This window comes from Myxococcus vastator (assembly GCF_010894475.1).
GTDB lineage: Bacteria > Myxococcota > Myxococcia > Myxococcales > Myxococcaceae > Myxococcus > Myxococcus vastator.
In genome coordinates this window covers 1-47,264 of record NZ_JAAIYB010000010.1, presented here as the reverse complement: position 1 = coordinate 47,264, position 47,264 = coordinate 1, and the positions used below count along the sequence as shown (strand labels likewise).

Genomic DNA, 47,264 nt, shown 5'->3' with positions numbered 1-47,264 from the left:
CCCCACGCCCATGCCCCTCAGGTGGTGTGCCAACTGGTTCGCGCGTCGGTTCAGCTCCGCGTACGTCAGTCGCTGGTCCTCGTACTCCACCGCCACCGCGTCTGGCGTCCGCTGGACCTGCTCCTCGAAGAGCGCACTCAGGCTCGCATCGCGCGGATACGTAGAAGCCGTCCCGCTCCACTCCTTCACCAACCGCTGCCGCTCTTCACTGCCCATCAAAGGCAAATCAACCAGCCGCTTCTCCGGCCCTGCGATGGCCGTCTCCAGCAGGGTCCGCAGATGCTGGAGCAGCCGGCGCACCGTCTCTGCTTCGAACAGATCGGTGTTGTAGTTCGCCGCCACCACCACGCCGTCCGGCACCTCCTCCACCACCAGGGACAGGTCGAACTTCGACGTCCGCCCCTCCGAGTCCACGCCGGAAAGCGTGAGGCCTTCTCCGAGCGCCACCTCCGTCACAGGCGTGTTCTGCAGCGTCAGCGTCACCTGGAACAGCGGACTCCGGCTCAGGTCCCGCTCGGGCTGGAGCTCCTCCACCAGCTTCTCGAACGGCACGTCCTGGTGCGCATACGCGCCCAGCGTCACCTCCCGCACCTGAGCGAGCAGCTCCCGGAAGTTCGACGCCGGAGCCACCTTCGTCCGCAGCACCAGCATGTTCGCGAAGAAGCCGATCAGCCCCTCCGTCTCTCCCTGCGTGCGCCCCGCGATGGGAGCCCCCACGCACACGTCCTCCTGCCCTGCATACTTGGACAGCACCACCTGGAACGCCGCCAGCAACACCATGAACGGCGTCGCACCTTCACGCCGGCCGAGCGCCTCCATGTCGCGCCAGAGTGCCTTGGGCCACACCTCGTGCCGCAGAGCTCCGCCATACGTCTGGACGGCGGGCCTCGTCTTGTCGGTCGGCAGCTCCAGCGCCGCGGGCGCTCCTTCCAGACGTTGCTTCCAATACCCGAGCTGCGCCTCCAGCACCTCGCCCTTCAGCCACTCGCGCTGCCAGACCGCGTAGTCCGGGTACTGCACCGGCAGTTCCGGCAAGGAGGATGGACGGCCCTGGGAGAAGGCCTCATACAGCGCCGCGACTTCGCGCACGAGGACGCCCATGGACCAGCCGTCGGACACGATGTGGTGCATCATCAGCACCAGGACGTGCTCCCGCTCGCCGAGCCGAAGCAGCGTGGTCCGCAGCAACGGCCCCTGAGCCAGCTCGAACGGCCGAAGTGCCTCTGCTTCCGCTCGGCGCCGTGCCTCCTGCTCCGCTTCAGGCAGCCCGCTCAGGTCCTCGACGGTGAACGCCACCTGCCCCGCGGGCGCGATGACCTGCACGGGCGTCCCGCCGTCGGCGCGGAAGGTCGTCCGCAGGGATTCATGGCGGCGAACCAGCGCGTCGAAGCTGCGCTCCAGCGCGAGCACGTCGAGCAGCCCCGACAGCTTCACCACCGCCGGCACGTTGTAGAAGGCACTCCCCGGCGCGAGCTGCTCCAGGAACCACAAGCGCTGCTGCGCGAACGACAGCGGCAGGACGCTCGTCCGTCCCGCCCGCGGCTTCAACGGGGGCGCGGCGAAGCCCGCTCCGGCGCGCACCCAACGGTCCACCCGCTCGGCGAGCGCGGCCACCGTGGGTGCCTCGAAGAGGTCTCGCAGTGGCAGCTCGACACCGAAGGCGCCACGAATCCGGGAGATGGCCTGCGTCGCCAGCAGCGAGTGCCCTCCCAGTTCGAAGAAGCCACTGTGGACCCCAACACGGTCGAGCCCCAGCACCTCGGAGAACAGCCCCGCCACCAGCGTCTCCGTGGCCGTGCGCGGCGCGACGAAAGCCTCGGTGTCCACGGCCTGGAAGTCCGGCGCCGGCAGCGCCTTGCGGTCCACCTTGCCGTTGGGCGTCAGCGGCAGCGCCTCCAGGACGACCAACGCCTGCGGAACCATGTACTCGGGCAGCGTCTGACCCAGGAAGTCACGAAGCGCGTCGGTCTCCAGCGTGTGGCCCGGCTTCAGCACGGCGTAGCCCACCAGGCGCTTGCCCTCCGTCCCGCGCTCGTGAGCCACCACGACCGACTCACGCACCGCGGGGTGCCGCTCCAGCGCCGCTTCCACCTCGCCCAGCTCCACGCGGTAGCCGCGGACCTTGAGCTGGTCGTCCATGCGGCCCAGGAACTCCACCCGGCCATCCGCGAGCAGCCGAGCCCGGTCTCCCGTCCGGTACATCCGCGCCCCCGGCTCATCCGAGTACGCATCCGGCACGAACCGCTCGGCGGTCAGGTCCGCCCGGCCCAGGTAGCCGCGGCCCACGGTCCTTCCGCTGATGCACAGCTCCCCCGGAACCCCCACGGGCACCGGGCGCAGGTACGCATCCAGCACGTAGACGCGCGCGTTCGGAATGGGCCGCCCCAGCGGCACCGACGCCGATACACGGCCCCGCGGTCCACGCTCCACCAAGAGCGTGAGTACACCCACGGTCGTCTCGGAGGGCCCGTAGTGGTTGAACACCACCAGGTCCGGTGACAGTTCGTGCACCCGGTCCATCAGCGCCCAATCCGAGACGTCACCGCCCAGCACCAGACGCTGGCGTGGCAATACCCGCTCAGGCTTCCCAGAGGCCAGGAGCGCCTGCAAGTGCGCGGGGACGATCTTCAGGCAGTCCACGGCCTCGCGCTCGAAGAGCGAGGCCAGGGCGGCCGGGTCCGACGCGCACTCGCGAGACACGAGGTGCAGCGCGCCGCCTCGGCACAGCGTCGGGAAGACAGCGGTGTGTCCCAGGTCCGCCGCCAGCGTGGACACGGAGGCAAACGACGCGCCTCCCGGCAGGTCCAACCGGCGCGTGACGCCGTCTACGTAATGCACCAGTTGCCGGTGCTCGATGGCCACGCCCTTCGGCCGCCCCGTGGAGCCAGAGGTGAAGATGACGTAGGCAAGGTTCTCCGGCGCCGCCTCGGGCTCCGGGTTGCGCTCGCTCCGTTCCGACAGAGAAGACGCGTCCGCATCCAGGCGGACCACCCCGCCCGCGTCCCAGCGCAGCACCTCCGCCAGGGCCGCCTGCGTGACCAGCGCCCGGGCCCCCGCGTCCGCGAGCACGCTTCGGATGCGCTCGACCGGGAACGTGACGTCCAGCGGCACATAGGCCCCACCCGCCTTGAGAATGCCCCACAGGCCCACCAGGGCACTGGCCGAGCGGTCCAGGTACAAGCCCACGGGAACATCCGGACCGACGCCCAGCGAACGCAGGTGGTGCGCCAGTTGGTTGGCCCGCCGGTTCAGCGCGTCGTAGGTCAGCCGCGAGTCTTCCGCGACGACCGCGAGCGCTTCAGGCGTCTTCGCGGCCTGCGCCTCGAAGAGGGCCTGGATGGTGCCGGGAACGAAGCCGGTGCGGGTGTCGTTCCACTCCACGAGCAGCCGGCGCTGCTCCTCTGTGCCCAGCAGCGGCAGCTCGCCCAACCGAGCATCCGGCGTCTGGACCGCGGCCTCCAGCAACACGCGCAGGTGGCCCGTCAGCCGGTCCATCGTCTCGGGCTCGAAGAGGTCGCTGTTGTACACGGTGCTGACCGACAGCCCCTGCGGTGTCTCGGTCAGCTCCAAGGTGAGGTCGAACTTCGACGTGCGCGAGTCACCGTCCATTCCCGCCAGCGTCAGGCCCGGCAGGTGCAACTCCACGGTGGGCGTGTTCTGCAGGATGAACATCACCTGGAAGAGTGGGCTGCGGCTCAAGTCGCGCTCTGGCTTGAGCTCCTCCACCAGTCGCTCGAAGGGGATGTCCTGGTGCGCATACGCGCCGAGCGTCCGTTCGCGGACCTGCGCCAACAGCTCCCGGAACGTGGGGTTTCCGGAGAGTCGCGCACGAAGGACGAGCGTGTTGATGAAGAAGCCAATCAGCCCCTCCGTCTCGGCCCGGGTGCGGTTGGCGATGGGCGAGCCCACGCAGACGTCGTCCTGCCCCGAGTAGCGCGACAGCACCGTCTGGAACGCCGCGAGCAGCACCATGAATGGCGTGGCGCCTTCACGATGCGCGAGCACCTTGACCGACTCCCACAGGTCGCGCGGCCACTGCACATCCCGGCTGGCGCCACGGAACGTCTGCACCGCGGGACGCGGCTTGTCCGTGGGAAACTCCAGCGCCTGCGAGGCCCCCTGGAGCTGCGCCTTCCACCAGGCGAGCTGTGACGCCAGGACCTCTCCCTGGAGCCACTCGCGCTGCCACACCGCGTAGTCCGCGTACTGCAGCGGAAGCTCCGGCAGCGGCGACGGCAGGCCCTGCGAGCACGCCTCATACAACGCGGCGACCTCGCGGACGAGCACGCCCATGGACCAGCCGTCCGACACGATGTGGTGCATCACCAGCACCAGCACGTGCTCCTGCTCGGACAGCTTCAGCAATACCGTGCGCAGCAATGGTCCGCGCGTCAGGCTGAACGGAAGCGCTGCCTCTTCGGCGATCAGGCGCTGGGCTTCCAGGGTTCTTTCAGCCTCGGACAAGCCACTCAGGTCCACCGCGCGCAGCTGGACTTCCGACTCCGCTGCGATGATCTGAACCGGCGCGCCACCGCTGCTCTGGAAGGTCGTGCGCAGCGACTCGTGCCGGAGCACCAGCGCCTTGAAGGCTTGCTCCAGCGCGTCCACTCGCACCGTCCCCGTCAGCTTCACGGCGACAGGGATGTTGTAGGACGAGCTGCCCGGCTCCAACTGGTCGAGGAACCACAGGCGCTGCTGCGCGAATGACAGCGGCAACGGCCCGGTTCGCTCGACTCGCGTCGGCGGCGGCACATGCGGAACCTGTACGCTTTTCGCTGCCGTATCGAGCCGCTGGGCGAGCTTCTCTACCGTGGGCGCCTCAAAGACGTCCCGTAGAGGCAATTCGACGTGGAAGGCCTCGCGAACGCGCGAGACCAACTGCGTGGCCAGCAGTGAGTGTCCGCCCAGCTCGAAGAAGTCTCCGTCGAGCCCGACGCGTTCGACGTTCAACACCTCGGCGAAGATGGACGCCAGCTTCTGCTCGGACGCGGTGCGAGGCGCCTCGAAGTGCGCCGTCTTCGGACCTTGTGCATCCGGGGCGGGCAGCGCCTTGCGGTCCACCTTCCCGTTGGGCGTCAGCGGCAGCGACTCCAGCACCACATACACCGACGGCACCATGTACTCCGGCAGCCGCTGCTTCACGTGGCTTCGCAGTGCACCCGCGTCCAGTAGGGCGCCTTCCTGCGCCGTCACGTAGGCCACCAACCGCTTGCCTTCGCTTCCGTCCTCGCGGGCCACCACGACGGCTTCGTTGACGCCACTGTGCTGGGCCAGCGCCGCTTCCACTTCGCCCAGCTCGATGCGGTAGCCGCGCACCTTCACCTGCGTGTCCGCGCGGCCCAGGAACTCCAGCGTCCCGTTCCTCAACCACCGCACCACGTCGCCCGTGCGGTCCAGCCGCGCTCCCTCACCGTATGGGCTCGGTACGAAGCGCTCCGCCGTCAACTCCGGACGCCCTACGTACCCCACCGCGAGGCCGTCTCCGCCCACGTACAGCTCACCGGGCACGCCTACCGGCACTGGACGCATTGCCCCGTCCAGCACGTAGGCCACCGTGTTCTTCACTGGACGGCCGATGGACACCGAAGCGCCCACTTCTTCCGGACGCTCCATCCGGTACGTGCTGGAGAACGTCGTGTTCTCCGTCGGGCCGTACCCGTTGATGAGCACGCCGCCCGCCGCCAGCCGCTCCTTCACGCGGGACACCGGCAGCGCATCGCCACCCGCGAGTAGCTGGCGGACACTGGCCAGGGCCTTCGGCTGCCGCGCCTGCATCTGCTCGAAGAGCGCCGCCGTCAGCCACAACGACGTGATGCCCGTGCCTTCCAGCTTGCGGCCCAACTCCTCCAGCGACGGCGTCCCTGCCGGGTACACCACCAGCTTCGCGCCGTGCAGCAGCGCGCCCCACACCTCCAACGTCGACGCGTCGAAGGAGATGGGCGCCAGTTGCAGCCACACCTCCTCTGGCCCGAAGTGCGCGAAGTCCGTCCCCAGCACCAGACGCGACACCGCTCGGTGCGGCACCCCCACGCCCTTCGGCTTCCCCGTGCTTCCCGACGTGAACATCACATACGCCAGGTTTCCGCCCCCCACGTTGGCGACGGGCGTGCTCTCCGGCTGCAAGGCAATCTGCGTGTCCCACTCCGTGTCCACGCACACCACCCACTCACCACCCGCGGCCACTTCGTCCGCCAGCTTCTCCTGTGCAACCAGCAGCGCGACGCGTGCCTCCTGCTTCATCCACGCCAGTCGCTCCAACGGGTAGCTGGCATCGAGAGGCACGTACACGCCTCCCGCCTTCAGGATGCCCAGCACGCTCACCACCAACTCCAGCGAGCGCTCAACGCACAAGCCCACCCGCACCTCGGGCCCCACGCCCATGCCCCTCAGGTGGTGTGCCAACTGGTTGGCGCGTCGGTTCAGCTCCGCGTACGTCAGCCGCTGGTCCTCGTACTCCACCGCCACCGCGTCCGGCGTCCGCTGCGCCTGCTCCTCGAAGAGCGCACTCAGGCTCGCATCGCGCGGATACGTAGAAGCCGTCCCGCTCCACTCCTTCACCAACCGCTGCTGCTCCTCACTGCCCATCAGCGGCAACTCGGCCAGCCGCTTCTCCGGCTCGGCGACGGCGGCCTCCAACAGCACCTTCAAGTGTCCGAGCATCCGGTCCATTGTCCCGGCCTCGAACAGGTCGCTGTTGTAGTTCACCATCGCCACGACGCCGTCTGGCACCTCCTCCACCACCAGGGACAGGTCGAACTTCGACGTCTTCTCCTCCGCCGCCAGTCCCTTGAGGGTGATGCCTTTCAGTTGGACTTCGGCGGCGGGGGTGTTCTGAAGCGTCAGCGTCACCTGGAACAGCGGGCTGCGGCTCAGGTCGCGCTCGGGCTGGAGTTCCTCCACCAGCTTCTCGAATGACACGTCCTGGTGCGCATACGCGCCCAGCGTCACCTCGCGGACCTGCCCCAGCAGCGCGCGGAAGCTCAGCGAGGGCGACAGCTTCGAGCGCAGGACCAGCGTGTTGACGAAGAAGCCAATCAGCCCCTCCGTCTCCGAGTGCGAACGCCCCGCGATGGGAGCCCCCACGCTCACGTCGTCCTGGCCCGAGTAGCGCGACAGCACTGTCTGGAACGCGGCCAGCAACACCATGAAGGGCGTCGCGCCCTCGCGTCGGCCGAGCGACTCCACCTCACGCCACAGCGCTTTCGGCCACAGGACATGGAGGTTCGCGCCCCGGAACGTCTGCGCGGCGGGACGCGGTTTGTCCGTGGGCAGCTCCAAGGCCCGCGGCGCGCCAGCGAGCTGCTTCCGCCAGTACGCGAGCTGCGACTCCAACACCTGCCCCTTGAGCCAATCGCGCTGCCATATCGCGAAGTCCGCGTACTGCACGGACAGCTCGGGCAACCGCGCCGGACGCCCCTGGGACAAGGCCTCGTAGAGCGCGGCCACCTCCCGCACGAGGACGCCCATGGACCAGTAGTCCGACACGATGTGGTGCATCACGAGCACCAGCACGTGCTCCTGTTCGGACACCTTGAGCAGCGCCGTGCGCAGCAAGGGCCCCTGCTCCAGTTGGAACGGACGGCCCACCTCCGCCTCGGTCCGAGCCTTCGCCGCGGCCTCGCGTTCGCCCTCTGGCAACCCGGACAGGTCCACCACCTCCAGCGGCACCTGGGTCTCCGCGGAGATGACCTGCACCGGCGACCCACCTTCGGCGCGGAACGTGGTGCGCAGCGCCTCATGCCGGCGGACCAGCGCCTCGAAGCTTCGTGCCAGCGCACCGACGTCCAGCGCCCCCGCCACGCGCACGGGCGCCCAGAGGTTGTAGGACGTATTCGCCGGGTCGAGCTGCGCCAGGAACCACAGGCGCTGTTGCGCGAATGACAGCGGCGCCGTCCCGCCGCGCTCCATCCGCTTCAGCGGAGGCGCCGGAATTCCCGCGGTCGCCACCGCTCTGGAGATCCGCTCCGCGAGCGCCGCCACCGTGGCCGACTCGAAGACGTCGCGCAGCGGCAGGTCCACCCGGAAGGCTTCACGGACCCGCGCGACCAGTTGCATCGCCAGCAGCGAGTGTCCGCCCACCTCGAAGAAGTTGTCGTGCAGCCCCACCGACTCCAGGCGCAGCACCTCCGCCCAGAAGCCCGCGAGCATCTGCTCCACGGGCGTGCGAGGCGCGACGTGCGCCTCCCTTCGGGACTCCCTCACCGCCTCCGGCGCGGGGAGCGCCTTGCGGTCCACCTTCCCGTTCGGAAGCAGCGGGAGCCGCTCCAGCACCACCACCGCCTGCGGCACCATGAATCGCGGCAGGCGCGACTCCAGGCCCGCGCGCACCTCGCCGCCTTCCAGCATGCGCCCATCACGGGGCACCACGTAGGCCACCAGTCGCTTGTCGCCCGGTGCGTCCTCGCGCACCACGACCAGCGCCTCGCGCACGCCCGGCTGCCCGAGCAGCGCCGACTCCACCTCACCGGGCTCGATGCGATGACCGCGCACCTTCACCTGCGAGTCACCCCGGCCCAGGTACTCCAGTACGCCGTCCCGCCGCCAACGCGCCTTGTCGCCGGTGCGGTACAGCCGCGCCCCGTTCCCTTGGGGCGCGGGGACGAACCGCTCCGCGGTCAGCTCCGGCCGGCTGAGATAGCCGCGCGCCACACCTTCGCCACCGACGTACAGCTCGCCCACCACGCCCGCGGGGACTGGCTCCAGCTCCCCGTCGAGGACGTAGACGCGGACATTCGTCAGCGGCCGGCCAATGGCCACCTCGCGCCCGGAGTCCTCCGCGTCGGTGGTCAGGTCCACGGCCGTGGCCACCGCCGTCACTTCGGTGAGACCGTACGTGTTCAGCAGAGGAACGGCGCGACCCACCCGTTGCCGCCACTGCGACACCCGCGTGGGGATGGCGCGCTCGCCGCCAATGACGACCCACTTCAAGCCCGGGGGCAGACGCGCCTTGCCTTCATCCAGGCTCGCCGTCACCTCGTGCCAGAAGGCCGTGGGCAGGTTGAGCTGGGTGATGCCGGCCGCTTCACACCGGGCCAGGAAGACGTCCGGGACGTCCAGCATCTCGGGGGTGCGCAGCACCAGCGTGCCGCCGCGCGTGAGGCACGGGTAGATCTCCTCCGCGCTCGTGTCCCAGCTGATGGACGCGAACTGGAGCACCCGGTCGCCCGGCGCCACCGGGCAGGCCTGCCACTCCGCGCGGATGAAGCTCACCAGCGAGCGGTGCTGCACCACCACGCCCTTCGGCCGCCCCGTGGAGCCTGACGTGTAGAGCACGTACGCCGCGGCTTCCGGTGGCACGACGACGGCCGGCTCAGGCGTCAGCCCCTCCGCGTCCGGCGTGAGCGAAGCCACGTCCAACCACACCCGCCCCGGAGCCTCGCCCAGCTTCTCGCGGTACGGCTGCCGTGCCACGACCACGCGAGCACCGCTGTCCTCCAGCATGTAACCCAGCCGCTCCGCTGGATACTCCGGGTCCAGCGGCACGTAGGCGCCACCCGCCTTGAGCACACCCAGCAACGCCGCCAGCAAGTCGACCGAGCGCTCCACGCACACGGCCACTCGGGACTCCAGGCCCACGCCGAGCGTGCGCAGCCGCGCCGCCACGAGGTTCGCCCGCGCGTTCAGCTCGCGATACGTCACGGACTCGCCGCCGGACACCACGGCGGTGGCGTCCGGTGTCCGCGCGGCCTGCGCTTCGAACAACGCATGGGCGCAGGCGTCCGGAGGCAAGGGCTCGTTCGCGCCGTTCCACGTCACCAGCAACCGGTGCCGTTCCTCGGCCCGGAGCATCGCCAGCGTCTCCACCGGCCGGTCGGGTGACGTCACCGCCGCAGCGAGCAGCGTCTCCAGATGGCCCAACAGTCCTTCGATGGTGGCCGCGTCGTACAGGTCCGCGTTGTACGTGGCAGTCAGCCCAAGGCCACCAGCGCCTCTGGACAGCATCAGGGTCAGGTCCAGGTCGGTGCTCGACACCTCCGCGTCGAGCACACGCACGGCCAGCCCCGGCACCTCGCGAAGCGGTGGCGGCGCGTCGACTTCTCCGACGAGCACCTGGACCATCGGTGTGCGCGTCGGGTCCTGCTCCACACCCAGTGCCTTCAGCAGCGGCTCGAAAGGAACATGCGCGTTCGCGAAGGCCTCCGTCGTGTCCGCCTTCGCGCGGCGCAGCACCTCACGAAAGCCCGGCCGGCCGGTGAGGTCCGCTCTCAGGACCAACGGCTCGACGAAGAGGCCCACCAGCCCTGTCGTCTCCTGCCGATCCCGGTTCGCAGACGAGGCGCCGATGAGCAGGTCCTTCTGCCCGGTGTAGCGTGAAAGCAGGACCTGGAGCCCGGCGAGCACGGCCATGAACAACGTGGCGCCTTCGGCCTGTGCCAGGGACTCGAGCCGCTCCACCCATGACACGGACAACAGGGCTCCGCGCTGCTCCGCCCTTCCCGTCGCTGAGCGCCGCGGCCGGTCCGTGGGCAGCTCCAGCTCATGCGGCGCGCCGTCCAACCGATTGCGCCAGAGCTCCAGGTGCGCGTCGAGCGCGTCACCGCGAAGCCTTCCCCGCTGCCAGGAAGCGTAATCCCCGTACTGGAGCGGCAGCGCGGGCAGCGGCGACGGCAGGCCCTGTGTAAAGGCGTCATAGAGCGCCACCACCTCCTGGGTGAGCACGCCCAGGGACACACGGTCGGAGACGAGGTGGTGCACCACCACCAGGAGCACGTGGCGCTCCGGTGCCACGCGCAGCAGCACCCCGCGAGCCAGCGGGCCGCGGGACAGGTCGAACGGGGTCGCCAGCTCGAGCTGGATGCGCTGCCGCACGGCGGCTTCGCGCGCCACCTCCGGAACGTCTTCCAGTCCCTCCACCGTGAACGGCAGGCGTGCCTGGGGGTCGACGAACTGCACCGGCGTGCCGGAGACCTCGCCGAAGTGCGTGCGCAGCGACTCGTGGCGGCGCGCCACTTCCTGGAGGCTCCGCTCCAGCACGGCCACGTCCAGGCGGCCGGACAGCTCCAGGACCCGCGGCAGGTGGTAGGCCGGCAGCCCGGGTGAGCGCTGTTCCAGGAACCACATCCGCTGCTGGGAGAACGTCAGCGGCAACGCGGGCCGGGGCTTCTTCTCCAACCGCTTCGCGAGCAGCGCGAGCTTCTCCTCGCGCGTGAGCGTGGGCTTCTTGTCTGTCTCATTTCCCATGGCTCAGCTCTCCGCCTCGGTCGCGTCCAGCAGCGCGTCCAGTTCCTCGTCCGACAGTTGGTCCAGCGCGGCCGGGTCCAGTGACCTCGACGCCGGTGCGATGGCGTCATCCGCGAGCCGCTTCATCGAGCCCGCCATCCGGGACACCATTTCCGCCATGCCGGCGAGCGTGGGTGACTCGAACACCGCCGTCAGCGGCAGCTCCACGCCCAACGCCTCACGCACGCGCGCCACGATCCGCGCGGCCATCTCGGGGTGTCCGCCCAGGGCGAAGAAGTCGTCCCGAGCGCCAATGCGCGGCTGGCCGAGCAGCTCCGTCCAGATCCCCGCCAGCGCCAGCTCCTCCGGCGTCGCGGGGGCGACGTACTCCGCGGAGGCCACCCGCGCCTTGGTCATGGCCTGACGCCGCTCGGCGTCCCCCGGCAACGTCACGTCGGCGAGCCGCTCCACGCCAGAGGCCAGGGCCTCCAGCAGCATGCGCCAGTGCTCCAGCAACTCGGCCACCACGTCCGAGCCATGCAGCTCGGGCGCATAGGCCAGGCTCAAGCGCAGCTTCTCACCGGGAACCGCGTAGGCGATGAGCGGGTGGTTGCCCTGCTCATGGCTCTCCACGTCCACCACCTCCAGCCCCGGCACGCCCTGCCCCAGCGACGTGTCGAGCGGGTAGTTCTCGAAGATGAGCAGGCTCTCGAAGAGCGGCAGGCCCCGAGACATGTCACTCCAGCCCTTCACCTGGACCAGCGGACTGTGCTCGTACTTCCGCATCTCCAGTTGCCGTGCCTGGAGCTTCTGCAGCCACGGCACCACCCGCGCGTTGGACGACAGGTCCACGCGGATGGGCAGCGAGTTGATGAACAGGCCCACCATGGACTCGGCGCCCGGCAGGTCCACGGGGCGCCCGGAGACGGTGGCCCCGAAGACGACGTCCTCCTGGCCCGCATGGCGGCCCAGGAGCAGCGCCCACGCGCCTTGCGTCAGCGTGTTGAGCGTCACCGCGTTGCGCCGTGCGAAGGCCTGAAGCGCGGTCGTGGCTTCTTGCGACAGCCACAGAATCTCCTCACCCGTGACGGCGGCTTCCATCCCGGGCGCGGCGGCCCGAGCGCCAGGCAGCGGCGTTGGCGTGGTGAAGCCCGCGAGCTCCTCACGCCAGAACGCCTCGGCGCGGGACAGGTCCTGCCGCTGCAACCACGCCATGTAGTCGCGCCAGGCCGCGGGGCGAGGCAAGGAGACGTCGCGCCCCTGAGTCAGCGCCGCGTAGCAGGCGAAGACCTCCTGCAACATCACGCCTACGCCCCACCCATCCATCACCAGGTGGTGGTGGCTCCAGAGGAAGCGGTACTCCTCCTCCGCCAGACGGACCACCTCCATCCGGGCCAGCGGCGCGGGCGCCAGGTTGAAGCCACGCGCACGGTCCTCACGAACCAGCGCCTCCAGCCGGGCACGCTGCGCCTCGGCGGGAACAGCTCGCAGATCGTGCTCCGTCCAGGGCAGGTCCGCCTTGGCATGAACCACCTGGAGCGGCTCCGGGAGTCCCTCGTGGATGAAGGACGTCCGCAGGACGGCGTTGCGCGCGATGACCACCGCCCACGCGCGTCGCAGCGCGGCGACGTCCACCTTCCCACGTGACGTCCACGCCAGCTGCTCGTGGAAGACGCCCGAGCCCTGGGGCGCGAGCGCGACATGGAACAGCATGCCCTGCTGAAGCGACGTGAGCGGGTACAGGTCCTCCACGTCCGGAAACCGCCGCAGCAGGCGGTCCAGGAACGCGGGCGACAGGCGCGCGAGCGGGAAGTCCCCCGGCGAACGGCGCGCCGCGTCCGGCGTACTCCGGCCCGCCATCAGCTCACGCAGCGACGCCAGGAAGTCATCTGCCACGGCTTCGATGGTCGCCCGCTGGTGGACGCGCGTGCTGTAGGCCCAGGCCACCCTCAGTCGGCCCTCGCTCACCACGGCATTCACCTCAAGACGGTGCGGTCGGCGGCCTCCCGCGCCATGCCATGCGCCGCTCGGCTCCTCCGTGAGGGCGAAGCGCTCCGAGCCCCGAGCCGCCGCGTCGAGCTGTCCCAGGTAGTTGAACCCCACCTCCGCGCGCGGCGAGGCTCGCAGCGTCTGGGCCGTGTCTTCGCGCAGGTAGCGCAGCAAGCCGTAGCCCATGCCATTCACCGGCAACCGCCGCCGCGCATCCCGCAATGTCCGGAGCGCGTCGCCTGGGCTTCCCGCCTCCGGCAACTCCACCTCCAGCGGCGAGGTGCTGGTGAACCAGCCCACGGTGCGAGACAGGTCCACGTCACCGAAGAGGGCCTCGCGCCCGTGCCCCTCCAGCTCCAGCCGCACGTCGCGGCTGCCCGTCCAGCGGGACACCGCGCGTGCCACCGCCGTGAGCAGCACCTCATCCACGCGCGCCCGGTACGCCAGGGGCACCTCGCCCACCAGCGCCTTCGTTTCATCCGCGCCCAGCGTCACCGTCACCAGCGCCTCCGAGCCCACCGTGTCGTCGCCGCCTGGCAGGTCCACCGGGAGCGAGGGGACGTCACGCGAGGCCTTCCAGAGCGGCAACTCGCGCGCCACCTCGTCCGTCCGAGCATGCGCCACCAGCCGCTCCGCCCACGCCTTGAAGGACGTCGTCTTCGGCGGCAGCGACACCGGCGCCCCGCGCTCCAACTGCGAGTACGCCGTCTCCAGGTCCTCCAGCAGCGGACGGAGCGAGACACCATCCACCGCCAGGTGGTGCACCACCAGCAGCAGCCGGGACGTCCGGCCCGCGCCGCGCTCGAACAAGGCCGCGCGCAGCAGCAGGCCCTCGCCCAGGTCCAGACTCTGATGAACCTCCGCGCCCACGGACTCCAACGCGGCGCCCTGCTCCGCCTCCGGCACGGAGGACAGGTCCACGCGCCTCACGGGTACCCGCTCGGGCACTCCCGCGATGGATTGGCGCCAGCCTTCCGGCGCCCGCGTGAAGCGCAGCCGGAGCGCGTCATGGTGCGACACCAGCGTCCGCAGCGCCTCCTCCAACAGCGCGGCATCCACCGGGCGGCGCACCTCCAGCACCGCGGCCAGGTTGTAGTGGTGCGGCTGCGGCAGCGCCCACTCGTCGAAGAAGATGCGCTGCATGGGCGTCAGCGGCACGGGCCCCTCCACCAGCCCCTGCTCCGCCGTGCCTGCCTTCGCCGTCCCCGCGGCGGCGGCCAGCTCCACCAGCGTCTGCCGCTCGAAGAGCATGGCCGGCTCCAGCTCCAGCCCCAGGGCCTTGGCTCGGGAGACAATCTGGATGCCCAGGATGGAGTCGCCTCCCAGCTCGAAGAAGTTGTCGTGCAGGCCCACGCGCTCCACGCCCAGCACCTGCGACCAGAGCGCGGCCAACGCCTTCTCCGCCTCGGTGCGCGGCTCGGTGAACACCTTCGCTGTGCCTCCGCGCGCGGCGTCCGGCGCCGGCAACGCGCCACGGTCCACCTTCCCGCTGGGTGACAGCGGGAGCGCATCCAGCGCGACGAAGGCGGCGGGCACCAGGTGGTCGGGCAACCGCTCCTTCATGAAGGAGCGCAGCGCCGAAGCGTCGAGCTCGGAGGCTTGCGCGACGTACCCCACCAGCCTCCGCGCTCCCGGTGTGTCCTCACGCATCAGGGCCACCGCGTCACGCACGTCCGGGTGCTGGCGCAGCACCGCCTCCACTTCTCCCAGCTCGATGCGGAAGCCACGCAGCTTCACCTGGAAGTCAGTGCGGCCCAGGTACTCCAGGCGCCCGTCCGCGAGGAAGCGGACCCGGTCGCCCGTGCGGTACAGCCGCGCCCCCGCCGCTCCCGAGAAGGCATCCGGGACGAAGCGCTCCGCCGTCAGCTCCGGCCGTCCCAGGTATCCACGCGCCACGCCCGGTCCGCCCAGGTACAGCTCCCCCGGCACGCCCGGAGGCACGGGCTGCCCCCATCCGTCGAGCACGTACGCCCGCATGTTCGCGATGGGCCGGCCGATGTCCGGGCGCTCCACGTCCAGCTCGGTGGAGAGCGTCGCGCAGACGGACGCCTCCGTGGGCCCGTAGCCGTTGAGCAGTCTCCGCCCCGGCTTCCAGCGCCGCGCCAGCTCCGGCGAGCAGGCTTCACCCGCGGAGATGACCGTCTCCAGCAACGGGAGGCCCTCCGGCTCCAGCTGCGACAGGGACGAAGGCGTGAGCGTCACCGTGGTGATGCCGCGCGTCTCCAGCAGCGCGCGCAGCGGTGCCCCTGGCAGCAGCGACTCGCGCGGAGCCAGGTGCAGCTCCGCACCGGCCACCAGCGTGGACAACACCTCCAGGACGGACGCATCGAACCCGAGCGCCGCCGCCTGGAGCACGCGCCGCCCTGGCCGCACGTCATGCGCCCGGATGATGGTGCCCAGGGTGTTGCAGAGGCCCTGATGCGGCACCAGCACGCCCTTCGGCGTGCCCGTGGAGCCGGACGTGTAGATGACGTACGCCAGCTGCTCCGGCACCACACCCACGCGAGGTGACTCCGTCGGATGGCGCGCGATGTGGCGTTCGTCGCCATCCACCGCGACGAGCAGCTCGCTGCCCGCGGGGAGCACATCCGCGATGGCATCCACCGTCACCACCACGGACAGTCCGGCGTCCCGCATCATGTGCGTCAGCCGAGCCGTGGGATACGCGGGGTCCAAGGGGACGAACGCGCCGCCCGCCTTCAGGACGCCCAGGAGCCCCACCACCAGCTCCACGGAGCGCTCCGCGCACAGCCCCACGCGGACCTCGGGCCCCACGCCCAGCGTGCGCAGATGGTGCGCGAGCTGGTTGGCCTGTTCGTCCAGCCGCGCGTACGTGAGCTGCTGGCCCTCGGCCACCACCGCCACCGCGTCCGGCGTCCGGGCGGCCTGCGCCTCGAACAAGCCATGCAACGTCGCGTCCGCCGCGAAGGGCTCGCGGGTGTCGTTCCACTCCACCAGCATCCGCTGGCGCTCCGCGTTCGACAGCAACGGCAGCTCCGACACGCGCTGCGACGGATTCGCGGCGATGCCCTGGAGCAGCCGGACGAAGCGCTCCCACAGCAGCTCCACCGTGGCCAGGTCGAACAGGTCCGCTGGGTACTCCAAGGCGCCCGTGAGGCCCTGCGGCGTCTCACGCAGCTCCAGCGACAGGTCCACCTTGGTGGCGCCGATGTCCAGCTCCACCATCTTCACGCCCAGCCCTGGCGTGCGGACCTCGACGGGCGGCGTGTTGTGGAACGTGAGCATCGCCTGGACCAGCGGCATGCGGCTCGGGTCTCTCGGCACGCGCAGCTCGTCCACCAGCCGCTCGAACGGAATCTCCTGGTGGGCGTAGGCGCCAATCGACGCCACCTTCACCCGGCGCAGCAGCTCCACGAAGGTGGGGGCTCCCGACAGGTCGCCTCGGATGGCGAGCGTGTTCAGGAAGCAGCCGATGAGCCCTTCCAGCTCCGGACGGTTGCGGCCCGCCGCGGACGTGCCGACGATGATGTCGTCCTGCCCGGAGTACCGGTGCAGCAGCGTCTGGAGCGCCGCCGTCAGCACCATGAACGGAGTAGCTCCTTCGCGACGGCCCACGGCCCACACCGCGTCCATCACCGGCTTGTCCACGGAGACCTGGAGACGGCCACCCCGTCCCGTCCAGCGCGCGGGCCGCGGACGGTCCGTCGGCAGCTCCAGCACCTGCGCGCCCGCGAGCTGCTTCTTCCAGTACGCGAGCTGGGCCTCCATGCCCGGCCCCTCCAGCCAGCCGCGCTGCCACACCGCGTAGTCCGCGTATTGAATCGGGAGCTCGGGCAGCGGCGACGGCCGGCCCGCCGCGAGCGCTTCGTAGCCCGCGACCAGCTCGCGGAAGAGCACGCCCCCGGACCATCCGTCCGAGGCGATGTGGTGCAGCGTGAGGTGCAGCACGGACACGGACTCGCTGATGCGAATCAGCACCGCGCGCATCACCGGCCCATGCATCAGGTCGAAGGGCTTGCGCGCCTCGGCCAGGGCCTGCTTCAGCGCGTCCGCCTCCCGCGCTTCCAACGTGCCGCCTCGGGCCTCCAGTCGCTCCAGCACCAGGGGCATGGCGTCGGCAATCACCTGGTACGCACCGCCGTCTTCGAGCGCGAAGGTCGTGCGCAGGACTTCATGCCGGCGAACCAGCGCGTTCAGCGCGGCCTCCAGCAGTCCTTCGTCCACCGCGCCATCGAGACGCAACGTGACGGTGTTGTTGTACGCGATGCCCGCCGGGTCCAGCTGGTGGAGGTACCAGATGCGCTGCTGTGGGAAGGACAGCGGCAGCGGCTTGTCCCGACCCACGCGCACCACGGGCGTGGCCGTCGCCGCGGAGACCTCCGTGCCCGCCGTCTGCCGCGCGGCGGTCCGGGTGCCCACGGCGCCGCGTGCTGGCTGCGAGGCAGGACGCCGCGCCTTCGTCGCACGCACGGGGGCCACGCACTCCACGTCTCCAGCGTCGCGGAAACGGGCGCGCTGGCCCGTCACGAAGAAGCGCTCATCCGAGCCTGGAACGGAGATGAAGCGCGCCCGCGTGGCCTCTGGCGCATTCCAGAAGCCCAGCGGAACCGCCGCGCCTCCCAGGGCCAGCTCGCCCACCACGCCCACTGGCACCGGCTCGCCGGACGCATCCCGCACGTACACAGGCGCCGAAGCGGGAGACGGCCAGGCCGCGCCCACCAGGGAGGACTCCACCGCCACACGCCGTGCGGACGTGGTGACGTCCTGCGGTTCGCCCCCAAGCACCCAGAGGCGAACGCCCCCCAGCGCGGCCTCGGCACCGGGGAGCTCCGCCAGGGCACGCGCCTGCGACGGCGCGCAGCGCAGCGTGGTGACGCCCTCGTCTTGCACCAGCGTCAGCAGCGCGCCGAAGCCAGCATCGCCTTCGGCCAGCACCGCCTCCGCGGGCAGGGGCTGCACCTGGCTGCGCTGACGCACGACGTCCAGCAGGCGGAGGCTGGACATCATCGGCTCCAGCTCCACGCCGAAGTCGACGAGGCAGGCAATCTCGTCCACGTCCAGGGAGCGCACGCGCTCCACCACGCGCACGCAGTCCTCCACCGAGCCGAAGAGGCCACCTTCCTTGATGTAGTGCTCCACCCCCTGGGCGAGCATCACCTCCACGTCCTCCGGCGTGAGGCCCCGCACGTCCACCTGAAGGCCCTGGCTGGCCACCAAGTTGGCGAACACGTCCACCGAGCTGCGGAAGTACCGCAGCAGCGGCTCGCGCACGGCCTCGCGCACCTCGTCCAGGTCCTGGCCGAGGAAGGTGTGGAGCATCAAAGTGACGTGACCGTGGCCCGGTCCATGTCCCGCCTTGCGGTACGTCTCACGGTACAGCGCCACCTTCATCGCCAGCTCGTCCAGGTTGGAGCCCAGTCCGAGCACGTTGGTGAGGATGCCCGCCCCCACCTCACCGGCCTTCCGGAACGTCTCCGGGTTGCCGGTGGACGTCAGCCACACCGGCAGCTCCGCCTGCTTCGGCTTGGGCCGCAGCGCCAGCTCCACCTCATTGCCCGCGCCGTTGCGCCGCAGCACCGTGCCGCCGCGCCACAGCCGCCGCACTTCCTCCAGGCGCTCGATGAGCACCTCACGCCGCCGTTCGAAGGTCCCCGGTGAGAGCGAGAAGTCGTTCGCGTGCCACCCCGTGGCGAAGGAGATCCCCACGCGCCCACGGGACAGGTTGTCCACCACGGACCACTGCTCGGCGACTTCGATGGGGTCATGCAGCGGCAGCACCACACTGCCCGCGCGAATCTGCACGTTCCGCGTGAGCATCGCCAGCGCGCCGCCCACCACCGAAGGCTGCGGATACAAACCACCGAAGGAGTGGAAGCGCCGCTCCGGCGTCCAGACCGCGGAGAAGCCGTGAGTGTCGGCGAACTTCGCGCCTTCGAGGAGCAGCTCGTACTTCTCCTCGCCCAGGGAGTCCTCATCGTTGGCGAAGTACGAGAGACTGAAGTCGAGAGGCCGCCGCGTGTCCGGCTCGCGGCCCAGGACAGCGAAGCGCGCGGCGAGCCGCTCGGGCGGAAGGACGACGCGCATCCCGCGCGCCAGCGCCCACAGCAGGTCCAGTCCCGAAGGGTCGGCTGAAGGACCACCCGCCGCCAACCACACGTCCCCCTCACCCGCGCCCGTTCGGGCATCCAGTGAGGCCAGCACGTGCGCCACGTTGCGGTGGCTCAGCATGACCCGGCCGTGTCCTCCCAGGACCGCGGGCGCTGGAACGATGAACGCCAGCCGCTCCGCGGGCACGGGCTCCATCGCCTCCGCGCTCGAACCGACCGAGTCCACCGCGAGGGCGCGGATTCCCTTCGGCAGCGCCGGCACGTCCTCCGTCCGGGACACCAGCAACAACCGAGGTCCATGCGCGGGCAGCAGGGACGCCAGCTCCGCGACCTCACCGGCCGTCACGGGAAGGCAGGCGCCTCCCGCCTCCAGCACGCCCCAGAGCGCGATGACCGACTCCACCGACGGCGTGATGCGCACCGCCACCGGTACGTCACTGCCCACGCCCTCCTGCTTCAACCGGGCCGCGAGACCTCGAGCCCGCGCCGACAACTCCCGCCACGACAGGCGACGGTCGCCCATGCTGAGGGCCACCGCGTCCGGTGTCCGCTCCACCCACGAGGCGAACCGGGCCAGCACAGCCGCATCCGCGAGGTCCCGGTCCGCAATCCTCGACGACAGACTGGACGGCGCCATGCTGGGAGCCGCGGCTCCCTCGAGCTGAAGCCGCTGCTCCGAGGAAGCAGGCACCCGCGCAACAGCGCTGCGTTCATCCGGGGCCGCCAGCGGCATCCGTGACACGCGGAGCTCTGGGTTCGCCAAGGCCGCCCCCAGCAACGTCTGGAGGTGGGCAGACAGGCGCGCGATTCGCGGCTCGTCGTAGAGGTCGGTGGCGTACTCGATGAAGCCGTGGAAGCCGCCGCTCTCGCTCTCGTTCAGCAGCAGCGTCAGCTCACCGAGCGTGGCACCGAACTGCGCGGGCGTTCCCGGCACCTCCACCAACTGCATGCCCAGGCCCGCCACGGACGGCGGCGCGGTGGTGACGTGTGCGTGCAGCACCAACGCCGCGTCGCACAGCCGCGAGCGTGCCGGGTCTCTTCCGGCGGCCACCAACGGCAGCAGGTGCTCGAAGGGGACGTCCTGGTGGCTGGACGCGCCGACCGTCGTCTCACGGGCACGCGCCACCAGCTCGCGGAACGACGGGTCACCCGACAGGTCCGTGCGCAGGGCCATCGCGTGAGCCACGAAGCCGATGAGGGGCTCCAGCTCGCCACGGGCACGGTTGCCCACCGGCGTCCCCACCACGATGTCCTCGCGCCCCGAGTACCGGGCGAGCACCGACGCCAAGGCCGCCAGCAGCGTCATGAAGGGCGTCACCCCTTCGCGCTGACTGAAGCCCATCAGCGCCGCGCTGAGCTCACGCGAGAAGGCGACGGGGAAGCGGGCACCGCGCAGCCGCAGGTCCGCCCCACGAGGCCGGTCCGAGGCCAGCTCCAATGACGGGGGCAGGTCCGCCAGCACGTCGCGCCAGTACGCCTCCTGGGCCGCCAGCGCGCCACCCGCCAGCGAGCGGCGCTCCCAGGCCGCCGCGTCCACGTACTGCACCGCCAGCTCCGGCAGCGGAGCGGGCTGCCCCACGAGGAACGCCTGATAGTTCGCCGCGGCCTCCCGGAAGAAGGCCACCATGGACAGCGTGTCCGAGGCGATGTGATGCACCGTGAGCAGCATCAGGTGCTCGGCCTCCGCCAGCCGCAGCAGGCTGGCGCGGACGATGGGCCCCTGCTCCAGGGAGAACGGCCGCACCGCCTCATCCAGTGCCAACCGCAGCGCCTCCGCCTCCCGGTCCCCCCCGTGAGCGCGCAGGTCCACCACGGGCACCTGGATGCGGACCTCGGCGGAGAACCGCTGGCGCACGCGCCCGTCCTCCACGCGGTACGTCGCGCGGAGCATCTCGTGCCGGCGGATGACCTCGTTAACGCTCCGCTCCAAGACTGGAGCGTCCAGCGCGCCTGAGATGCGCACCGCCAGGGGCATGTTGAGGGACGGGTTGCCCGGGTCGAGCTGCTCCATCCGCCACACGCGCTCCTGCACCACGGACAGCGGCAGCTCACCTTCGCGGTCGATGCGGAACATCACCTCGGAGGCCGCCCTGCCCTCCAGCGGACCCGCCGCCTGGAGCATCGCCTCGATGCGCGCGGAGATGCCCGCCACGGTGGGGGCCTCGAACAGCGCGCTCAGCGGGAGCTGCACGGAGAACGTCTCACGCAGACGGGTGAGCATCTGCGCCGCCATCAGCGAGTTGCCACCCAGCTCCAGGAAGTCGTCATCCGGGCCGACCTCCACCGCCCCCAGCCGCTCGCGCCAGATGTCCATGACGCGCTGCTGGATCTCCCCCACCGAGGCGGGAGCCGTGGTGGCGGAGGGAAGCACGGGGCCAGCGCCGGCCAGCGCGGCCCCTCCCACCGGCGTGGAGGCCGTGGGCAACACGAGCGGCGCACCCGACGACTCCAGCCGGCAGGACTTCTCCTCGAACGGATACGTGGGCAACGACACGCGGCGGCGCGGCTCCGCGCCATGGAACTTCTCCCAGGCGACGTCCACACCGGCGGCCCAGAGGTCGCCCAGGGACTGCAGCAGCCCACGGGCATCGCTCTCCGTGGGCCGGCGGCGCAGCGAAGGCGCCACGACCAGCAGCCGCTCCTTGCGCGCCCGCGCACGAGCCAGCGACGTCAGGTCCGTGCCAGGGCCCACCTCCAGCAGGACACCGCACCCATCCCCGAGGAGCGCCTCCAGGCCCGCGGCGAAGCGCACCGGTTGCCGCATCTGCCGGGCCCAGTACGTGGGGTCGGTGGCCTCTTCCGGGCGAATCCACGTCCCCGTGAGGCTGGACACATACGGCAGCTCCGGCGTCTTGAGGCGCAGCGAGGACACCGCTCGCGCCAGGTCCACCATCAGCGGCTCCACGGCGCTGGAATGGAAGGCATGGGCCGACGGGAGCCGCACCAGGCCCACGCCACGGCTCGACAGCGAGGCCTGCAACGTGTCGATGGCCTCCACCGGACCGGAGACGACGCACCGGCCCTCGCCGTTGACGGCCGCCAGCGCGAGCCCCTCGCTGAGCAACGGAAGGAGCTCCGCCTCCTCCAGCCCCACCGCGAGCATCGCGCCCGCGGGCATCCGCGCCATGAGCGCGCCACGCACCACCGCGAGCCGCAGGCCGTCCTCCGGTGACAACACCCCCGCCACACAGGCCGCGGCGTACTCACCAAAGCTGTGGCCCAGCACCGCGTGCGGCCGGACGCCCCAGGACATCCAGAGCCTGGCCAGTGCGTGCTCGACGATGAAGAGCGCGGGCAGCGCGACGCGGGGGTCCGCCAGCTTCTGGGCCGCGACGGCCTCCTGTGCCTGCGCGGGCAGCAAGAGCGCGCGCACCTCGGCGGCGAGCGAGGGCTCCAGCCGCGCCAGCGCCGCCTCCACGTCCTTCCGGAAGCCCGGCTCCACCGCGTGCAGCTCGCGGCCCATGCCCACCGCCTGCGCCCCCTGCCCCGGGAACAGGAAGGCCACGCGACGGTTGCGCCCCGCCTCCACCGCCGCGGGCTTGCGCAGCCGCTCCGCCAGCTCGGCGCCATCCGCCGCCACCACCGCGCGGCGATGCTCGAAGGAACGGCGGCCCACGTTCCGGGTGAAGGCCACGTCTTCCAGCGCCAGTCCCGGCGCGGACTCCACGTGCGTCGCCAGCTCGCGCGCCATCACCTCCAGGGCGGAGGGCGTCCGCGCGGACAACGTCACCACGTGCAACGGACGGTGGCCGCGCGCCTTCTCCGCCTCCGGAGGCGCCTCCTCCAGCACGACGTGCGCGTTCGTCCCGCCGATGCCGAAGGAGCTCACACCCGCACGGCGCGGCCCCCGCTCCCGCGGCCACGGCTTGAGCGCGGTGTTGACGAAGAACGGGCTGCGCTCGAAGTCAATCTCCGGGTTGGCGCGCTCGAAGTGCAGGCTCGGCGGCAGCTCGCCGTGTTGGAGCGACAGCACCACCTTGATGAACCCCGCCACGCCGGCCGCCGCGTCCAGGTGCCCCAGGTTCGTCTTGAGCGAGCCGATGGCGCAGAACCCCGCGCGCTCCGTCGTCTTCCGGAACGCTCGCGTCAGCGCGGCGATTTCGATGGGGTCCCCCAGCGACGTGCCCGTGCCGTGGGCCTCCACGTAGCTGATGTCGTCACCGCCCAGGCCCGCGTAGGCCAGCGCGTCCGCGACGACCTCCGTCTGGCCCTCGATGCTCGGCGCCGTGTAGCCGACCTTCTGCTGACCGTCGTTGTTGACGGCCGAGCCCTTGATGACCGCGTGGATGTGGTCACCGTCCCGCAGCGCATCCGACAGCAGCTTGAGCACCACCACGCCCGCGCCGTTGCCCGCCACGGTGCCACCCGCGCGGTGGTCAAAGGCGCGGCAGTGGCCGTCCGGCGAGAAGATGAGCCCGTCCTGGTGCAGGTAGCCCGTGCGCTGCGGACTGGCGATGCGCACCGCGCCCGCGAGCGCGAGGTCCGACTGCCGCGTCAGCAGGCTCTGGCAGGCCATGTGGATGGCGACCAGGCCGGTGGAGCACGCGGTGTAGACGGCGACGCTCTCGCCCCGGAGCTGGAGCTTGAAGGACGCCTTCATCGCCAGGCTCTCCGGGCCCGCGGTGGCCAGCTCCAGGCCCGCGCCCGCGTCCTTCCGGGCCTCGCTCAGCAGGTTCAGCAGGTGGCCGGACGAACCGGCGCCCGCGTAGAGCGAGATGCGGCCCTTGTAGCGCGACGGGTCATACGCCGCGTCCTCGAGCGCCGCCCAGGCACACTGGAGGAACACGCGCTGCTGCGGGTCCATCCACTGCGCCTCGCGCAGCGGGATGTCGAAGAAGCCGTGGTCGAAGCCCTCCGCGCCTTCGAGGATGCCCCCCGCGCGGATGAAGCGCGGGTGCTTCCACAGGTCCTCGGGGATGAGCGGCGAGCGCTCCAGCTCGACCTCGGAGAAGAACGAGATGGACTCCACGCCGCCGCGGACGTTGTTCCAGAAGTCACCCAGGTCGCGAGCGCCCGGGAAGCGCCCCGCCATGCCGATGACCGCGATGTCGCTGCCGGAGTCCTCGCCCTGCATGTCATCAAGCTCAGCCATTGCCGTGATTCCCTCGCCGGCCCTGCCGACGGATCGCCTGACGCCGCTGCTGGGCGCGATCCTCGTGGGCCTCGTTGTCCTGGGTGTCTGCCGCCGGCTCGCCGCCCCGCTCCAGGGACATGACGAACGCGCGGACCGTGGGATGTTCAAAGAAGCGCGTCGCCGGGACGTCGCGCTTCAGCTCGTCGCGCAGCAACGCGCACGCCTTGACCACGGACATGGAGCTGCCGCCCAGGTCCGCGAAGAAGTGGTCCTCCACGCCGACCCGCTCCACGCCGAGCACCTTCGCCCAGAGCGCCGCCACCTGCCGCTCCAGCGCGGTGGTGGGCTCCACGAAGGCGCTCCCCGCCGGGCGTGACGCCTCCGGCTCCGGCAGCGCGAACCGGTCCAGCTTGCCCACGGGCGTGAGCGGCAGCGCCGCCAGCGGGACCAGCGCGGAGGGCACCATGAACTCGGGCAGCGACTCCGCCAGGAAGTCGCGAAGGCCGCGGGGCTCCAGCGTCTCTCCAGCCCGAGGTACCGCGTAGGCCACCAGTCGCTTGCCTCCCGCGGGGTCGGGCCGCGCCACCACCACCGCCTCGGCCACCGACGGGTGCAGGCGCAGCGCCTCCTCGACCTCCCCCGGCTCCACCCGGTAGCCACGCACCTTCACCTGTCCGTCCAGCCGCTCCAGGAACTCCAGCGCGCCGTCCTCGCGGTAGCGCACGCTGTCGCCCGTCCGGTACAGCCGACCGCCCGCCGCCGCGTCGAAGGGGTCTGGAACGAAGCGCTCCGCCGTCAGCTCCGGCCGTCCCTGGTAGCCCCAGGCCAGGCCATCACCGCCGATGAGCAGCTCGCCCGGCACGCCCACGGGAACGGGGCGCAGCTCCGCGTCCACCACGTACACCCGCGTGTTGCCGATGGGACGGCCAATGGGAATGGCCCCCGGCGCGACGGCCCCCTCCATCACATGGCAGCAGGTGAAGGTGGTGCCCTCGGTGGGCCCATACCCGTTGACCAGGAGGCCTCCGCGTCCGAGCCGCTCCCGCACCGCGGCCGGAGGGAGCACGTCACCCCCCGCCAGGAGCTGCCGCACGCCATCCAGCGCGTCCGGCCTCGCGGCGGAGAGCGCCTCGAAGAGCGCGGCCGTCAGCCACAACGTGGTGACACCGTGCTGAGCCAGGACGTCCTTGAGCGTGTCCACCGTGGGAGGCCGCGGTGGGAAGAGGACCAGCTTCGCGCCGTGCAGCAGCGCGCCCCACAGCTCGAAGGTGGCGGCGTCGAAGCAGATGGGCGCCAGTTGGAGGAAGACCTCGTCCGCGCCCCAACGCGCGAAGCGGGAGCCCAGCACCAGCCGGGCCACCGCGCGCTGCGGGACGCAGACGCCCTTGGGCCGCCCCGTGGAGCCCGACGTGTACATGACATACGCCAGCGACTCCGCCGGCACCGTCACGCGAGGCGAGGACTCGGGCTCACGCGCCACCGCGTTCCAGGCGGAATCCAGGAGCACCACGTCCGCGCTACCTGATGGCAGCAAGGCCAGGACGGATTGCTGCGCCAGCACCACGGCAAGGCGAGTGTCCTCCACCATGAAGGCCAGGCGCTCGCGGGGGTACGTGGGGTCCAACGGCACGTAGGCACCACCGGCCTTGAGGATTCCGAGCATCCCCACCACCAGGTCGAGCGAACGTGGGACGCACAGGCCCACCGGAGTCCCCGGCCCCACGCCACGCTTGCGCAGGTACGACGCGAGCTGGTTCGCCCGCCGGTCCAGCTCCCCGTAGGTGAGCCGCGCCTCCTCGCACACCACCGCGACCGCGTCCGGCGAGCGCGCCGCCTGGGCCTCGAAGAGCTCGGCGAGGCACGCCTCTCGGGGGTACTCCACCGCGGTGTCATTCCACGCCACGAGCAGGCGCTGACGCTCCGCCGGGTCCATCATCGGCAGCTCGCCCAGGCGCTGGCCGGCGTCCGCCACCGCGCTCTCCAGCAGCACCCGGAGCCCCTTCATCAGCCGCGCGGCCGTCTCCCGCGTGAAGAGGTCCGCGTCGTACTCCAGGGTTCCGGTGAACCCCTCCGGTGCGTCCGTCAGCGACAACGTGAGGTCGAACTTCGCCGTCCCCGAGCCCAGCTCCACGGGGCGCAGGGCCAGCCCTTCCGGCGCGACGTCCTGGTGCGTGGCTTCGTGGAGCGCGAGCACCACCTGCACCAGCGGCGCGTGGCTCAGGCTCCGAGGCGGCTGCAGCGCCTCCACCAGCTTCTCGAACGGAACGTCCTGGTGGGCATATGCGTCCAGCGTCGTCTCCCGCACCTGACGCAGGAGCTCACGGAAGGAGCGCGAGCGCGGCAGGCGCGCCCGGAGCACCAGCGTGTTGACGAAGAAGCCAATCAGGTTCTCCAGCCCGGGCTGCTGCCGGCCCGCGATGGGCGAGCCCACACACACGTCCTCCTGACCCGACACCCGCGACAGCAGGAGCTGTAACGCCGCCAACAGGCCCATGAAGGGCGTGGCGCCTTCGCGGATGCAGAGCGCGCGGAACGCCTCCGACAGCTCGGCGGGGAGACGCACCGCCAGCGTGTCGCCCCGGAAGCGCTGCAGGCTCGGCCGGGGGAAGTCCTTGGGAAGCTCCAGGACGGGCGGCGCTCCGGCGAGCTGCCTTCTCCAGTATCCGACCTGCGCGGAGAGCGCCTCCCCCTGGAGCCACTGGCGCTGCCACACCGCATGGTCCGCTGGCTGAATCGCGGGCGCGGGCAGCGAAGAAGGCCGGCCCCGCAGCTCCGCGCCGTAGAGCGCCGACAGCTCCCGCACGGCCACGCCCAGTGACCACCCGTCCGAGACGATGTGGTGCAACGTGAGGACCAGCAGGTGCGCATCATCGGCCGTGCGAATCAGCAAGGCCCGGCACAGCGGTCCATTCACCAGGTCGAACGGGCGGCGAGCCTCTTCCGACGCGGCGAGCACAGCCTGCGCTTCCCGCTCCGCCTCAGGAAGCCCCCCAAGGTCGACCACGGGGAGCGCCACGTTGGCGCTCGGATGGATGACCTGGACGGGCGCTCCCGCGTTGCTGGAGAAGGTGGTCCGCAGGGCCTCGTGACGCAGGAACAGCCCCGCCAGTGCCCGCTCCAGGGCAGGCACGTCCAGCGGCCCGGAGAGCCATGCCGCCCAGGGGACGTTGTAGAGGGCCGTGCCCGGCTGGAGCTGCTCCAGCAGCCACAGCCGCTCCTGCATCGCCGACAGCGGCAAGGGGTTGTCCCGGGACACGGGGACGATGGGTGGAGGGCGCGCCGAGCCGGATGACTGACGGGCCTCGCGGATGCGCTCAGCCAGCCTCGCCACGGTCGGGTCGTCGAAGAGGTCCCGCAGCGACAAGGCGACGCCAAAGGTGGCGTGGATCCGCGTGACGGCCCGCGTGGCCAGCAGGGAGTGACCCCCCAAATCGAAGAAGCTGTCGGAGGCTCCCACACGGGCGACGCCGAGCAGCTCGCCAAAGAGCCGCGCGAGCAACTCCTCCTCGGGGCCTCTCGGCGCGATGACCTCCGATTCGACGGTGGGCTCGGGCAGCGCGCGCCGGTCCACCTTGCCGTTGGGCGTCAGCGGCAGGCGCTCCAGGACCATGAAGACGGCAGGCACCATGTACGCCGGCAAGAGCTCGGCGAGGAAGGTCCGCAGGAGCGAAGGCGTGGGCGTCGCGGCGGCCGGCACGACGTAGGCCACCAGGCGCCGCGAGCCCCCTGCATCATCCTCTCGCGCCAGCACGACGGCTTGCCGGACATCCGGGTGACGCAGCAGCGCGGCCTCGACCTCGCCCGGCTCCACACGGAAGCCACGCACCTTCACCTGCGTGTCCACGCGGCCCTCGAACGTCACCGCGCCATCCGCCAACAAGCGGACCCGGTCCCCCGTCCGATAGAGCCGCGCCCCGGGACGCTCGCTGAACGGGTTCGGAACGAAGCGCTCCGCCGTCAGCGCGGGCCGTCCCAGATAGCCCCAGGCGAGCCCGTCGCCACCGAGCCACAGCTCCCCCACGCCTCCTGGCGGCACCGGCGCCATGGCCTCGTCGAGCACGTACTGAACCGTGTTCGCCAGCGGCTTCCCGATAGGAATCGAGACGGCGCCCTCGGGCACGTCCGTGACGAGGTGCCACGTGGAGAACGTGGTGTTCTCCGTGGGGCCATAGACGTGCAGCAGCCGCTCGGGCGCACCCTCACGAAGGACCCGGCGGACGGGCCTCGGGTCCACGGCCTCGCCTCCGAAGTGCAACTGTCGCAACCCTCGGAAGGCGTCCGGCACTTCCGCGGCCACCTGGTTGAACCAGGCCGTGGTGAGGAAGAGGACCCGAATGCCCTCCTCCCGCAGCCAGGCCGCGAAGGCACGCGGAGAGAGCGCTGTCTCCCGGTCCACGCCGACCACTCGGGCACCGTTGAGGAGCGCACCCCAGATTTCGAACGTCGCCGCGTCGAACGAGGCGTTGGACGCCTGCGCCACGCGATCCTCGGGCACCACGCGGATGAAGTCCGTCTCCACCACCAGCCGGACCACGGCCTGATGCGAGACGCAGACGCCCTTGGGAGTTCCCGTGGAGCCGGAGGTGTAGATGACGTAGGCGGCATCCGCCGCGCCGGCTCCAGACACCGTCGCTTCAGCGACGTCCCCTTGCGCCGAGACCTCCTCCACCGTGAGGACACGCACGCCCTCTGAAGGCACCGCGCCCCGCAGCCGCTCCTGCGTCAGCAGCACCGGCGCCCCCGCATCCGCGAGCATCCATGCGAGCCGCTCACGCGGATAGGCCGGGTCCAGGGGCACATAGGCCGCCCCTGACTTGAGGATGCCCAGCATCCCGACAACGAGCTCGGCGGAGCGCTCCATGCAGAGGCCCACGTGCGTCCCTCGCCGGACTCCCAGGGCCCCCAGCCGGTGCGCCACCTGGTTCGCCCGCGCGTTCAGCTCGGCGTACGTCAGCGTCGTGCCGCCATACCGCACCGCCACGGCGGCGGGCGTCCGCGCGGCCTGGGACTCGAACAGGGAATGCACCGTGGCTTCGCGGGGGTATGCGGTCGCGGTGGCGTTCCACTCCACCAGCACGCGGCGCCGCTCGGCCTCCGACAGCAGGGACACGTCGCCGAGCCGCTGCTCAGGACGACTCCACATTGCCTGAAGCAGGCCGCGCCAGTGCGTCAGCAACTGCTCGGCGACGGCCTTCGCGATGCGCTCCTGCCGGTACAGCAGCTTCAGCCGCAAGGAGCGCCCCGGCACCACCACCGCCGTCAGTGGATAGTGCGTGCGCTCGAAGGCCGTGAAGTCCCGCAGCTCCAACCCGGCCGCACCGCGCGCGAGCGCCGCGTCCACCGGATAGTTCTCGAACACGAGCAGGCTCTCGAAGAGCGGCGTGCCTCGGGGAATGTCGCTCCACCCGTGAAGCCGGGTGAGGGGAACGTGCTCCCGTTGCCCCAGCTCCACCAGCAACGACTGAAGCTCGCGCAGCCACGGCAGCAACCCGACGCCGTGCTGGAGACGGGCGCGAACAGGGAGCGAGTGGATGAACAGCCCGACGGCTTCCTCGACGCCCGGAAGCTCCGGCGGACGGCCCGCGAGCGTCGTCCCGAACATGACGTCCTGCCCACCCCCGTAGCGGGACAACAGCAACGCCCACGCCCCGTGGACCAGGGTGCTCGGGGTCAGCCCGTGGCGGCGGGCGAACTCCTGGAGCGCGGCGGTGTCGGCCTCGCCCAGTTCCAGCGCGTGCTCACCCGTGTCGCTTGCCGCGGTGGAGCCTCCCTCCGCGGGCAACGGCGTCGGCGCTTCGATGCCCGTGAGTTGCTCCCGCCAGAAGGCTTCGTCCTGCTCGGGCCGACGGCGGCCCAACCATTCGACGTAGGTGCGGAAGTCCATCGCGGCGGGCGGCTGCCAGACGGCCCCCGCTGAAATCGCCGCGTAGGCATCGAGCACCTCGCCAAGGACACGCGCCAGGCTCCACCCATCGAGCAACAGGTGATGGAAGCTCCAGACGAACCGCCAGGTCTGGTCCTCCAGCCGAATCAGCGCCAGCCGCATCAGCGGCGCCTTCGACAGGACAAAGCCCTGCGCCCGGTCCTCACGCAGGAACGCGGCCAGGGACTGGGACTGCTCCTCCGCGGTACGTCCGCGCCAGTCGAGCTCGCTCCACACGGGGGTCGCCCGTGCATGGACCACCTGGACAGGTTCCTCCAGCCCTTCCCAGAGGAACGACGTGCGCAGTGAGGCGTGCCGTTCGGCCACCGCCTCCCATGCTCGCCGCAGCGCCCCGGAACTCAGCGGACCGGCGAGCGTCCAGCTTCGCTGCTCGAAGTACGCGCCGGTGCCGGGCTCCAGCAGCACCTGGAACAACAACCCATGCTGGAGGGGTGAGAGCGGATGACGCGCCTCCGTTGCGCCCGCGAGCTCCACCAACGTCTCGACGCAGCCGCGCGCCAGGGCTTCGATGCGCTCGCGCGTATGGAGCGCCTCGCTGTAGTGCCAGGCGAACTCCAGGCGTCCGCCCACGACGCGAGCCACCACCTCCAACACATGACTCCGGAGCCCCTGCGTCCCCTGCGAGGCGCCCGTGGGTTCCGGCGCCAGCGTGAACAGCGCCGAGTCCCGCGCCCCCGAGTCGAGCTGCCCCAGGTAGTTGAAGAGGACCTCGGACGACGCACTTGCCTCGTGACGGAGGTCGCGCAGCAGGCCATATCCAAGGCCCCTGCCCTTCCGGTGTTCACGTGCCGCGCGAACCGATGCGAGCACGGAGGCGGACGCAATACCCTCAGGCAGCTCCAGACGCACGGGGAACAAGGTGGTGAACCACCCCACCGTGCGTGAGAGGTCCACGTCGTCGAACAGCTCGTCGCGCCCATGGGCCTCCAGGTCGATGCGCAGCCGGCGCTCGCCACTCCATCGGGCCAGTGCGCTCGCGACACCGGTGAGGAGCACGTCCTCGAGGCCCGGCTGGGGTCCAGCCGCCGATGAGCGAAGCAGCGAGTGCGTCACGTCGGCATCCAGCGCCACCGTGACGACGCGCTCCGAGCCCTGCGAGTTCACCCCACCCGGAACATCCCGAGGAAGCGCAGCCACCTCCGCGCGCAGCACGTCCCGCCAGTAAACCCCCTCCTCCGCGAGCACGTCCGAGGCCGCATGCACCTCCAGCCGTTGTGCCCAGGCCTGGAACGACGTCGTCTTCGCGGGAAGCGCCACGGGCTCGCCGCGGGCAAGCTGCCGAAGCGCGGTCTCCAGGTCCTCCAACAGCACGCGCCAGGAGACGCCGTCCACCGCGAGGTGGTGGATGACCAGCAGCAACCTCCCCGTCCGGTCCGGCCCCCCGTCGAACCACACCGCGCGCAGCAGACACCCCGCGCGCAGGTCCACCCCCGCCTGTTCCTCCGTGGCGGTGCGCTCCATCGCCCCTGCCTGCGCGGAGACCTCCACTCCGGACAGGTCCACGAGCCGCAGTGGCACGTCGCGCCCTGGCTCCGCGCACGACTGCGCCCACCCCGTCTCACTCCGCGACAGCCGCAGCCGGAGCGCATCGTGATGGTCCACGAGGGCCCGAAGTGCACGCGCCAGCACCTCCGGCTCCAGGCGCTCACGGGGCTCCAGCATCAACGCCTGGTTGAAGTAATTCGCCTCGGGGAGCTCGCGCTCGACGAACCACCGCTGGATGGGCGTCAGCGGCACGGGCCCCACGACGGGGCCCTGTTCCCCCAGGCGACGAGCGCTCGTCGCCACCTGGGCCAGCCCCGCCACCGTCGGATGCTGGAAGAGCTGCCGCGCCGTGAGGTGGATGCCCACCTGCCGCGCCCGCGCAATCACCTGAAGCGCGAGGATGGAGTCGCCGCCCAGCTCGAAGAAGCGGTCCTCGGCGCCCACCCGCTCGACACCCAGAACGCCTGCCCAGAGTCGCGCGAGCTGAACCTCCAGCGCACCGCGGGGCTCGACGTAGGCCGCACCGCTCCCCTGCATGGCCCGCATTGGTGCGGGGAGGCCACGACGGTCGAGCTTCCCACTGGGCGACAGCGGGAGCGCGTCCAACGTGACGAAGGCCGATGGCACCATGTGCTCGGGCAGTCGCTCACCGAGGAAGGCCCGCAGCTCCGAGGCCACGTCATCAGAAGACGCGACGACGTACCCCACGAGCCGCCGGTCTCCCGGGACGTCCTCTCGAATCGCCACCGCCGCCGCGCGCACGCCGGGGTGCAGGGACAGCACGGCTTCAATCTCTCCCAGCTCGATGCGGAAGCCCCGCACCTTCACCTGGTCATCCAGGCGGCCCAGGTATTCGATGGCGCCATTCGCCAGGAAGCGGGCCTGGTCGCCCGTCCGGTACATCCGCGCCCCCGGCTGCGCCGCGAAGGCGTCCGGGAGGAAGCGCTCAGCGGTCAGCTCCGGCCGCTGCCAGTAGCCACGCGCCAGCGGTGCCCCCCCGATGTACAGCTCACCCGGAACACCCGCCGGCACGGGACGCAGCCCCGCATCCAGCACGTACATCCGCGCGTTGGCGATGGGACGCCCGATGGGTACGACGGGCCCCCGGTCCTCGCGCGAGCAGGCCCACGCCGTCACGTCCACCGCGGCCTCCGTCGGGCCGTAGAGGTTGTGAAGCTCGGCGGACAGGCACGCGAAGAAGCGGTCTCGCAGCTCGGGAGGCAGGGCCTCGCCACTGCAGAACACCCGTCGCAGGCTGGCGCAGGACACCGCCAGCTCCGGCTCCTCCAGGAACGGCCGGAGCATGGACGGCACGAAGTGCAACGTGGTGATGCGCTCGCGAGCGATGGTGTCCGTCAGGTACGTGGGCTCCCGATGTCCACCGGGCCGCGCCATCACCAGCCGCGCGCCGGCCAGCAGCGGCCAGAAGAATTCCCACACCGAGACGTCGAAGCTGAACGGCGTCTTCTGGAGAACGCGGTCACTCGCATCGAGCCCGTAGGCCTCCTGCATCCACAGGATCCGGTTGCAGATGGCGGCATGCGTGTTCATCGCCCCCTTGGGCCGTCCCGTGGAGCCCGAGGTGTAGATGACGTACGCCAGCCCGCTCCCCTCCACGGCCACGGCGAGACGCTCCTCGCGCTCGTGCGCCACCGCGTCCCACTCCGAGTCCAGGCACACCACGGTGGCATCGCCCCGAGGCAGACGCTCCGACAACCGTGCCTGCGTGAGCAGCACCGGCGCCGCGGCGTCCGCGAGCATGTACTCCAGCCGCTCGCGGGGATACTCCGGGTCGAGCGGCACGTAGGCGCCCCCCGCCTTGAGCACGCCGAGGAGCCCCACCACCAGCTCCAGCGAACGCTCCACGCACAGCGCCACCCGCGTGTCCGGCCCCACGCCTCGGGCCCGCAGGTAACGCGCGAGCTGATTCGCGCGCCGATCCAACTCCCGGTACGTCAGGGTGTCGCCCTCGAAGCTCAGCGCCACCGCATCCGGTGTGCGGTCCACCTGCGCTTCAATGAGCCGATGCAGGACGCTCACGCCCGGCCGCGGGCGGTCCGTGTCATTCCACGCCACCAGGACCCGGTGCCGCTCCGCCGAGGTCATCAGGGAGAGCGCATGCACCCGCTGCTCCGGCTCACGGACGCCCGCCTCCAGCAGGACGCGCAGGTGCTCCAGCAGGCGAGCCGCGGTGTCCGGCTCGAACAGGTCGGCGCTCAGCTCCAGGTTCGCGGAGAAGCCCTCCACCGTGTCCGTGATGATGAGCCGCAGGTCGAACTTCGCCGTGAGGCTCGGCTGGGGTTGGACGTTCAGTCGGAGCCCGGGAATCACCAGCTCCGGCAGCGGGTCCTCCTGCATCACGAGCATGGCCTGGAACAGCGGGCTGCGGCCCAGGTCGCGCTCGGGCTGGAGCGCCTTCACCAGCTCCTCGAAGGGCGCATCCTGGTGCGCGAAGGCCCCCAGCACGGTCTCCCGCGCGCGGCCAATCAACTCCCGGAAGGACGGCGCGCCCGCCAGCGACACGCGGAGGACCAGCGTGTTGACGAAGCAGCCGATGAGCCCTTCCAGCTCGGTCCGGTCACGCCCCTCCACCGGCGTTCCCACGCACAGGTCGTCCTGTCCGCCATGACGGGACAGCAGCGCGGAGAAGCCCGCCAGCAACACCATGAAGGGCGTGGCGCCCTCCCGCTGGGCCAGCGCCTTCAGCGCGCGCGACAGCTCCGAGCCCAGGAGCACGCTTCGACTCACGCCACGGCTGCTCCGCACGGCGGGGCGAGGCCAATCCGTGGGCAGGTCCAGCGCCCGAGGTGCCCCTTGCAGCCGGGTCCGCCAGTACGCGAGCTGCGCCTCCAGCGCCTCGCCGCGCAGCCAGTCGCGTTGCCACGCCGCGTAGTCCACGTACTGGAGCGGCAGCTCCGACAGCGGCGACGCCTTCCCCTGAGAGTAGGCCCGATAGAGCGCCGCCACCTCGAGCACGAGCACGCCCATGGACGCACCATCCGTCACCAGGTGGTGCAGCACCAACAAGAGCACGTGCTCACGCGCGCCCACCTGAAGCAGCGTGGCGCGAAGCGGCGGCCCCGAGCCAAGGTCGAACGCCCGCAGCGACTCCTCCGCCAACCGCTGCGACAGCGCCTCCGCCTGCGCAGCCCCCGACAGCGCGGTCAGGTCCACCCGCGCCAGCGCGAGCCGGGCCTCGGGATGGATGCGCCAGGAAGGCGTCCCGTCTTCATCGTGGAAGGTGGCGCGGAGGACTTCGTGCCGCCGGACCACTTCTCTCAGCGAGCGCTCCAGCAACGCCACCTCGAGCGCCCCCTCCACACGGACGGCCACCGCGTCGTTGTACGCGGCGCCGCCGGGTTCGAGCTGCTCCAGGAACCAGAGCCGCTGCTGCGCGAAGGACAGCGGCAACGCCCCTTCATGAGCCCGCGCCACCAACGGAGGCACACCGGACGCCCCCAGGAGACGCGCATCGATGCGCGCACCCAGGGCCGCGGGCGAGGACGACTCGAACAGCTCACGCAGGGGCAGGTCCACCCCGAACGCCTCTCGAATCCGAGAGGCCGCGCGCGTGGCCAGCAACGAGTGCCCGCCCAGCGCGAAGAAGTCGTCCTCGGCACCCACCCGCTCCACGCCCAGCAGCGAGGCCCACAGCTCGGCCAGGCGGCGCTCGGTCTCCGTCCGAGGCGCCACATACTCCCGAGCGACGTCGCGGACGCCCTCCGGCGCGGGCAGCGCCTTCCGGTCCAGCTTTCCGTTGGGCGTCAGCGGGAGCGCATCGAGTGACACGAACGCCGAAGGCACCATGTGCTCCGGCAGGGAGCGCCGGGAGAAGGCCAGCAGCGCCTCCACCGAAAGCGCCGTCCCCGGCCGGGAGACGACGTACGCGACCAGGCGCGCGCCTCCAGCAGCCTCCTCCCGCGCCACGACCACGGCCTGCGCCACGTCGGAGTGCCGCGCCAGCACGGCCTCGATTTCGCCAGGCTCCACCCGGAAGCCACGGACCTTGAGCTGGTGGTCCACCCGGCCCAGGAACTCCACCGTTCCATCCGCGCGCCACCGTGCCCGGTCGCCCGTCCGGTACATCCGAGCCCCGGCGTCGGCGGACACCGGATCCGGGAGGAAACGCTCGGCGGTCAGCTCCGGCCGCGCGTGGTAGCCCCGCGCGACACCCGTGCCACCGATGTAGAGCTCACCGGGCACGCCCACGGGCAAGGGACGCAGCGCCGCGTCCAGCACGTACAGCGACGTGTTCGCGATGGGCGCGCCAATGGGCACCGGCCCTGGCGAACCATCCACGGCGTGCGACGAGGACCAGATGGTGGTCTCCGTGGGGCCGTACATGTTGAGCAGCGCTCCGCCCACGGTGTCCCGCAGCCGCGCCGCCAGCTCCGCGGACAGCGCCTCACCACCGACGAGCAACCGCTCCAGTCCCGCGAGCGCCCCGGCCGCGCCGGGCTCCAGGAGCAGCGCCTGGGCCAGGGAGGGCGTGCATTGCAGGTGCGTGACACCGTGCCGGCGGAGCTGCGCGGGGACGGTGCTGTCCTCCTGCGCCTGAAGCCGGAAGTCCCGCTCGCAGCGCTGCCGCACGGCATCCAGCGCCGGAAGGCTGGCCAGCACGGCATCCGTGTCCACGCCGAAGTCGATGAGGCACGCGACCTCATCCACGCCCAGCGTCTCGATGCGAGCCACCTGCTCCCGGCAGGTGCGCGGCGTCCCGAAGAGTCCCGCCCCTTCGAAGAAGCGCCCGAAGGCCCGTCCCACGAGCGCATCCAGGTCCTCCGGACGAACCGATGCGGGGTCCAGGTCCACGCCCAACGTCCGGCCCAGGCCGCGCATCAGGTCCGCGGAGTTGCTCAGGTAGCGCCGCAGTGGCGCCTCGACCAGTTCGCGCACGCGCTCCACGTCGTGCCCCACGAACGTGTGGAGCATCAGCGTCACGTGGCCCTCGCCCTCGTGCCCCGCCTCCCGCCAGGCCTCGCGGTAGAGCGCGATGCGTGCTTCCAGCTCCTCCCACCGCTGACCCAACAGGTGCGTCAGGACGCCCGCGCCCAGCCGGCCCGCGTCGCGGAAGGTGTCCGGATTGCCAGCGGCGGTCAGCCACACGGGCAGCTCTCGCTGCACGGGGCTCGGACGGATGCGGACATCGACGGGCGTCCCCGCGCCATTGGGGAACGACAGCGCCTCACCGCGCCAGAGCCGCCGCAACGTGTCCAGGTCCCGCCGCGCCAGCTCCCGGCGCTCCGCGTACCGCTCCGGCGCGAGGACGAAGTCATCCGCGTGCCAGCCCGCCGCCACGGAGATGCCGACCCGGCCCTTCGACAGGTTGTCGACGAGCGACCACTCCTCCGCCACGCGCACGGGGTGATGCAGCGGCAGCACGACGCTGCCGGCGCGGATGGCCACGCGCTCGGTGATGGCGGCGATGGCCGCGCTCGTCACGGACGGATTGGGATAGAGCCCACCGAAGGCATGAAGGTGGCGCTCCGGTGTCCACACCGCCTGGAAGCCATGGCGGTCCGCGAACCGCGCCCCATCGAGCAACAGCCGGTAGCGCTCCGCGCCGGGAGCCCCCTCATCCGCGGCGAAGTAGAAGAGACTGAAGCCCAGGGGCTTCTGGCGCGCCCGGGTCACCCGGCGAGGCGCGGCCCCCAAGGCCCCCTGCTCGCCCTGCACGGCGACCTTGAAGCCCCGCGCCAGCGTCCAGAGCAGCTCCAACACGGAGATGTCGAAGGAGACGCTCGTCACCGCGAGCCACGTCCCCGGCCCGGTCCCCACGCGCGCGTCCATGCCCGTGAAGAAGCTGACGACGTTGCGGTGCGGAATCAGCACGCCCTTGGGCGTGCCGGTGGAGCCCGAGGTGTAGAGCACGTAGGCCAGGTGGTCAGGCCCCACGGCTCCCGGTGGCGCGGCGTCCGCCTCGCCGGGCACCTCCAGCGGAACCACGGACCTGTCGCCGAACGGAAGCGCGCCCGCCAGGTGCCGATGCGCGAGCACCACCGAGGCGCCGGAGTCCTCCAGCATCAGCGCGAGCCGAGCCTCGGGATACGACGGGTCCAGCGGCAGATACGCACCGCCCGCCTTGAAGATGCCCAGCAGGCCCACGACCAGGTCCGCGGACCGGTCGGCGCAGAGCCCCACGATGCACTCGGGGCCAACGCCCTGCTCCCGCAGCCGCCACGCCACGGCGTTGGCTCGCCGGTCCAGCTCACGGTACGTGAGCGTCTCGTCCCCGCACACCACGGCCACGGCGTCCGGCGTGCGCCGCGCCTGCGACTCGATGAGCGCATGGATGCACGTCTCCGGGAACTCCGCCCGCGTGTCATTCCAGTCGACCAGGACCTGCCGCTGCTCCGCTGGTGGCAGGACCGGAAGCACGGCGAGGCGTTGGTCGGGGTCCGCGACAATGGACTCCAGCAGCACGCCCATTCGCGCCACCAGTCGCGTGGCGGTGTCCGCGTCGAACAGGTCCGTGGCGTACTCGAGCCACCCGCCCAGTCCCTCCGGCCCGCGAGCCAGCGACAGCGTCAAATCGTAAGGCGTGGCCCCCGGGTCCACCTCCACGCGGCGCGACTCCAGGCCGGGCAGCGCCAGCCCCGCGCCGGGCTCCGGCTGGAGCACGAACAGCACCTGGAACAGTGGCGCGCGCGATGGGTCCCTCGTCGGCTGCACGGCGTCGACCAGCCGCTCGAAAGGAACGCCCCGGTGGGCAAATGCCTCCAGCACGCCTTCGCGCGTCTGACCCAGCAGCTCGCGGAAACGTGATGAGCCGGACACGGACGCGCGCAGGACGACCAGGTCGAGGAAGCACCCCATCAACCCTTCGAGTCCCGTCCGCTCACGCCCGTTGACGGCCGTCCCGACGCAGAAGTCCGTCTGCCCCGAATGACGCGCGAGCAGCACGTTGAAGGCCGCCAGCAACGTCATGAACAACGTGGCGCGCTCGCTTTGGCCCAGCGCCTCCAGCCGAGCCGTCAGCGCCTCCGGAAACCGCACCGCCACGCGGCCACCGCGATAGGACGGCATGGGGGGCCGAGACCGGTCCGCGGGCAGCTCCAGCGCGGCAGGCACACCCGCCAGCCGCGCCTTCCACCAGTCGAGCGACGTGGCCAGGGCACCGTCCGCCTCCACCTCGCGGCGCCAGCGCGCGAAGTCGGGATACTGGAAGGCCAGCGGCTGCAGCGAAGAAGCCCCCGCGTACAGCGCGCTCAGCTCACGGGCCAGGATGGCGAACGAGGCACCATCCGAGACGATGTGGTGCATCACCACGACGAGCAGGTGCGCTTGCGCGTCCAATTGAAACAGCGTGGCCCGGAGCAGCGGACCTCGCGCGAGGTCGAACGGCGCCCGCGCGTCCTCATGGGCCAGGCGAAGCGCGGCCTCCTCACGGGCATCCACCGGGATGTCACGGAGGTCCACCCGGCGAAGCGATGACACCGGCGCCGGTGAGGTTACTTGAAACGGTGTGCCATCTTCGTCTCGGAACGTCGCCCGGAGCGCCGCGTGCCGCTCAACGATTGCACCGAGGGCGCGCTCCAGCGCCCCATCATCCAGCGCCCCGGTGAGCCGTACCGCCGCCGGAAGGTGATACGCGGCGCTTCCCCGCGCCAGCTGCTCGAAGAGCCACAGGCGCTGCTGCGCGGAGGCGAGCGGCGCGGGTGTCCCCTCCTCGCCCCGCGTCAGCTCGGCACCAGCGGACTTCCCACGCGCCGCGAAGACGGTCCGCGCGAGCTCCCCCACCGTTGGCCCCTGAAGCAGGACCTCCATGCGGAGGACCACGCCCAGGGCCTCGACGTCGTTCGCCAGCTCCACGGCGCCTAGCGAGTCCAGGCCGAAGGACGTGATGGGCGCCTCCGTCGCCAGCTCCTCCGGACGGACGCGAAGCCGCGCGGCGATCCGCGCCAGCAACCACGTCTCCAGGGCCTCCACGGTGAGCGGCTCGGACGCGGTGAACGCAGGCGCGGGAGCGTCAGCCTGGGGCGCCGCTGCTTCCGACTCGCTCCACGTCAGCAGCGCCCGAGCCGTCCCCACGAGCAGCTCGGCCCGGCAGGCCCGCCGTTGAATCTTTCCGCTGGACGTCTTCGGCAGCGCGCCGGGCTCGATGAGGACGAGCGTGTGGAGCTGGACCTCGTGCGTCTCCGCCAGGCCACGGCGGACGGCGCCCACCACGTCCTCGGCGGTCCACGGCTTGCGCGAGTCCACCTCGTACATCACCGCGAGCCGCTCCTCGCCGCCCACGTCGATGGAGAACGCCGCGCCACACCCGGGCCGCAGCGCCGGATGGCTGCGCTCCAGCGTCAGCTCCAGGTCCTGCGGGTGCAGGTTGCGCCCGCGGAGGATGATGAGGTCCTTGCGGCGGCCCACGACGAACAGCTCGCCGTCCTTCAGCAGGCCCAGGTCTCCCGTCCGCAGGAACCGGGGGCCGCTGTCCGACTCCGCCAGTCGCGCGCCGAACGCCGCTTCGCTCTCCTCGGGCCGCTCCCAGTAGCCCTGGGCCACGCTGGGACCGGAGACCCAGATTTCCCCCACCCGCTCAGGCGGGCACGCGCGGCGCGTCTCCGGGTCCACCACGAGCAGCGTCTGCTCAGGCAGCGTCTGGCCACACCCCACCAGCGGGCGAGCCCCCGGGCCGTCCTCGACCGCCAGCGCCTCGTTCCGCTCCAACGCCTGGGCATCCCACGTTCGCGTGAGGACCCCTTCGCCCTTGCGCCCACCCGAGGCGATCAGCGTGCCCTCCGCGAGCCCGTAGCAGGGATAGAGCGCCTCACGCTGGAAGCCCACGGGCGCGAAGGCCTCCGAGAAGCGCGTCATGACTTCCGGGCGGATGGGCTCGGCGCCACAGAAGGCCAGCTCCCAGCGACGCAAGTCCAAGCCTTCACGCTCCGCGGGAGGCACCTTCCTCACGCACAGGTCGAAGGCGAAGCACGGGCCGCCGCTGATGGTGCCACCGAAGCGGGACAGGGACTCCAACCAGAACCGCGGGCGGCGAAGGAACGCGAGCGGCGACAGCAGCGCCACCGGGAAGCCCGCGTAGAGCGGCTGGAGGATGCCGCCAATCAGGCCCATGTCGTGGTACGGCGGCAGCCAGATGACCCCCACGCTGTCCGAGCGGACCTGGAACGCGTGGGAGATCAACGCCAGGTTGTGCAGCAGGTTCCCGTGGCTGAGCTGCACGCCCTTCGGATCCCCCGTGGAGCCGGACGTGTATTGAAGGAAGGCCAGCGTGTCCCAGGACGGCTCGGGGCGGCGCCACTCCGCCTCGGTCCCTTCGGGCAGCGCGTCCGTGGCCACCCAGCGGAGCGCGGCGAGCTCGGGGGCGCCTTCGAAGAGGCCCTCTCCCATCTCCTGGATGAAGGAGGTGGTGAGCACGACGCTCGCGCGCGCATCGCGGATGATGGCGCGCAGCCGCGGCAACGTCCGCTCCAGCCGCATCGGGTCCGGCGGATAGGCTGGGACGGCGACCAACCCGGCATACAAGCAGCCGAAGAAGCCCGCGACGTACTCCAGGCCCGGTGGGTAGAGGAGCACCGCCCGCTCACCTGCACGCACCAGGGCTTGGAGCGCCGCGCCAATGCGCCGGGCTCGCAGGTCCAACCCCGCGTAGCTCAGGACCGCGTCGTCCCCGCCATCCTCCAGGAACGTGTACAGCGGCCGTTCACCCAGGGACTGGGTCTGCGTTTCGAGGAGCTCCAGCAGTGTCGCGGCCGAGTGGGAGCGCATGGTGAGAGGTTCCAGGGGACGGGGCTGTGGAAAACCGAAGAGCTTCGCTAGAGCGGGCGGCGCAGCATAAGCTATGAGCGCCCACAATCCGGTTCTCATCCTCGCGGAAGGAACTCTCGGCGTGAACCTGCTCATCCTGCTGCTGCGCAGGTCCCGTGGCTCCGTGGCACTCGCCGTCTGCTTCGGGCTGTTGACGGGCGCCGCGAGCGCGGGGCTCATCGCGCACATCAATGGCGTGCTCGCGCGGGGCGGCGCGATTTCGGACCGGGGAACGGTCCTCGGCTTCGCCACGCTCGGAGTCCTGATGCTGGGCTCGCGCATCGGCTCGCAGCTGCTGCTGACGCGGCTCCAGACGAACACCACGTTCGCGCTGAGGGATCAGCTCAGCCAGCGCATCCTCGCGACACCGCTGCGGCGGCTGGAAGCGCTGGGCTCCCACCGGCTGCTGGCCACCCTCGTCGACGACATCCAGGCCGTCACCCAGGGCTTGCTGTGCATCCCACCGCTGCTCATCAACGGCGGCATCATCCTGGGCTGCATGACGTACCTGGCCGTCATGTCGCGGCTGGTGTTCGCGGCGCTGCTCGTCTTCGCGCTGCTGGGCGCCGTCAGCTACCTGCTCCCGCTTCGCCACATCATGGCGCTGCTGAAGGACTCGCGCCAAACAAATGACCGGTTCTTCCGCGACCTGCGCTCCCTCACCCAGGGCCTGAAGGAGCTGAAGCTGCATCAGCGCCGGCGCACGGCGTTCCTCGACCAGGAGCTGTTCCCCACCGCCGAGACGCTGAAGCAGCTCCAGCAGCGGGTCTCCACGCTCCATGCCCTGTCGACGAGTTGGGGCATGAGCCTGTTCTTCTTCTTCATCGGGCTGCTGCTGTTCGCCCTGCCCGGCATCGCCCCGGTGTCCGCGTCAACGCTGGTGGGCTACACGCTCGCCGTCCTCTACCTCCAGCAGCCGCTGGATGCGTCCATGACGCTGCTGCCCATGCTGGGCGCGGGAACCGTGGCGCTCCGCCACATCGAAGCGCTGGAGCTGCCCCCCGCCGACACGCAGGGCACGCCACGGCCGCCCGTCGCCATCGCGCCTCCCGCCACGCCTTCCCGCATCGACCTCGTGGGCGTCACGCACGCCTACCGCCGCGAGGGCGAGGACCTGCCCTTCACGCTGGGCCCCATCGACCTGACGCTGCGCCCTGGAGAAATCCTCTTCATCGCCGGGGGCAACGGCAGCGGCAAGACGACGCTGGCCAAGCTCATCACCGGCCTCTATTCGCCGGAGTCCGGGGCCGTCCACGTCGACGGGCACCCGGTGACGGACGACGCGCGGGAGCGCTACCGCCAGCACTTCGCCACGGTGTTCTCCGACTTCCACCTCTTCGACTCCCTGTTGGGGCTGGCCCTGGGCGGGCAGGCGGACAAGGCCCGTGCGTACCTCGCGCGGCTCCAGCTGGAGCGCAAGGTGCGCATCGACGCCAACGGCGCGCTCTCCACCACGGACCTGTCCTCGGGTCAGCGCAAGCGACTGGCGCTGCTGACGGCGTTCCTGGAAGACCGCCCCGTGTACCTCTTCGACGAGTGGGCCGCGGACCAGGACCCCCTGTTCAAGGAGGTCTTCTACCGGGAGCTGCTCCCGGACCTGAAGGCCGCTGGCAAGGCCGTGGTGGTCATCAGCCACGACGACCGGTACTTCGACGTGGCGGACCACCTGCTCCGCCTGGAGTCCGGCGTCATCGCTTCGGGTCCGTAAAACATCCGCTTTACACGCACTCTGAGACAAAGTGCTATTACGCGGAAAATGTCACACGTCGACGGACACCCAGGCGGGCTGAAGTTCTCGGATGAAATCCAGGCGTTGCACGGTGAGCTGTCCGCGGCGGCGGTGGCGTTCCTGAAGTTCGCGGAGCGGACGCCCGAGGTGTTCGCGCGGCACCGCTTCCAGAAGTTCGAAGCGTCACCGCTGATGTATTACGAGCTGCACCGGTGGCCGCTCCTCATCGACTCGCGGCGCGACCGTGAGATGGAGGACGTCGCGGTGAAGCTCTGCCGGCTCGTCAAGCGCGGGCCCCGGCTCCTGCTGGACGGAGACCCTCGGCGCATCGCCGACTACTACGGTGTCTCGCCGGAACGGGCCCGCGTGGCGGCGGAGGTCCTGGCCCTCACGGAGGACGCGCGCGGCGCGCTCAGCCGCGGGGACTTCATCGACTCGGCGGATGGCCTCAAGTGCCTCGAGGTCAACATGATGGCGGGCCTGGGCGGCTGGGAGACGGGGCTCAAGGCCCAGGTGGTGATGGACCAGCCCGTGCTCCAGCGCTTCACCGAGGAGCAGGGCCTGCGCATCCAGCTCCAGGACACGCTGCGCGCCTTCCTGGGGCATGTCGTCGAGGACGTGCGGCGGACCGTGGCCTGGGAGGGTGAGTGCAACCTGGCCGTGCTCTTCCCCGACAACGAGCTGCCTGAAGCCGCGGGCAGGGAGATGGCGACGCTGCTGCTCAACAGCACGCTGAGCGAGCTGCTCGAGGCGGACGGCGCGAAGGGAGAGGTGCTCATCGGCACCTACAGCGAGGTGGAGGACGCGGAGGGCCCCTGCCTCACGATGCGCGGACGGCGGCTGCATGCCGTGCAGGAGCATGACGCGAGAGAGCGGCTCGAGGTGGTGAGCCCGGCGTTCGACGCCCGCGTCCGCGCCGCGCTCGCCGCGCGCACCTTGTGTCTCTACAACGGTCCCGCGCAGGAGCTGCTCGACGACAAGCGCAACATCGCGCTGCTGTCGGAGAACGAGGCGTCGCCCGCGCTCTCTTCCGAGGAGCGGGAGCTCATCCGCCGGCGCATCCCCTGGACGCGCCGCGTGCGGTCCACTCAGACGACCCGCGGTGGCGCGTCCGTGTGGCTGCCCGACGAGCTCGCCGCCTCGAAGCGCGAAGGGCTGGTGCTCAAGGCGGGCCGCGCCTATGGCGGCAAGTCGGTGCTGATTGGCCGCGCGATGACCGCCGAGGACTGGGACGCCGCCATCCAGGAAGCCCTGGCGCACGGCGGCTGGATTGTCCAGGAGCGCATCGAGCCGCGCCCCTACCACTTCCTGCGAGACGACGGCGCCGTGGGCCCCCACATCCTCATCTGGGGCGCCTTTGTCTTCGGTGAGCGCTACGGCGGAACCATGGTGCGACTGAATCCCACCGGCCAGGGCAAGGACGTGGTCAACGCGACTCAAGGCGCGTTGATGTGCGCGCTCGTCGTCGTCGAGTAGCGGCATGTCTCACGGCGAGACACGGGGAATGAAAGCACCCCTGGCAATCACGCGCGCTCCCGCTTGCCTCTTATTCTCAATTTTCAAGTAAAATCAATCAAATCGCATTTGTCGCAGCTGGCCGCGCTACTATAGGGTTTGTCACCCTCTTGAAACGCGGACACGTGACGACTCGGCCCGTCTCGAAGCGGCTCCGTAGACGTCGTGTGTCCGGGAAGGAACGCTCGCCGTGAAGCTCAGTGTTCTCGATCATTCCATCGTCGCCAGCGGCACCCAGACACGTGAGGCCTTCCAAAACACGGTAGAGCTGGCCCGAGCCGCCGAGCAGCTCGGGTATCACCGCTTCTGGCTCGCGGAGCACCACGGCTCGGGACACTTCGCGGGCGTGGCGCCGGAGATCCTCGTCGCGCATGTCGCGGCGGCGACGTCGCGTATCCGGGTGGGAACGGGCGGCGTCCTGTTGTCGAACTACAGCCCCTTCAAGGTCGCCGAGGTCTTCCGGCTGCTGGAGGCGCTCCACCCCGACCGCATCGACCTGGGCATCGGACGGACGTCGGGCAGCACGGACCTGGTGGCTCGCGCCCTGGCCTATGGCCCGCCGGCGAGCAACGAGCGCTTCCCCACGAAGCTGGAGGACCTCGTCGCCTTCCTGTCGGGCACCACGCCCGCGACGCCGGAGTTCGAAAAGCTGAGCTTGAAGACCATGGCGCAGGGCGTGCCGCAGGTCTGGGCGCTCGGCTCGGGTGAGCAGAGCGCCGCGCTCGCGGCCCGGCTGGGGCTGTCCTTCTGCTTCGCGCACTTCTTCAACCCCATCCACGGCGGCCCGGTGACGCGGGGGTATCGCGAGCACTTCAAGCCTTCGCACGTGCAGGCGGCGCCCAACTCCGCCGTCAGCGTCTACGTCATCTGTGCACCGACCGAGCAGGAGGCCCGGCGAATAGCCCGGAGCAGCGACCTGCTGACCATCAACACGCGCAGGGGCCGGCCCGAAGCGCCCATTCCGTCCATCGAGGAAGCGGAGGCCTACGCCTACACGCCCGAGGACCTGGCCACGCTCGAGTTCGACCGCAAGCGCGTCGTGTGTGGCGCACCTGACCAGGTGAAGGAGCAGTTGACGCGCATGGCCGCCGAGTTCCAGGCGGACGAGCTGCTCATCACCACCATCGTCCACGACCATCGCTCCCGGCTGCGCTCCTACGAGCTGCTGGCCGACGCGTTCTCCCTCACGAGCACGCCGCCCGCCGGCCAGACAGCCAGCTGAGCCACGCCTCCGCGCCCCGCGGAGCCCTGCCCGGCGTCACGGACGTTCCCTGAGCCCTGCCCCGTGAGGGCCGCGTGGGGCGTGTGCGTGATGCCGCCGGGCCGCCGGGCCGCCACCCCACCTCGCTTCTTGAACGTGAGTTCGTCGACAGCCATGAGCGATGACAACCTGAGTGACGGCGACGACCTGGCCATTGCCATCGTCGGAATGGCGGGCCGCTTCCCGGGCTCCCCCGACGTGAAGACCTTCTGGCGGAACCTCTGCGAGGGCGTGGAGGGCATCCGCTTCTTCACGGACGACGAGCTGAAGGCCCGCGGCGTCCCCGAGGAGCGCCTGCGACAGCCGGGCTTCGTGCGCGCCGGGGCCGTGCTGGAGCAGGTGGACGCGTTCGACGCGAGCTTCTTCGGCTATTCGCCGCGCGAGGCCGTGCTGATGGACCCGCAGCACCGCATCTTCCTGGAGTGCGCGTGGGAGGCCATCGAGCGCGCGGGCCACGGACTGGATACGGAGTCGCGCTCGGTGGGCGTCTTCGCGGGGACGAGCCTGAGCACGTACCTGCTCTTCAACCTGCGCACGCACCCGGAGCTGCTCGAGTCGAGCGACAGCTTCCAGGTGATGATTGGCAACGACAAGGACTTCCTCGCCACGCGGCTGGCGTACCACCTGGACCTCAAGGGCCCCAGCCTGGATGTCCAGACGGGCTGCTCCACGTCGCTGGTCGCCACCCACCTGGCCTGCCAGTCGCTGATGGGCTTCCAGTGTGACGTGGCCATCGCGGGCGGCGTGTCCGTGGACGTGCCCCAGCGCACCGGCTACGTGCACCAGCCCGGGGGCATCGCGTCCCCGGACGGACACTGCCGTCCCTTCGACGCGCAGGCGCAGGGAACGCTCTTCGGCAGCGGCGTGGGCGTGGTGGTGCTCAAGCGGCTGGATGACGCGCTGGCGGACGGCAGCCACATCCACGCCGTCATCCGGGCCTCCGCCATCAACAACGACGGCGCCTCGAAGCTCGGCTACACCGCGCCCAGCGCCGAGGGGCAGGCGGAGGTCATCGCCCGCACCCACGCGTTGGCGGGCGTGACGCCAGACACCGTGGGCTACGTGGAGACGCACGGCACCGGCACCCTGCTGGGAGACCCCGTTGAAGTCTCCGCGCTGACGAGCGCCTTCCGCGCCGGCACCGAGGCCACCAGCTTCTGCGCGCTCGGCTCCGTCAAGTCGAACATCGGCCACCTGGACGCGGCGGCCGGCGTGGCGGGGCTCATCAAGACGGCCCTGGTGGTGGAGCACGGACGCATCCCCCCCACCCTCCACTGCCA

The 47,264-nt window shown here is 70.9% G+C and carries 7 protein-coding genes; 4 read left to right on the top strand and 3 right to left on the bottom strand.

What is annotated here, in order from left to right; all coding sequences use genetic code 11:
• From G4D87_RS02025 to G4D87_RS02015, 3 genes are all read right to left on the bottom strand, one after another.
• Positions 1-11,181: non-ribosomal peptide synthetase (locus G4D87_RS02025; protein ID WP_163777898.1), on the bottom strand; the 11,181-nt coding region annotated here is incomplete at its 3' end.
• 3 nt (positions 11,182-11,184) lie between these two features.
• Positions 11,185-24,309, bottom strand: coding sequence for a non-ribosomal peptide synthetase/type I polyketide synthase (locus tag G4D87_RS02020; RefSeq protein ID WP_163777895.1), 13,125 nt, complete (start codon positions 24,307-24,309; stop codon positions 11,185-11,187).
• Complete coding sequence (locus tag G4D87_RS02015; protein ID WP_205507383.1) at positions 24,302-41,440, bottom strand: non-ribosomal peptide synthase/polyketide synthase; 17,139 nt, start codon at positions 41,438-41,440, stop codon at positions 24,302-24,304. Before G4D87_RS02015 ends, G4D87_RS02020 begins: the two co-directional genes overlap by 8 nt.
• Before the next feature lie 121 nt (positions 41,441-41,561).
• On the opposite strand from G4D87_RS02015, the gene G4D87_RS02010 reads away from it, so the two are divergent.
• The 4 genes from G4D87_RS02010 to G4D87_RS01995 form a co-directional block, all read left to right on the top strand.
• The gene (locus tag G4D87_RS02010) at positions 41,562-43,187 is read left to right on the top strand and encodes a cyclic peptide export ABC transporter (protein ID WP_163777893.1); all 1,626 of its coding nucleotides are present in this window, start codon (positions 41,562-41,564) and stop codon (positions 43,185-43,187) included.
• A gap of 48 nt (positions 43,188-43,235) precedes the next feature.
• The gene (locus G4D87_RS02005) at positions 43,236-44,684 is read left to right on the top strand and encodes a hypothetical protein (protein WP_163777891.1); all 1,449 of its coding nucleotides are present in this window, start codon (positions 43,236-43,238) and stop codon (positions 44,682-44,684) included.
• Between the two features lie 229 nt (positions 44,685-44,913).
• Positions 44,914-45,945 (top strand): LLM class flavin-dependent oxidoreductase, encoded by a 1,032-nt coding sequence (locus G4D87_RS02000; RefSeq protein ID WP_163777889.1) that lies wholly within the window; start codon positions 44,914-44,916, stop codon positions 45,943-45,945.
• A 153-nt stretch (positions 45,946-46,098) separates the two neighbouring features.
• A partial coding sequence (locus tag G4D87_RS01995) for a beta-ketoacyl synthase N-terminal-like domain-containing protein (RefSeq protein WP_163777886.1) occupies positions 46,099-47,264 on the top strand: 1,166 nt, incomplete at its 3' end.

Excerpts from the sequence above, each read along its gene's own strand:
- G4D87_RS02020 (WP_163777895.1), bottom strand. The coding sequence starts at position 24,309 with ATGGCTGAGCTTGATGACATGCAGGGCGAGGACTCCGGCAGCGACATC.
- G4D87_RS02015 (WP_205507383.1), bottom strand. The coding sequence starts at position 41,440 with ATGCGCTCCCACTCGGCCGCGACACTGCTGGAGCTCCTCGAAACGCAG.
- G4D87_RS02005 (WP_163777891.1), top strand. The coding sequence starts at position 43,236 with ATGTCACACGTCGACGGACACCCAGGCGGGCTGAAGTTCTCGGATGAA.